The 55,030-nt window shown below is 37.6% G+C and carries 81 protein-coding genes and 1 pseudogene (1 of these 82 cut by a window edge); 77 read left to right on the top strand and 5 right to left on the bottom strand.

The features are described from left to right. From hslO to dusB, 10 genes are all read left to right on the top strand, one after another. On the top strand, positions 1-22 hold the final stretch of the coding sequence (gene hslO / locus C9J37_RS17770) for an Hsp33 family molecular chaperone HslO (RefSeq protein WP_107896433.1). Its footprint begins 860 nt before the window's first position; the window shows 22 of its 882 coding nt (coding positions 861-882); its start codon lies beyond the left edge, outside the window; the stop codon is at positions 20-22. Further along, complete coding sequence (locus tag C9J37_RS17765; protein ID WP_024362611.1) at positions 6-971, top strand: peptidyl-prolyl cis-trans isomerase; 966 nt, start codon at positions 6-8, stop codon at positions 969-971. Before hslO ends, C9J37_RS17765 begins: the two co-directional genes overlap by 17 nt. 444 nt (positions 972-1,415) lie before the next feature. Then, positions 1,416-2,345, top strand: a complete 930-nt coding sequence (cysK, locus tag C9J37_RS17760) for a cysteine synthase A (RefSeq protein ID WP_107896432.1) — start codon at positions 1,416-1,418, stop codon at positions 2,343-2,345. A gap of 371 nt (positions 2,346-2,716) precedes the next feature. Next, positions 2,717-4,126, top strand: a complete 1,410-nt coding sequence (locus C9J37_RS17755) for an anthranilate synthase component I family protein (protein WP_407656261.1) — start codon at positions 2,717-2,719, stop codon at positions 4,124-4,126. Further along, positions 4,123-4,704 carry an aminodeoxychorismate/anthranilate synthase component II gene (gene pabA, locus C9J37_RS17750; RefSeq protein ID WP_069510859.1) on the top strand — a complete coding sequence of 194 codons (582 nt, stop codon included), beginning with the start codon at positions 4,123-4,125 and terminating at the stop codon, positions 4,702-4,704. The genes C9J37_RS17755 and pabA overlap by 4 nt, the downstream gene beginning before the upstream one ends. Position 4,705: 1 nt before the next feature. Continuing rightward, the gene (pabC, locus tag C9J37_RS17745) at positions 4,706-5,545 is read left to right on the top strand and encodes an aminodeoxychorismate lyase (RefSeq protein WP_107896431.1); all 840 of its coding nucleotides are present in this window, start codon (positions 4,706-4,708) and stop codon (positions 5,543-5,545) included. Between the two features lie 13 nt (positions 5,546-5,558). Then, positions 5,559-6,413 (top strand): dihydropteroate synthase, encoded by an 855-nt coding sequence (folP, locus tag C9J37_RS17740; RefSeq protein WP_107896430.1) that lies wholly within the window; start codon positions 5,559-5,561, stop codon positions 6,411-6,413. Next, positions 6,413-6,778, top strand: coding sequence for a dihydroneopterin aldolase (gene folB / locus C9J37_RS17735; RefSeq protein WP_024362617.1), 366 nt, complete (start codon positions 6,413-6,415; stop codon positions 6,776-6,778). Before folP ends, folB begins: the two co-directional genes overlap by 1 nt. Next, positions 6,778-7,299, top strand: a complete 522-nt coding sequence (folK, locus tag C9J37_RS17730; RefSeq protein ID WP_107896429.1) for a 2-amino-4-hydroxy-6-hydroxymethyldihydropteridine diphosphokinase — start codon at positions 6,778-6,780, stop codon at positions 7,297-7,299. The genes folB and folK overlap by 1 nt, the downstream gene beginning before the upstream one ends. Before the next feature lie 106 nt (positions 7,300-7,405). Next, entirely contained in the window at positions 7,406-8,446 is a 1,041-nt protein-coding gene (gene dusB, locus C9J37_RS17725; RefSeq protein ID WP_107896428.1) for a tRNA dihydrouridine synthase DusB, read from the top strand. Positions 8,447-8,735: 289 nt separating this feature from the next. Here the strand turns inward: dusB and C9J37_RS17720 are convergent, their stop codons facing one another. The 3 genes from C9J37_RS17720 to C9J37_RS17710 form a co-directional block, all read right to left on the bottom strand. Continuing rightward, positions 8,736-9,935: a site-specific integrase gene (locus C9J37_RS17720; RefSeq protein WP_107896427.1), complete on the bottom strand. Its 1,200-nt coding sequence runs from the start codon at positions 9,933-9,935 to the stop codon at positions 8,736-8,738. A 33-nt stretch (positions 9,936-9,968) separates the two neighbouring features. Next, on the bottom strand, positions 9,969-10,457 hold the full coding sequence (locus C9J37_RS17715) for an ImmA/IrrE family metallo-endopeptidase (RefSeq protein WP_107896426.1): 489 nt from the start codon (positions 10,455-10,457) through the stop codon (positions 9,969-9,971). 106 nt (positions 10,458-10,563) lie between these two features. Then, complete coding sequence (locus C9J37_RS17710; RefSeq protein WP_107896425.1) at positions 10,564-10,974, bottom strand: helix-turn-helix domain-containing protein; 411 nt, start codon at positions 10,972-10,974, stop codon at positions 10,564-10,566. Between the two features lie 165 nt (positions 10,975-11,139). Here C9J37_RS17710 and C9J37_RS17705 point away from each other — a divergent pair, with 165 nt between their 5' ends. Beyond that, positions 11,140-11,382 (top strand): helix-turn-helix domain-containing protein, encoded by a 243-nt coding sequence (locus C9J37_RS17705; RefSeq protein ID WP_167397350.1) that lies wholly within the window; start codon positions 11,140-11,142, stop codon positions 11,380-11,382. 57 nt (positions 11,383-11,439) lie between these two features. Further along, positions 11,440-11,685: a hypothetical protein gene (locus C9J37_RS17700; RefSeq protein WP_107896423.1), complete on the top strand. Its 246-nt coding sequence runs from the start codon at positions 11,440-11,442 to the stop codon at positions 11,683-11,685. A gap of 1 nt (position 11,686) precedes the next feature. Here C9J37_RS17700 and C9J37_RS17695 read toward each other — a convergent pair whose 3' ends face one another. Next, positions 11,687-12,046, bottom strand: coding sequence for a DUF2513 domain-containing protein (locus C9J37_RS17695; protein ID WP_107896422.1), 360 nt, complete (start codon positions 12,044-12,046; stop codon positions 11,687-11,689). A 66-nt stretch (positions 12,047-12,112) separates the two neighbouring features. On the opposite strand from C9J37_RS17695, the gene C9J37_RS17690 reads away from it, so the two are divergent. From C9J37_RS17690 to C9J37_RS17380, 64 genes and pseudogenes are all read left to right on the top strand, one after another. Further along, a complete protein-coding gene (locus C9J37_RS17690; protein WP_107896421.1) occupies positions 12,113-12,877 on the top strand; it encodes a Rha family transcriptional regulator in 765 nt (254 codons plus the stop codon). Beyond that, positions 12,877-13,116, top strand: a complete 240-nt coding sequence (locus C9J37_RS17685; RefSeq protein WP_107896420.1) for a hypothetical protein — start codon at positions 12,877-12,879, stop codon at positions 13,114-13,116. The genes C9J37_RS17690 and C9J37_RS17685 overlap by 1 nt, the downstream gene beginning before the upstream one ends. 23 nt (positions 13,117-13,139) lie before the next feature. After that, positions 13,140-13,436 carry a hypothetical protein gene (locus tag C9J37_RS17680; RefSeq protein WP_107896419.1) on the top strand — a complete coding sequence of 99 codons (297 nt, stop codon included), beginning with the start codon at positions 13,140-13,142 and terminating at the stop codon, positions 13,434-13,436. 166 nt (positions 13,437-13,602) lie between these two features. After that, positions 13,603-14,121, top strand: a complete 519-nt coding sequence (locus C9J37_RS17675; RefSeq protein ID WP_107896418.1) for a helix-turn-helix domain-containing protein — start codon at positions 13,603-13,605, stop codon at positions 14,119-14,121. After that, positions 14,118-14,360 carry a hypothetical protein gene (locus C9J37_RS17670; protein ID WP_107896417.1) on the top strand — a complete coding sequence of 81 codons (243 nt, stop codon included), beginning with the start codon at positions 14,118-14,120 and terminating at the stop codon, positions 14,358-14,360. Before C9J37_RS17675 ends, C9J37_RS17670 begins: the two co-directional genes overlap by 4 nt. 204 nt (positions 14,361-14,564) lie before the next feature. Next, the gene (locus C9J37_RS17665; RefSeq protein WP_107896416.1) at positions 14,565-14,888 is read left to right on the top strand and encodes a hypothetical protein; all 324 of its coding nucleotides are present in this window, start codon (positions 14,565-14,567) and stop codon (positions 14,886-14,888) included. A 464-nt stretch (positions 14,889-15,352) separates the two neighbouring features. Next, on the top strand, positions 15,353-17,377 hold the full coding sequence (locus tag C9J37_RS17660) for an AAA family ATPase (protein ID WP_107896415.1): 2,025 nt from the start codon (positions 15,353-15,355) through the stop codon (positions 17,375-17,377). Beyond that, complete coding sequence (locus C9J37_RS17655) at positions 17,378-17,572, top strand: hypothetical protein (RefSeq protein ID WP_107896414.1); 195 nt, start codon at positions 17,378-17,380, stop codon at positions 17,570-17,572. Position 17,573: 1 nt separating this feature from the next. Then, positions 17,574-17,801, top strand: a complete 228-nt coding sequence (locus C9J37_RS17650) for a hypothetical protein (RefSeq protein ID WP_107896413.1) — start codon at positions 17,574-17,576, stop codon at positions 17,799-17,801. Continuing rightward, on the top strand, positions 17,801-18,724 hold the full coding sequence (locus C9J37_RS17645) for a RecT family recombinase (protein ID WP_107896412.1): 924 nt from the start codon (positions 17,801-17,803) through the stop codon (positions 18,722-18,724). The genes C9J37_RS17650 and C9J37_RS17645 overlap by 1 nt, the downstream gene beginning before the upstream one ends. Beyond that, positions 18,724-19,425 carry an MBL fold metallo-hydrolase gene (locus C9J37_RS17640; RefSeq protein WP_107896411.1) on the top strand — a complete coding sequence of 234 codons (702 nt, stop codon included), beginning with the start codon at positions 18,724-18,726 and terminating at the stop codon, positions 19,423-19,425. The genes C9J37_RS17645 and C9J37_RS17640 overlap by 1 nt, the downstream gene beginning before the upstream one ends. An 11-nt stretch (positions 19,426-19,436) precedes the next feature. Continuing rightward, positions 19,437-20,591, top strand: a complete 1,155-nt coding sequence (locus C9J37_RS17635; protein ID WP_107896410.1) for a hypothetical protein — start codon at positions 19,437-19,439, stop codon at positions 20,589-20,591. A gap of 89 nt (positions 20,592-20,680) precedes the next feature. After that, positions 20,681-21,091, top strand: coding sequence for a hypothetical protein (locus C9J37_RS17630; protein ID WP_107896409.1), 411 nt, complete (start codon positions 20,681-20,683; stop codon positions 21,089-21,091). 16 nt (positions 21,092-21,107) lie between these two features. Then, a complete protein-coding gene (locus tag C9J37_RS17625; protein ID WP_107896408.1) occupies positions 21,108-21,506 on the top strand; it encodes a hypothetical protein in 399 nt (132 codons plus the stop codon). 15 nt (positions 21,507-21,521) lie between these two features. Further along, on the top strand, positions 21,522-22,937 hold the full coding sequence (locus tag C9J37_RS17620; RefSeq protein WP_107896407.1) for a DnaD domain protein: 1,416 nt from the start codon (positions 21,522-21,524) through the stop codon (positions 22,935-22,937). Continuing rightward, positions 22,930-23,274, top strand: a complete 345-nt coding sequence (locus C9J37_RS17615; RefSeq protein WP_107896406.1) for a hypothetical protein — start codon at positions 22,930-22,932, stop codon at positions 23,272-23,274. The genes C9J37_RS17620 and C9J37_RS17615 overlap by 8 nt, the downstream gene beginning before the upstream one ends. Further along, the gene (locus C9J37_RS17610; RefSeq protein WP_107896405.1) at positions 23,275-23,568 is read left to right on the top strand and encodes a hypothetical protein; all 294 of its coding nucleotides are present in this window, start codon (positions 23,275-23,277) and stop codon (positions 23,566-23,568) included. Next, positions 23,568-23,918: a hypothetical protein gene (locus C9J37_RS17605; RefSeq protein ID WP_107896404.1), complete on the top strand. Its 351-nt coding sequence runs from the start codon at positions 23,568-23,570 to the stop codon at positions 23,916-23,918. The genes C9J37_RS17610 and C9J37_RS17605 overlap by 1 nt, the downstream gene beginning before the upstream one ends. Continuing rightward, positions 23,911-24,420, top strand: coding sequence for a single-stranded DNA-binding protein (ssb, locus tag C9J37_RS17600; protein ID WP_107896403.1), 510 nt, complete (start codon positions 23,911-23,913; stop codon positions 24,418-24,420). The genes C9J37_RS17605 and ssb overlap by 8 nt, the downstream gene beginning before the upstream one ends. 24 nt (positions 24,421-24,444) lie before the next feature. Further along, entirely contained in the window at positions 24,445-24,624 is a 180-nt protein-coding gene (locus C9J37_RS17595; RefSeq protein ID WP_107896402.1) for a hypothetical protein, read from the top strand. Beyond that, positions 24,621-25,256, top strand: a complete 636-nt coding sequence (locus C9J37_RS17590) for a dUTP diphosphatase (protein ID WP_107896401.1) — start codon at positions 24,621-24,623, stop codon at positions 25,254-25,256. The genes C9J37_RS17595 and C9J37_RS17590 overlap by 4 nt, the downstream gene beginning before the upstream one ends. Next, entirely contained in the window at positions 25,256-25,441 is a 186-nt protein-coding gene (locus C9J37_RS17585) for a hypothetical protein (protein ID WP_107896400.1), read from the top strand. Before C9J37_RS17590 ends, C9J37_RS17585 begins: the two co-directional genes overlap by 1 nt. 77 nt (positions 25,442-25,518) lie before the next feature. Further along, entirely contained in the window at positions 25,519-26,421 is a 903-nt protein-coding gene (locus C9J37_RS17580) for a phosphoadenosine phosphosulfate reductase domain-containing protein (RefSeq protein WP_107896399.1), read from the top strand. 11 nt (positions 26,422-26,432) lie between these two features. After that, positions 26,433-26,855, top strand: coding sequence for a RusA family crossover junction endodeoxyribonuclease (locus C9J37_RS17575; RefSeq protein ID WP_107896398.1), 423 nt, complete (start codon positions 26,433-26,435; stop codon positions 26,853-26,855). 164 nt (positions 26,856-27,019) lie between these two features. Next, complete coding sequence (locus tag C9J37_RS17570; protein ID WP_107896397.1) at positions 27,020-27,262, top strand: hypothetical protein; 243 nt, start codon at positions 27,020-27,022, stop codon at positions 27,260-27,262. Positions 27,263-27,300: 38 nt separating this feature from the next. Beyond that, on the top strand, positions 27,301-27,498 hold the full coding sequence (locus C9J37_RS17565) for a hypothetical protein (protein WP_107896396.1): 198 nt from the start codon (positions 27,301-27,303) through the stop codon (positions 27,496-27,498). Positions 27,499-27,533: 35 nt separating this feature from the next. Continuing rightward, entirely contained in the window at positions 27,534-27,788 is a 255-nt protein-coding gene (locus tag C9J37_RS17560; protein WP_107896395.1) for a hypothetical protein, read from the top strand. A gap of 60 nt (positions 27,789-27,848) precedes the next feature. Next, entirely contained in the window at positions 27,849-28,118 is a 270-nt protein-coding gene (locus C9J37_RS17555; protein WP_107896394.1) for a hypothetical protein, read from the top strand. Between the two features lie 118 nt (positions 28,119-28,236). Then, positions 28,237-28,689 (top strand): helix-turn-helix transcriptional regulator, encoded by a 453-nt coding sequence (locus C9J37_RS17550; protein ID WP_107896393.1) that lies wholly within the window; start codon positions 28,237-28,239, stop codon positions 28,687-28,689. 565 nt (positions 28,690-29,254) lie between these two features. Next, on the top strand, positions 29,255-29,833 hold the full coding sequence (locus C9J37_RS17545; RefSeq protein ID WP_107896392.1) for an Ntn hydrolase family protein: 579 nt from the start codon (positions 29,255-29,257) through the stop codon (positions 29,831-29,833). A gap of 68 nt (positions 29,834-29,901) precedes the next feature. Then, positions 29,902-30,225 carry a hypothetical protein gene (locus C9J37_RS17540; protein ID WP_107896391.1) on the top strand — a complete coding sequence of 108 codons (324 nt, stop codon included), beginning with the start codon at positions 29,902-29,904 and terminating at the stop codon, positions 30,223-30,225. Positions 30,226-30,234: 9 nt separating this feature from the next. Further along, entirely contained in the window at positions 30,235-31,113 is an 879-nt protein-coding gene (locus C9J37_RS17535; protein ID WP_107896390.1) for a terminase small subunit, read from the top strand. Further along, positions 31,091-32,554, top strand: coding sequence for a phage terminase large subunit (gene terL / locus C9J37_RS17530; RefSeq protein ID WP_327440785.1), 1,464 nt, complete (start codon positions 31,091-31,093; stop codon positions 32,552-32,554). Before C9J37_RS17535 ends, terL begins: the two co-directional genes overlap by 23 nt. Positions 32,555-32,560: 6 nt before the next feature. Beyond that, on the top strand, positions 32,561-33,898 hold the full coding sequence (locus tag C9J37_RS17525) for a phage portal protein (RefSeq protein ID WP_107896389.1): 1,338 nt from the start codon (positions 32,561-32,563) through the stop codon (positions 33,896-33,898). Beyond that, entirely contained in the window at positions 33,891-35,282 is a 1,392-nt protein-coding gene (locus tag C9J37_RS17520; RefSeq protein WP_107896388.1) for a minor capsid protein, read from the top strand. Before C9J37_RS17525 ends, C9J37_RS17520 begins: the two co-directional genes overlap by 8 nt. Before the next feature lie 11 nt (positions 35,283-35,293). Next, positions 35,294-35,506 carry a hypothetical protein gene (locus C9J37_RS17515; RefSeq protein WP_107896387.1) on the top strand — a complete coding sequence of 71 codons (213 nt, stop codon included), beginning with the start codon at positions 35,294-35,296 and terminating at the stop codon, positions 35,504-35,506. Positions 35,507-35,587: 81 nt separating this feature from the next. Then, positions 35,588-35,812 carry a hypothetical protein gene (locus C9J37_RS17510; RefSeq protein ID WP_107896386.1) on the top strand — a complete coding sequence of 75 codons (225 nt, stop codon included), beginning with the start codon at positions 35,588-35,590 and terminating at the stop codon, positions 35,810-35,812. 67 nt (positions 35,813-35,879) lie between these two features. Then, positions 35,880-36,956, top strand: a complete 1,077-nt coding sequence (locus C9J37_RS17505; RefSeq protein ID WP_201262186.1) for a DUF2213 domain-containing protein — start codon at positions 35,880-35,882, stop codon at positions 36,954-36,956. 13 nt (positions 36,957-36,969) lie between these two features. Further along, positions 36,970-37,422: a structural cement protein Gp24 gene (locus tag C9J37_RS17500; protein ID WP_107896385.1), complete on the top strand. Its 453-nt coding sequence runs from the start codon at positions 36,970-36,972 to the stop codon at positions 37,420-37,422. 14 nt (positions 37,423-37,436) lie between these two features. Beyond that, a complete protein-coding gene (locus C9J37_RS17495; RefSeq protein ID WP_107896384.1) occupies positions 37,437-38,321 on the top strand; it encodes a DUF2184 domain-containing protein in 885 nt (294 codons plus the stop codon). 12 nt (positions 38,322-38,333) lie between these two features. Next, positions 38,334-38,645: a hypothetical protein gene (locus C9J37_RS17490; RefSeq protein ID WP_107896383.1), complete on the top strand. Its 312-nt coding sequence runs from the start codon at positions 38,334-38,336 to the stop codon at positions 38,643-38,645. A gap of 11 nt (positions 38,646-38,656) precedes the next feature. After that, entirely contained in the window at positions 38,657-39,016 is a 360-nt protein-coding gene (locus C9J37_RS17485) for a DUF4054 domain-containing protein (RefSeq protein WP_107896382.1), read from the top strand. Continuing rightward, the gene (locus tag C9J37_RS17480) at positions 39,017-39,481 is read left to right on the top strand and encodes a hypothetical protein (protein ID WP_107896381.1); all 465 of its coding nucleotides are present in this window, start codon (positions 39,017-39,019) and stop codon (positions 39,479-39,481) included. It begins immediately after the preceding gene. After that, positions 39,481-39,843: a hypothetical protein gene (locus C9J37_RS17475; protein ID WP_107896380.1), complete on the top strand. Its 363-nt coding sequence runs from the start codon at positions 39,481-39,483 to the stop codon at positions 39,841-39,843. The genes C9J37_RS17480 and C9J37_RS17475 overlap by 1 nt, the downstream gene beginning before the upstream one ends. Then, entirely contained in the window at positions 39,843-40,346 is a 504-nt protein-coding gene (locus tag C9J37_RS17470) for a phage neck terminator protein (RefSeq protein ID WP_107896379.1), read from the top strand. Before C9J37_RS17475 ends, C9J37_RS17470 begins: the two co-directional genes overlap by 1 nt. Then, complete coding sequence (locus C9J37_RS17465) at positions 40,346-41,356, top strand: DUF3383 family protein (RefSeq protein WP_107896378.1); 1,011 nt, start codon at positions 40,346-40,348, stop codon at positions 41,354-41,356. Before C9J37_RS17470 ends, C9J37_RS17465 begins: the two co-directional genes overlap by 1 nt. Before the next feature lie 13 nt (positions 41,357-41,369). Then, positions 41,370-41,774 carry a phage structural protein gene (locus C9J37_RS17460; protein ID WP_107896377.1) on the top strand — a complete coding sequence of 135 codons (405 nt, stop codon included), beginning with the start codon at positions 41,370-41,372 and terminating at the stop codon, positions 41,772-41,774. Positions 41,775-41,874: 100 nt separating this feature from the next. Continuing rightward, positions 41,875-42,156: a hypothetical protein gene (locus tag C9J37_RS17455; protein ID WP_153063502.1), complete on the top strand. Its 282-nt coding sequence runs from the start codon at positions 41,875-41,877 to the stop codon at positions 42,154-42,156. Between the two features lie 180 nt (positions 42,157-42,336). Next, positions 42,337-44,559 carry a phage tail protein gene (locus tag C9J37_RS17450; protein ID WP_107896375.1) on the top strand — a complete coding sequence of 741 codons (2,223 nt, stop codon included), beginning with the start codon at positions 42,337-42,339 and terminating at the stop codon, positions 44,557-44,559. Positions 44,560-44,562: 3 nt separating this feature from the next. Beyond that, complete coding sequence (locus tag C9J37_RS17445; RefSeq protein WP_107896374.1) at positions 44,563-45,159, top strand: LysM peptidoglycan-binding domain-containing protein; 597 nt, start codon at positions 44,563-44,565, stop codon at positions 45,157-45,159. A 2-nt stretch (positions 45,160-45,161) separates the two neighbouring features. Beyond that, the gene (locus C9J37_RS17440) at positions 45,162-45,485 is read left to right on the top strand and encodes a phage baseplate plug family protein (protein ID WP_107896373.1); all 324 of its coding nucleotides are present in this window, start codon (positions 45,162-45,164) and stop codon (positions 45,483-45,485) included. Continuing rightward, complete coding sequence (locus C9J37_RS17435; protein ID WP_107896372.1) at positions 45,478-46,278, top strand: phage protein; 801 nt, start codon at positions 45,478-45,480, stop codon at positions 46,276-46,278. The genes C9J37_RS17440 and C9J37_RS17435 overlap by 8 nt, the downstream gene beginning before the upstream one ends. Continuing rightward, positions 46,275-46,739 (top strand): Gp138 family membrane-puncturing spike protein, encoded by a 465-nt coding sequence (locus tag C9J37_RS17430; RefSeq protein WP_107896371.1) that lies wholly within the window; start codon positions 46,275-46,277, stop codon positions 46,737-46,739. Before C9J37_RS17435 ends, C9J37_RS17430 begins: the two co-directional genes overlap by 4 nt. Further along, positions 46,739-47,092, top strand: coding sequence for a contractile injection system sheath initiator (locus C9J37_RS17425; RefSeq protein WP_107896370.1), 354 nt, complete (start codon positions 46,739-46,741; stop codon positions 47,090-47,092). Before C9J37_RS17430 ends, C9J37_RS17425 begins: the two co-directional genes overlap by 1 nt. Next, complete coding sequence (locus C9J37_RS17420) at positions 47,079-48,260, top strand: baseplate J/gp47 family protein (RefSeq protein ID WP_107896369.1); 1,182 nt, start codon at positions 47,079-47,081, stop codon at positions 48,258-48,260. Before C9J37_RS17425 ends, C9J37_RS17420 begins: the two co-directional genes overlap by 14 nt. After that, entirely contained in the window at positions 48,253-48,894 is a 642-nt protein-coding gene (locus C9J37_RS17415) for a DUF2612 domain-containing protein (protein ID WP_107896368.1), read from the top strand. The genes C9J37_RS17420 and C9J37_RS17415 overlap by 8 nt, the downstream gene beginning before the upstream one ends. A gap of 15 nt (positions 48,895-48,909) precedes the next feature. Further along, positions 48,910-49,242, top strand: coding sequence for a hypothetical protein (locus C9J37_RS17410; protein WP_107896367.1), 333 nt, complete (start codon positions 48,910-48,912; stop codon positions 49,240-49,242). Then, complete coding sequence (locus C9J37_RS17405; protein ID WP_107896366.1) at positions 49,243-49,764, top strand: hypothetical protein; 522 nt, start codon at positions 49,243-49,245, stop codon at positions 49,762-49,764. Positions 49,765-49,776: 12 nt separating this feature from the next. Next, entirely contained in the window at positions 49,777-50,043 is a 267-nt protein-coding gene (locus tag C9J37_RS17400) for a hypothetical protein (RefSeq protein WP_107896365.1), read from the top strand. Position 50,044: 1 nt separating this feature from the next. Further along, entirely contained in the window at positions 50,045-50,206 is a 162-nt protein-coding gene (locus C9J37_RS28360; RefSeq protein ID WP_167397349.1) for a hypothetical protein, read from the top strand. Between the two features lie 133 nt (positions 50,207-50,339). Continuing rightward, positions 50,340-50,639 (top strand): hypothetical protein, encoded by a 300-nt coding sequence (locus C9J37_RS17395; RefSeq protein ID WP_107896364.1) that lies wholly within the window; start codon positions 50,340-50,342, stop codon positions 50,637-50,639. Beyond that, the gene (locus tag C9J37_RS17390; protein ID WP_107896363.1) at positions 50,639-50,905 is read left to right on the top strand and encodes a holin; all 267 of its coding nucleotides are present in this window, start codon (positions 50,639-50,641) and stop codon (positions 50,903-50,905) included. The genes C9J37_RS17395 and C9J37_RS17390 overlap by 1 nt, the downstream gene beginning before the upstream one ends. Further along, positions 50,905-51,357: pseudogene (locus tag C9J37_RS17385) on the top strand (peptidoglycan recognition protein family protein); the annotation flags it as partial. The gene C9J37_RS17390 and the pseudogene C9J37_RS17385, both read left to right, overlap by 1 nt. Positions 51,358-51,707: 350 nt before the next feature. After that, entirely contained in the window at positions 51,708-52,037 is a 330-nt protein-coding gene (locus C9J37_RS17380; protein ID WP_107896361.1) for a YolD-like family protein, read from the top strand. Positions 52,038-52,094: 57 nt separating this feature from the next. Here C9J37_RS17380 and C9J37_RS17375 read toward each other — a convergent pair whose 3' ends face one another. Beyond that, a complete protein-coding gene (locus tag C9J37_RS17375; protein ID WP_107896360.1) occupies positions 52,095-52,739 on the bottom strand; it encodes an Rv1352/Rv1906c domain-containing protein in 645 nt (214 codons plus the stop codon). Positions 52,740-52,983: 244 nt separating this feature from the next. On the opposite strand from C9J37_RS17375, the gene lysS reads away from it, so the two are divergent. Then, a complete protein-coding gene (gene lysS, locus C9J37_RS17370) occupies positions 52,984-54,486 on the top strand; it encodes a lysine--tRNA ligase (protein WP_174412966.1) in 1,503 nt (500 codons plus the stop codon). Positions 54,487-55,030 lie beyond the last annotated feature (544 nt).

The raw sequence follows: 55,030 nt of genomic DNA, 5'->3' as shown, positions 1-55,030 counted from the left end.
TATCGATGAGCTCAACGCGTAATCGGAGACCACAGACATCTTCAACACCCAACCAAACGCCCTTATTGCAACGCCGTTTAAAAACAAAGCCGGCTTTAATAGTTATTGCTATCTTATTACTAGGGAATTTTTTATGGTTTATTGCTTGGTTAATTCCAAATAAAGGTCAGGAAATTGGTAGCGACGAACAAGTCGCTGCCGTTGATGGCGATGTAATAACACGCCAAGAGTGGATGATTGCTATGGAAGAACGCTATGGTAAAGAAACTCTCCAAAACTTAGTGAATGAATCTGTTATGGAAAAGGCTGCTGATAAATATAAAATAAAGGTGTCTAATCAAGAGATTGATTTAGAACTTGCGTTAATGCGTTCAGCTCAAGATAAATTCGATACAGCATTGCAAAATCTTTCGGCCGACCAGTTAAAGCAGAAAATTCGCTCAGGGCTTATTTTAGATAAAGTACTAACAAAAGATGTTGTAATTAAAGAAGACAGTATTAAAAAATACTATGAAGAAAATAAAGCGTTATATAATACTGACACAAGTTATCGTACTAATTTTATTGAGGTAGACTCAAAAAAAGCTGCTGAAGAAGCGTTAAGTGAACTAAAAAATGGGTCTGATTTTTCTGTGCTGGCACGTGAAATTTCAATTGACAGTGCATCGGCTAGCTTAGGTGGAGACATAGGGTTCTTAACAGAGAAGCAGGGCAATATTGATCCAGCTCTGTTAAAAGCGGTTAAAACGTTATCGGCAAATGAAATTAGTAAGGTATTTAAGTTAGATAATGGCCATTACGGAATCGTCCAAGTTCAAGAAGTAATAGAAGGTCAATCCTTTACATATGACGATGTGAAAGAACATATCGAACGGGAGCTTGCGTTGGAGCAATTGCAACAATCTATAACACCTGAAGCATTTTGGTCTGAATTTAAGGCGACTTGGTATTATGGTGAAGAAAAGAAATGATAAAAGGAAGCGGCTGGGACATAACTAAAAAAATTTAAGGAACAGAGGACAGGTATTCGTAAATTTTTGCTATATGGAGAACTTATCTTTTCTTGCTTTTGCAATAAATAAAAAATTAGAAGTGTTCACTAGTTGTTGGTAGCGAAGGCGGTGACTCCAGCGGGAACAGCACATAATGTTAGACGCAACAGACCGCGCGTTAGCGAGGGTTGCGGCTTACGGTGTGCCCGCGGAAAGCACCGCCGTAGCGGACAACAACGGAATAGCAAAAAAGTGTTAGATCGATGGCAGTCAATCTAACACTTCTTCTCTTTTGTCCCAACCTATTCAAATAAATATTCTGAAAATATAAGCTTTATTGATTGACAATGCAACTGGAAAATTGATAAAATACAAAATAAGTAAAACCTATAAAATTAGTAGGGATTAGGAGTGGAATAATAAATGAGTAGATTAGCGAACTCAGTAGCTGAATTAGTTGGTAAAACACCAATTGTAAAATTAAATCATGCAACAGGTGAAAATGAAGGTACTGTATATGTTAAATTAGAGTATTTTAACCCAGGGAGCTCAGTAAAAGACCGTTTAGCGTTGGCGATGATTGAGGCTGCTGAAAAAGATGGAACGTTAAAACCAGGTGGTACGATTATTGAACCTACTTCTGGTAATACAGGAATTGGGTTAGCAATGATTGCTGCAGCTAAGGGCTATAAAGCAATCTTAGTAATGCCAGAAACAATGAGTTTAGAGCGACGTAATTTACTGCGTGCTTATGGTGCTGATTTAGTGTTAACACCTGGACCAGCTGGCATGAAAGGTGCCATTTCAAAGGCGGAAGAGTTATCTGCAGAGCACGGATACTTTTTACCGCAGCAATTCACTAACCCAGCAAACGCAGTTGTTCACCGTTTAACAACAGGCCCAGAAATCGTGGAAGCTTTTGATGGCTTGAAATTAGATGCATTTGTTGCTGGTGTTGGTACAGGCGGTACAATTACGGGTGCTGGTAGCGTGTTAAAAGAGAAGTACCCAGAAATTGAAATTATTGCTGTTGAGCCAAAAGATTCTCCAGTACTTTCAGGAGGTCAACCAGGTCCGCATAAAATCCAAGGTATTGGTGCTGGATTCGTCCCTTCTGTTTTAGATACAGATGTTTATTCTTCAGTATTCCCTGTAGAAAATGAAATTGCGTTTGAAGTAGCGCGTAAAGTAGCGCGTGAAGAGGGTATTCTATGCGGTATTTCTTCAGGTGCAGCGATCTATGCAGCGATTGAGACAGCAAAACGCTTAGGTAAGGACTCAAATGTCCTTGCAATCGTACCTTCAAATGGTGAGCGTTACCTATCTACACCTTTATACCAATTTGAAGACTAATTTTCAGACAAAATGATATCCTCCTAAAAGGGAGTCTTATAGACTGTAGGCAATCTCAAAAAATTGAGAGTGTGCCTACAGTTTTTTCTTTATGGAAGAGCCGCTATTTGACGAGAGGGAGCACCTTTTAGTCTGCAACTTAATTTTAAAAAAGACTATATACAAAACGCCTGCATGGAACAAAAATGGCCGATACTTCCTCGCTATTTTGAGCAAGAAATAGTGCCATTAGAAATGAACAGTATTGGCAATCGGTTGTAGCAAGAAGTGGCATTTATAGTTATTTATTTTAGTAGCAAAAAAAATTCGCATCTCTGCATTTTTCACGTTAAGATGGAATCACATCATATGATCCAAAGGGGAAGAGCAACGTGAATACATTATCTACGAAATCAGTGAAAATGGACGCAGACGCGTTTTTTTATAGCTATAAAAAGCAAACGACAGATGAAAAAGCCCATGTATTTTTAGAGAGTGGACGTGGGGGGCACTATTCGATCGCCGCATGGCAACCATTAGCAACTGCTCAATCAATTGAGGGTGGTTTGCTTATAGAGTGGAGAGATGGCACTCGCGAAATGTTATACGGGGAGCCACTTGATTTATTAGAACAGTTAGTAGCGAACTATCAATTAACTTATGATGCTAAACTGCCTGTTTTCCAAGGAGGCGCAATCGGTTTTGTGTCATACGATTACGCACGGAAAATTGAGGAGCTGCCAGAACTAGCAACAGATGATTTAAAGGTGCCAGATATTTATTTTTATTTATTTGATTGTTGGGCAGTACATGATGTTAAGACAAATGAAGTAACGTTTATGAAGTTAGCAAACTGTGATGTGAACCTTGAAGAGCAAGCACATGCTTGGCAAGTAGCGGCACAGGAAGGTTTGCAGTTAAGGAAATTTGAAAAGACAAATGCTGTTGAAGTGGTAAATGATGAAAGTGAACTGCTTGTGTCATTTGCAGGCACTGCCTTTGAAGCTGCTGTGAGGAAAATTCAAAGCTATATAGCACAAGGTGACGTGTTTCAAGTGAATTTATCAGTTCGTCAATCGAAAAAATTAAATGCTACAGCAATGGATGTTTATGAAGCGTTACGTGCATTTAATCCTTCGCCATATATGGCGTATATTGAAGCCCCTGATTTTGCGGTTGTGTCTGGTTCGCCAGAGCTATTGGTGAAACGCCAAGGTAAGGAGTTATCAACACGACCAATAGCAGGAACGCGTCCGAGAGGAAAGTCTGACGAACAAGACATTGCGTTGGCACAGGAGTTAATTGATAACGAGAAGGAGCGAGCAGAACATGTGATGCTCGTTGATTTAGAACGTAATGACTTAGGGAGAGTATCCACATACGGTACAGTTGAGGTCGATGAGTTTATGGTCATTGAACGCTATTCACATGTAATGCATATTGTGTCAAATGTGCGTGGTGAGATAGCTGAAGGCAAGACCAATGCGGATGTCGTTCGAGCGATGTTCCCAGGTGGGACGATTACAGGAGCACCTAAAATTCGTACGATGGAAATTATTGAAGAATTAGAACCAGTACGTCGAGGACTATATACGGGGTCCATTGGCTGGTTAGGCTATACAGGGGATATGGAATTGAATATTGTGATACGAACAGCGTTTGTTAAAGATGGAATGGCCCATATCCAAGCTGGTGCAGGAATTGTCATTGATTCTGTTCCAGAAAGAGAATACCAAGAGTCTTTAAATAAAGCAAAAGCTATGTGGCAGGCTAAGGCAATGGCAGAGGAGCGAGCAAAATGATTTTAATGATTGATAACTATGATTCTTTTACATATAATCTTGTGCAGTATTTTGGAGAATTTGGACATGAGTTAATTGTGAAAAGAAATGATTCGTTAACAATTGCGGATATTGAAAAACTTGCGCCAGATATGATTGTGATTTCGCCAGGACCTTGTAGTCCGAACGAAGCTGGTGAAAGTCTAAACATCATTCGATATTTCGCGGGAAATATTCCTATTTTAGGGGTGTGTCTTGGACATCAAGCAATAGCTCAAGTTTTTGGAGGACATGTTATTCGTGCAGAACGTTTAATGCATGGTAAAACGTCTCCGGTGTTGCATGCGGAAAATGGTCTACATGCAGGTATGCCCAATCCATTTCAAGCAACACGGTATCATTCGCTCATTGTGGAAAAAGAAAGCTTACCAGCCTGTTTTGATGTGACAGCTTGGACTGCGGAAGGAGAAATTATGGGGATTCGGCATAAAGAGTATCCAATCGAAGGAGTTCAATATCATCCAGAATCTATTATGACGGAACAGGGGAAAAAGCTTCTACGTCATTTTATCGAATTGTATGTAGAAGGAGCGAAATAATATGCAGTGCTGGTTGAACGGGAACTATGTAGCAGCGGAGGAATTGCGAATCTCACCATTTGACCATGGTTTTTTATATGGCTTAGGTTTTTTCGAGACGTTGCGTACTTACAATGGGAAGGTATTATTTTGGGAAGCGCATATGGAAAGATTACAAGCGGCACTTACGCAGTTCCATATCCACCTGCCTTATACAAAACAGGATTTACTTGCGGTTATTGAACAACTAAATCTAGCTGCAGGTGGGAAAGATGGTTATTTTCGTTTAAATGTATCTGCTGGGGAGCACAGTATAGGTTTGCAACCGAGCGAGTATACACAACCCAATGTGATCATCTTTCGGAAAGAGTTGCCTGATACTCCTCGTGGTAAGGAAAAAACAGCGCAATGGTTAGAGGTAAGACGGAATACTCCTGAAGGCGCTTTACGTGTTAAGTCGCATCATTATGGCAATAACGTTTTAGGAAGGTTTGAAATGTCCTCTTTAGCAATGCAGGAAGGTTTCTTTTTAACAGAGGAGGGCTATGTGGCTGAAGGTGTCACTTCAAATATATTTTGGGTGAAAGATGATATACTATATACGCCTTCTTTAGAAGCGGGTATTTTACCTGGTATTACGAGAGCGTGGATACTAGAACATGCGCAGTCAGTAGGTATTGAAATACGAGAAGGTTTATTTACTAAAAACGATGTGGAGCAAGGGTGCGAATGTTTTATTACGAACTCTGTGCAAGAGCTTGTTCCCATTTGCAAGTTAGAAGATATTCAGTTGTTAGGCAATAAAGGACCGATTTATTTACGTTTACATGAGGCGTTTATCAATGAGGTGGAACAACAATAGAAGGAGCATTAAAATGCTAGAAAACTATACAACACCGTTAACAATTAATGGGATTACTTTAGATTATAACAGTGAAACATTTATTATGGGTATTTTAAATGTCACGCCAGACTCTTTTTCAGATGGTGGGAAATATAATAACGTTGATGCCGCTGTAGAGCAGGCTAAAAAGATGGTAGCTGAAGGTGCGAAAATTATTGATGTTGGCGGTGAATCGACACGCCCTGGTTATGAGCGTATTTCTGATGAAGATGAAATTGCGCGTATTGTACCGGTTATTCAGGCACTAGTAGCGGAAGTACCAGCTATTATTTCGGTTGATACGTATAAAGCGAGAGTAGCACGGGCGGCGATTGAAGCGGGTGCTCATATTATTAATGATATTTGGGGTGCCAAATCAGAACCTGCGATTGCAGAAGTTGCTGCGGAACTAAATGTACCGATTATTTTAATGCATAATCGCGAAAACAAAGATTATGGAAGTAATTTTTGGGCAACAGCCAAAGCGGATTTAGAACAGAGTATTGCTATTGCGAAGAAGGCTGGTGTGCCTGATTCTCATATTATATTGGATCCAGGCATCGGTTTTGCTAAAACAACGGCTCAAAATATTGCAATGATGCAGCATCTAGCGGATTTAGTGAATATGGGGTACCCTGTGTTATTAGCAACCTCGCGTAAGTCAATGATTGGCAATGTATTGCAGCTTCCTGTAGAAGAACGGATTGAAGGGACATGCGCAACTGTTGTTTATGGCATTGAAAAAGGCTGTCATCTAATCCGTGTGCACGATGTGAAAGAAATGGCTCGTGCTTCCTATATGGCAGATGTGTTAGTTGGTAAACGTATTTACAAGGAGGAAGCGTAATGGACTATATTCATTTAAAGGACATGCAGTTTTATGGCTATCATGGTGTTTTAGCAGCAGAAACAACACTAGGTCAACGCTTCCGTGCCAATGTTTCACTAGCGGTTGATATGACTAAAGCGGGTGACACAGATGATTTAACGTATACAGTGAATTATGCTGAAGTGTATGCGCTTTGTCGTGATATCGTTGAGGGCGAGCCTTTTAAACTAATTGAAGCTCTTGTTGCGAAAATCGCTAATAGTATACTCTCTGCATATCCTGACAAGGTCAAAGGTGTACGAGTTGAGCTGATTAAACCAGATCCACCGATACATGGTTATTACAAAGAAGTTTCAGTTGAGATAACTAGAGGTGACTTCTAATGAATGACGTATATATATCGATTGGTACAAATATTGGTGAACGTTATGCAAACCTTCAGCGTGCAATCGAACTTTTGATGGAAAAAGACCAGATAGAGGTTGCGCGTATATCTTCTATCTATGAAACGGCAGCTGTAGGCTTTACTGACCAAGCAGATTTTTTAAATATTGCGGTTCATGTTAGAACAAGTAGTTCATCTTGTGAAATGCTAAAGATTTGTCAGTCAGTAGAGAACGAGTTAGGTCGTGTTCGGGAGTTTCGATGGGGGCCTCGAATCATCGACCTTGACATTCTACTCTACAATCACGAAAATATTGAAACAGACAGCTTACTTGTGCCACATCCAAGAATGTATGAACGAGCTTTCGTGTTAGTACCATTAATAGAAATTACGCCTACCCCATCTGGAGAGCAATTACAAAGAGCACACGAAACGCTGCAACAGATGAATTGGCAAGAGGAAGGCGTAACGCTATGGATGCAATCAGCGGATACGAGATTGATGCCGTCTATGAAATAATGTGCATAAGTTTGATTTGTGGAGAGCTTAATAATAAATGCCAAAAGCATTAACAATACATCTTTAGCAATGACGGGTGAAAGCCCATAGAAGGAGGAAATCGACGTTGAGTCAGACAACTGAAAAGCCGTTTCAAATTGGCGATATTGTCATGGACAACCGTGTCGTATTAGCACCAATGGCTGGTATCTGTAACTCTGCTTTTCGATTAACGGTGAAAGAATTCGGAGCAGGGCTAGTATATGCAGAAATGATTAGTGATAAAGGGATTGTTAGTAAAAATGAAAAGACGTTAGGTATGCTATATATTGACGAACGTGAAAATCCCCTTTCCCTACAAATTTTTGGTGGAGATAAAACGACACTTGTAGAAGCGGCGAAGTATGTAGACGAAAATACAACTGCCGATATTATTGATATTAATATGGGCTGTCCAGTCAATAAAATAATCAAGTGTGAAGCAGGTGCACGTTTACTGCTAGATCCAAACAAAGTTTACGAAATGGTAGCTGCGGTTGTTGATGCGGTGAAAAAGCCAGTCAGTGTAAAAATGCGTATTGGGTGGGACGATGAACATGTCTTTGCTGTGGAAAATGCGCAGGCTGTTGAACGTGCCGGCGCTTCAGCGGTAGCAGTTCATGGCCGTACACGTGTGCAAATGTACGAAGGAAAAGCAAATTGGGATATTATTCGTCAAGTAAAGGAAAATGTCAATATCCCTGTGCTTGGCAATGGTGATGTTGAATCGCCCCAAGATGCAAAACGTATGCTAGATACAACAGGGGTGGATGCTGTAATGATCGGACGAGCAGCATTAGGTAATCCGTGGATGATTTATCGTACAGTTCAGTATTTGGAAACAGGAGAGTTAAAAGACGAGCCTGGCGTTCGCGAAAAAATGGATGTATGTTTATTGCACTTTGAACGCCTAATGCAATTAAAAGGAGAGAGTGTGGCTGTGCGCGAAATGCGTAAGCACGCATCGTGGTATTTAAAAGGTATTCGTGGTAACGGTAAAGCCCGCAGTGCTATTAATCAAACTGAAACAGCAACAGAGCTACGTGCTATATTAAATGGAATTGTGCAAGACTATGAGCAACGTGAGTCTGAAATTTATGTACCAGAGCAAAACGAAATTATCATATAATGTGATAAGAGACGTCTCAATTTAAATTTGAGATGTCTCTTTTGTTATGATTAATGTAAAAGTAGATATAAAACAACCTGATCTGCCCACTTTAATTTTTAGAATTATTAATTATTTTAACTCTTATGGAATTTAAACCGAAACAGATGAATACAGCTTTAAAATTGTGTACAATAGAAATATTATGGACGTAAACGCGGACATAAAGCCCGAAATCCTTTATTTATCAAGTGGTTTCGGGCTTTGTATTTATAAAACGATGCCCAAATGATGCCGAAACCCTAAAAAATCATGTTTTTTGAAGTTCTCTCATCAATTTACCGAATTTTTCTGACGCTTCTTTTTTTCTGTCTTGAGTAACATGAAGATATATTTTTTTAGTTGTATCTTCATCTTCGTGACCTAATCGATCCATGATTAATTCTAACGGTACATCAATCTCTGCTAAAAGAGAAGTGTGAGTGTGTCGGAATGAATGTGGTGTTAGTTGCTTATTGAAATTTGGCATTTTATTCAAAATTAATTTCATGTGTCTATTCACAATTCGTAAATACCATGGATAACCCATATATTCGCCATATAAGCGCGAGAAAACAAAATCAAAATCTTTATAATTCTTCTCATAAATAGTTTTTATCTTTTTTTGATTTAGTTGATGCCCTATTAATAAAGCTATGAGTTCCTCTTCAATATCTATTTTCCGAATTGAACCCTCTGTTTTAGGAGGAGTAAGTTCAAATTGATCAAATTTATTCTTTGGATTATAAAGAGTCTTTGTTATATTGATCGTTCCTTCTTCAAAATCTATATCAGACCACTTTAACGCTAATGCCTCTCCTGGACGCATTCCCGTCCATGCTAACGTGTTGAAATAAACATAGTCACCTATTTTACCACTCTGATAACAAACATCTAAAAACGCCTTTAATTCATGTTTTTCGAAGTATGTATCGGTGATAGCCTCGTTTTCAATCTCTTCGACCGTTTTAATTCGCTTAGGAACAATCGTGAATTCAGTTGGATCATCTAATAGTATTTTCTTTTCACGAGCATATTTAAATACCTGTTTAGCTGTACCGTGAACATTTGTCAAAGTGTTATAAGATAATTGCTCGTGGAGATTAAACAGAAACTTTTGATAAACATCTTGTGTGATATTTTGAACCTTAACATGCCCAAAACCTTCATATAACTTTTCTAAATGATAATCTTTTGAGCGTATGGTGCTATTTTTTACACCACTTTTTGTATAGCGTTCAAACCACTCCTCTCCTAAGTCATGAAAGGTTGCTTTGTTTTTAAAATCTAAATTCCATTTATCTATTTCATATTCCATAGCACGAGCAGCCTTAACAGCATCCTTTTCTTTTAAAAAACCTCTTTTAACAATTCGTTCTCTTTTACCAGTAGTGGGATTAGTACCGTTTTCAATTACATACATCCACCGTTCCTTACCGTCTTTTAATTCATATTTTTGGATAGAAGCCATGTAATTCCCCTCCATTATAAAAGTTAAATCGACTTAAATATACAATTGAATATCTATACTCACTGATGTTAAATGGTTGTTAAAATATTGTTCTAATCGCTTTTCAGCAAACCAATATTCGACATTAAAAGTTTTCTGTATTAAGAAAATAGCTTTTTCCTTATTTGAAGGTAGAATCATTTTATTTAGCATAAATGTCGGAATACATGCGTGGTACATGAAATTGTTAGCTTTCCACTCTTGATACTCTCTAAATAAAGGAGGGGATTTCGCTTGATTACCAGAATGCAGAGTCCCGTGACCTAGTTCATGACCAAATTCTTGCCACTGTTCCTCTTTGGATAATCTAGAATCTATAAAAATTACATTACCAATGTTAGTTGAATCATATGGTGATAAGAATAAAGTAAACCCAAGTCGCGACGCAATTACTTTCATGTCTAAATGTTCTGGGTTAGTTACACCGATACTGGTATAAAGGTCTCTAATGTAATCTTCTGAATGAGTATAAACGAAAGTCATAACATCCCTCTTTTGCAAACATATGTTCTTTTGATATTAACAAAAAAATTCACCATAGAAAAGGCGAATTTTTAAATGTCTGGAAAAGCTACATAAGAATGTAAAATCATTTCTTATTTTCTTGTTGTTTTTTCAATACTTCATAGAAAACTTCAAATTGTTCTAATGCGTCTAATATGTTTTTGGGTTGATTTTTAAAGAATAAATTTTCTCTAGTTAGAAAAAAATCAATAACTTCTTTTTGATATGCATTAAGGTTGTTGTAATCATCATCCGAGATACCAGCTTGTTTGTGTAAAGCTTCTTTATTATCCGTTCTCCCTAATAGGTAATCTATAGAGACATTATATAAGTCTGCTAAATTAGATAACATCAATGGGTCAGGTGATCTTGTTCCATTTTCATATCCGGACAAAGTATTACTTTTAATACCTAATTTATCAGCAACAAATTTCTGAAGGTAACCATGCTCTTCTCGCAGTGCTCTTAAGCGTCTAGCTAAAATATCTTCGCCCATGAAAAACAACCTTTCTAAGTAATCGTTATTATAAATAATATCGCAATTCTCGATTTTTTATATAAATATTCGCAAAACGTGATAAAAAAGTTTGACAATCTCATTTTGCGATGTTAAAGTGTAATTAATCAAATCGCAAATCGCGAAATGAAAGGGGGTGTAATTATGGAGGAAAAACTAGTTGTCCATAATAACCTTAAAAGATTGCGTAAAACAAGAGGTATCCAACAAAAGTTCGTGGCTGAATCAATTGGTATTTCACCTAATTATTACTGTCAAATTGAAAATGGACATCGCATTTTGCCAACTAAATACTTACCAAAAATAAGGGAAATTTTTGGTGTCACATTAGACGAAATTTTTTTTGATAAAGACATCGCAAATTGCGATTCTAATAAAATTGCATAGGTAATACTTCTTCTTATACCAGATAAATCTGTATATAACTCGAAAGGTGGTGTAGATGTGGATGCGAATAAATTAAATTTACACGCGATTATAGAAGCAATCGCCAACGACGATTTCGTTGTAACTGGTTTGTTACCAACTGGCGAAGTGACGATTGCCATACTAACTGATATAGAGCAAAAAGCTTTGAACAGCACGACTACAGAGAATGTAGATCAAATGATTCAAAAATTGAGAGACGCAGGGCAGTTTACGCATTTGGAGTTTAAATCTGCCTTTCAAAATAAACTAAAACACTTTTGAGTTACTCAATACCTATACTTTTTGCTATAAATTTCGTTGCTACATCCTTAATGACATCTAGAGTAACAACTCCAAATGGTTGAACTACAGTTTTTGTTTTGTTCCAAATGGATTGTTCTCTTATAGAAGCGATATATTGATGACCATCCCAAGTAAGATCTAACACATAATGACTATTTTTATTAGCGACTTTTATTAAACCTGCTTGCGCAAGTTGCATGTTGTGATATTCAACTTCTTCAAAGTCATACTGCGGAAGATGTTCTTGAGCAATAGTCTCAATATAAAAATTTGCATGACCATTAGAAATTTCTTCAATTGCAAGAAGTAAGTCACGTATTAAATCATGATTAAGTTTCATTAAATACACCTCCAATCTACCAATAGTTTAGCAGATTGGAAAATTTTAAACATAGGAGGATTTATCATGAATCTAGTAATCATTCAAAACAGACAAGCTGTAACTACATCATTACAGGTAGCAGAATCGTTCGAAAAGCGTCACGACCATGTATTGCGTGATATTGAAACGATTTTAGGGGGTCTCCCCAATTTTGGGGAAGCCCCAATGTTCTACGAATCTACTTATGAACACCCACAAAACAAACAGCAATATCGTATGTTTTACATGAATCGAGACGGCTTCACTTTACTCGCTATGGGCTTCACAGGTCAAAAAGCAATGCAATTCAAATTGAAATACATTCAAGCATTTAATGAAATGGAACGTCAACTAACTCAACCGACAACTGCTGAATTAATCGCCATGATGGCACAACAAGGCGTTGAACAAGAACGCCGTTTAAATGCAGTAGAAGAAAAGCAACTGCAATTGGAAACAAAACAGGACAATATTGCTGAAATCATTGCACTTAACCCTACTGAATGGCGCAAGAAGGTTACAAATCTTATTAATAAGATAGCTCTTTCGCGCGGCGGATTCGAAGCATATCGAAATGTTCGCAACGAAAGTTATCAAATTCTAGAAGAACGTGGTCGCTGTAAACTTGATATCCGTTTAAGTAACCGAAGAAAAGAAATGGCTTTGAATGGCATTTCTAAATCTAAGCTGGATAAAGTAACAAAGCTCGATGTTATTGCAGAAGATGCAAGATTAACCGAAATCTACTTAGCGATTGTTAAAGAAATGGCTATTAAGTATCAAATCAAAGTAGAAGGGTTGGGAGCCTAATGTTAGAACTAATCAGAAAAAATGCTTTACTCACAGATCAATTTGCAATTGAAACAGATACAAATGTTGATAGTGCCTTATCAGTAGTTTCTATAAATATAGTAGACGGAAATGTATCTAATGGCTTCACAGAAAACACAGGTATTACTTTAAGTCTTGATTATGACGAATTAGATGAAATTATCATCATTTTACAACAAGCGAGTGAATCCCTTAAACGAGCAGAAAACAGAGATTAAATCATATTAAAAGGAGGGCTATTATGTTTGATCCGAATTTTATCACTAATATATTCGAAAAAATCCGACTAATAATTCGTGAAGAAATGGAACAAGTTTTGAAAAACATCTCAATCAACAAGTACCCTCACATGTTGAAGCAAGAACATCTATGCGAAATATTCCAATGCGAACGGAATGCCATTTATAAATTAACAAAAATGGATACCTTCCCTAAGTTTGAACATATTCACGGAAGGTATCCAAGGGATTTAGTTTTTGAATGGATTGAACAAAATACAAATCAAGTTCAAACCATCAAAAAGTTAAAAGCAAGTTAGGAGAGGCCAGGGCAAATGGCCTCTGTCAAACTACCAATCTAGTAAGAGGTAGGGGCAAATCTACCTCTTAACCATTATTATACACAAATTACTGAAACTTGATGGTTGCAACCAAGTTAACTTTAGACTGAAATGTGACCTTAATTGAATAGAAAGGGTGTTAAATGTGAATGTCACTGAAAATACAGTAGGGGGATTAATCAAGGAACTGCGGGGCGCCGAAACACAATTAAGCCTTGGATTAGATATTGGAGTTGGAAGGGAACGGCTATCTAGATATGAGAATGGTCGGGCGAAAGTGCCATCAGATATTAGTAGAACGCTGGTTAGTCGATTCGATAATCCGAAACTTGCTTTAACAGTACAACATGAATACACAAGTACAGGTCCTATCTACTTGAATGGCCCAAATGTAGACCTTCATAGGTGTAGCGTACGTGAGAAAACAATAGAAGAACTGCAGGAAGCGATTGACGCAATTAAAAAAACAAGTTTATCAAAACCGAAAGATGCAATTAATCCATTTGAGAAGCAACTAATGATGGACACACTTGAAGAAGCTGTAGAAGCTCAAACAGCATTAGCTAACTTTATAGCTGTAATGACAGATCACATGAGCATTAGTTACACAGGTGTTTGGGATAGCCATTACCAGTACCTGCAAAAGGAAGGATATATCAAATGAATATAGATGAACAAATAGAACGTGAATTATCTTGCATTGATGATTTAACGGCTGAAATCAGAATACTAGCACACAAACTTGAAACTGACATAGCCAAACAACGCAAACAGGACCTACATAATTCATTGGAACAGCTAGAAAAACTTCGTAGACGAAAGGAATTGCGGTCGATTGCGGTTGAACTAAACTTGCAAGGAAAAAAAGCGAAAGTGGTGAAGAAACTTGCGCATCAAGCCTAGAGCGTGGAGGCATATGACATTAAAACAAAGGTTAATATATGTACATTTCTTTTGTGACAAGAATGTGCTAGCAAAGTTAAATGGCAATAAAAAAGCTGCTTAATCGGATGCAACGATTAAACAGCGACAACATATACAAGTTCATTATAACACAAAACCAGACGTTTGAAATATAAAGTGCTATGGCACAGAGGGAGCTTAATTATGAAAAGAAAATTTGAGGTTGAAGTTGTAAGAACAGATAAATATGTAATCGAGTTAGATGAATCAGTGATGGATGACAGTTGGATGGAGAATTTCTATCAACACATGCATGAGTTTGAGAGTTTAGCTAAACATGCTGAACACATTGCTCAATACCGTGCTCGTTTCAACAACGGTAGTTACTATGGTGGCTTTATAGAAGGATATGGGGAAATTGCTTTAGAAGGGAAAGTTAGACAGGATGAAAACTGGCATTTCCCAGCTGTAAATATCTTGAAAGCAGATGAAGATAACGACATTGAAGTTGAAGTAAAAGAAATTTAGTATCTGACGTTTGCGAGTCGAAACTCGCTCTCGTCAAGCAGTTTGTAAATGGTTGGTTAGCCGTTTCCTCTTTGGAATTTACAAGCTGCTTGATGGGAAAAGCCCATACATAACAAGGGAGGTTTTAACAATGGAATTATTTGAACTTTATAAGCAAGAAACAGGTGCAGTTGAGGTGGAAATGTTTAGTTTCCAAGAGTGGTTACTTGAGCACGAATTGTCTCAATTATCACTGTAACGGCTATCCATCGGGCTTGTAGCCTGATGGGATCAGCAATCTATTTATAAAACCTAGCACAGTACGCCATGACCTGCTTTTAAGAGCGAGCGACAGTCAATAGACCCCAGTTGCGATGACAGTTTTGTAAGTAGATTGATGGTTAAGCCATCAAAAAAACCACTGCGCGAACAGTGGTCTTAACAAATAAATATTTACATCATCATACCACAGGAGGGCAAAAAAGATGAAGAAAATTGAGTTGGTAGTTTTAAAATTACGTGATTTCAAGGGCATTAAATCATTAGATATTCAATTAGACGGTGGCAATGCACAGATTTTTGGTGACAACGAGGCAGGTAAAACTACAACGTTTGATGCGTTCTTATGGCTATTATTCGATAAAGATAGCAATAACAAAAAGGATTTTGCCATCAAGACATTAAACGGTGACGGATCCGAACGACACAATCTAGAGCATACGGTAGAAGGTTCATTTTTAATCGATGGTGTACAAGTTACTTTAAAGAAAATTTACAAAGAGAAATGGACGAAAAAACGTGGTCAAGCTGTAGCAGAGTTTACAGGGCATATAGTTGAACATTTTGTAGATGATGTACCAATGTCTAAAAAAGACTATACGGCCAAAGTTGCTGAAATCGTGGATGAAGAAGTATTTAAGCTTTTAACTTCGCCAACGTATTTCAATGAACAAATGAAATGGCAAGATCGTCGTGCCTTACTTATTGAAATTTGTGGTGACATTTCGGATGAAGATGTCATTGCGTCAAATCCGTCGCTGGCTAAATTGAATGACCTTCTTAACGGAAAGACAATGGAGGACATGAAGAAAATCATTACTAGCCAAAAGAAACACATTAATGACGAACTCGAAAAGATTCCAGTCCGCATTGACGAAATCAATAAGATGATGCCGGAAACGACTGTGGACATTGAAAAAATGCGTGAACAAGTTGAACAAATCGAAGCTGATATGGATGAACTACAGCAACAGAAAATCCGTGTGAAAAATGGTGCATCAGTACTTGATAAACAGCGCCAGTTGCAAAAGTTAGAAATGCAACGTACTGATCTTAAACGAACGTTTGAAACTGATAGCATGCAAGAAATTAATAAGCTTCAAGTGCGTGTTCAAGAAGCGCAAGGTAACGTACAAATTATTCAATCTGAAATTAAACATAAAGAGAACTATAAAAACTCGAAAGAAAATGAGTTACAACAGCTATCCAATGACATTCAGCGTACAGAAGATCAGCTAGTTGAGTTGCGTAAAGAGTGGACTCACCACAACGATACTCAGTTTGAATATGAGGATAAGTGCGAGTGTCCTACTTGTAAACAAGAATTACCTCAAGAACAGGTCGAGGCTGCTCGAAATGAAGCACAAGCGCAGTTTAATGAGGAAAAGGCTCGCAGATTGTCAGCCGTAAACGATAAGGGAAGATCGTTGGCACAGGAAAAGGAACGAAAAGCACGTCGTCACAACGAAGTAAATGAAGATTTATTTACCGCAAATATGGAATTAGATGCTGCAAAGAACAAGCTTGAATCAGCACAGAATGAATTAACTAAATATCAAGATAAGTTGCAACAAGCTCAAACATCAGTACCAGATGTGACAGTGACTGATGAATACAAATCTATCACTCTACAAATTGAAGCGTTACAGGCTGAAATTAAGCAGTTAAATGAACATGCTTATGAAGCTGTCGCTGACATCGATGAAGAAATAGAAAAATTAAAGTTCATTCGTAATGGATGCAACAATGCTTTATCTCAACATGCAAACATCGAAGCGAGTAAAGAGCGAATCATTGAGCTTGAAGATCAACAGGTGAAACTTGCTCAAGAGTACGAAAAGCTTGAACAAACAACATTCCTTATCGATGAATTTATCCGAACAAAAGTAAACATGCTTACCGAACGTATTAACAGTAAGTTTAAATACGCACGATTCAAGCTATTTGATACACAAGTAAATGGCGGATTAAACGAAGTATGTGAAACGACATTTAAAGGCGTACCATACGGCACTGGCCTTAATAATGCAGCGAAAATTAATGTTGGCTTAGACATCATCAATACGTTATCAGCTCATTATGGCATCCTAGCACCCATTTTCGTGGATAATGCCGAGGCTGTAACCAAGTTTATAGATGTGGAAACTCAACTTATTAGCTTAGTGGTTTCTGAAAAGGACAAGCAGTTACGTGTCGAGCTAGACCCAATTGAGTTAAAGGAGGCTATCTAAGTGAGTAAATTTAAAACTGGCGATAAAGTAATTGTTTCAAGCTTAACAGAAGATATTCGCTTAAACGGCAAAGTGTACAACTATAACGATTTTAGAGAGCCTGGTATGGAGTATGGTGTAGTTTTAGATGCACCATATGACGCAGTTGTATTTGTGGGTGAATCTCAATTAGAAAAAAACGAGGAGGCTATCTAGTATGACTATTAAAACAGTGCAAATTGACGCTGCGACATTTATCCCGACTGACGATTGCATCGTATTACGTTCATTAAATGGGTATCCAATAATCGAAATGGCTTTCCCTTTCCATGAAGATACACCAAATTTCCGTCTAACAATTTCACAAGCGTTGCATTTACGAGATGCTCTTAATGAATTAACAAAAGTTCGATTTTTAGAAGTGACAAAGGAGGATGTTAAGTAATGACAAATCAAGTAGCACAACAACAGCAACAGGTGGCAACAAAAGAAAAACAAAACGCTTTCGTTACGCAAGTAGCCAAAAAGATTGAGGAAATGAAACAACAAGGTCAAATTAACTTACCTGATAACTATTCAGCAGTTAATGCCTTACAAGCAGCTTATTTCACACTGACAGCCGTAGATTTCGGTAGTAGCAAAGCTTTGATTGATAAAGTAACTCCTGAATCAGTTGCCTTTGCATTACAAGACATGGCAATACAAGGGTTATCTGTAGCTAAAAAACAAGGTTATTTCGTGCCATACGGTGACAAATTGCAATTCCTACGTTCTTATCATGGTACTCAAGCAGTCCTTAAAAGATTGAATGGTGTAAAGGATATATGGGCAAATGTTATCTGGAAAGGCGAAGAGTTCGAGGTCGAATACAACGAACGTGGTCAATTAGCTTTTAAAGCTCACAAAGTAAATTGGAAAGCTGCTACAGGTAAAAAAGAGGACATCGAAGGTGCTTATTGTATTATTGAGCGCGAGGACGGCTATCAATTCTTAACGGTTATGACAATGGATGAAATTGCAACAGCATGGTCAACAGCTAAAACGCAAAATGTTCAAAATAAATATCCCCAAGAAATGGCGAAACGTACAGTTATCAACCGAGCTTCAAAAGCCTTTATTAATACATCTGATGATAGTGATCTATTAATAGAATCTGTTAATCGAACAACAGAAAACGAGTTTGAGCCAACGGTTAAAGATATGGGTGACATTGAAGAAGTGAAGCGAGAAATTGAGCAAAACGCTAATTCAGAAGTAATTGATATTTCTAACGAACCTGCTGAAAAAGTTGAGGCAACGGTAGTAGTTGCAACTAAAAAGCCAGTAGAACAACAGCAAGCATCGTTCACTGATGGACCTGGTTTCTAATGATTGAAATCAAAACTCTAGCTACAGGAAGTAAGGGGAATTGCTATCACATTACAGACGGTAGCACCCCTCTACTCCTAGAGTGTGGTATCAGCTTCAAACAGATACAGCAGGGCGTTAATTTCGAGACTTCAAGCCTTGGTGGTGTACTTGTTACCCATGAGCACAAAGACCACTGTAAAGGCGTGGAATCGGTGTTAAATCGAGGGCTAGATGTTTACATGTCAAAAGGTACTCAAGAGGCTTTGCAGCTACAGCACCACCGAATTAAAACGGTTGAAAGCAAGAAACAATTCAGAGTTGGTACATGGACGATATTGCCGTTTGATGTACAACACGATGTAAATGAACCACTAGGGTTTTTACTACAGTCAGACAACGGTGGCAAGCTGTTATTTGCAACAGATACTTACTATGTGAAATACCGTTTTACAGGCCTAACTCACATCATGATTGAGTGTAATTACGACCAACAAACTTTGGATGACAACGTAGAGAGTGGCCGTATTCATCCAGCAATGCGAAAACGTGTTATGAGATCGCATTTCAGCTTAGAAAACCTATTAGAGTTCTTTAAAGCAAACGACTTATCAAAGGTCGAAGAAATACACTTACTGCATTTATCGGATGGCAATAGCAACATGGAGCGTATTTTTAAAGCAGTAGCAAGGGCAACAGGCAAGATGATTTTTATTCCGTAGGAGGAAATAGAATGAGTGAAAAAACTTATAATTCATCACCAACTAGTACGAATATTGGTGTACATGGTGGAAAAATCGATTTATTAAATCAAATCTTTGAAATGTTAAAAGAGCGTGGTTTCTTGATTCAAACAGATCAACACATTTTAAGAGATTACCCAATTTTAGCAGATACTCATTGGGAAGGGAGGAAAGGCGATTTATTATTCAAATCAAAAATCTATCCTGTAGGATTTAGTTTTGAATTTTACCAAGAAATTAATACGAAAAATTCAAGTGGTGGTTACTACGATTTCGATAAATTTGAAAGAATGCCGTACTTAATACGTTGCCAGTATATTCTTGAAAGAAAATACATTTGCGAAATATTAGACGCAGCCGGATACACAAATGTAGCAAAGCCAGTGCTAAAATACGCTTTTGATAAAGTGATGTATGCAATAAAAGATAGTTGCCATTACAAAGAAGGCAAGGAACTACCTGAATATGAAATTGAATCTTACAATGCTAAAGATAAAGATGGTAAACAATTACGAAATGGACAGGTCAAATATTTCCGTGATTGCAAAGGACGACTTCGAAGAGGAACAATCTATCACAACATCAATAACATGTGGTGGGTGATAATTAATAAATTTCACTATACAAACATTGCTTCCTTTAATTTTTTTGATCTTGACTGTGAAGAAAATCGTGTTAGGAAATTAGTGGAGAAATCCGGATACCACAAGCCATTAGCCCGTTTGAATTTTGATCCACAGAAAACGAAAGAACTATTAAAAAACGCCAAGAGTATAGGTAAAACAGGTCGTCTTGAAAAAGCTAACGATATGCTCAAGTATCTTTATGAAATCGGTTGGACATCGAGATGGTTTGCTTTTGAATTAAAGTCAAATGGTCGTTTAGGTCTGTTAGAAATCGAAAGTAGAGCTTTTGGAGGACATCATGTTTATGAGACCCCTAAAAAGTTGACTTTATATGGACGCTCTTTACCAATGTCTAGTTCAGAAAGTTATTGGGTGAAAGCATTACGAGAATACACAGTACATTCAAAAACAACAATTAATGAGTGGTTCTGTAAGGACCGTAACGGTCAAGGATCAGGTGCTCATTATTGGCCAGAAGTTAGAAAATTGGCATGGGAAATAGGAGTCTTAGCTTCATAAAAAGGTATTTTTAATTAAAGAAATCTGTGGACTTTGTGAATAATTCTATACTTAAAAATTTGAATATTTCGACATAAGGAGGGCTGAACATGAAAGTATTTCAACAAAACATCTTCGGCGGCGAGGACGTAGTGCTTACTTCCGTTCCAGTAATTGTACTAAAACATCGCGGAAAAGAAGGCCGGTATCTAGCAAATGACATTGAGTGTATCGATTGGAGCGACCCAGATGGTGACGTGACAATGGATGACATCGAAAGTGCATTTATCATCGTACGGAATGATCATACAAGACCAGATTTAACAGATGTTGAAAATGTGCGCGCGGAATCAGCGGCTCATAAAAAATATATGATTGAACGTTTCGGCGAGGATGCAAGTATCAGCTTTGATGTTGACAAATGGTTGGAGACTTATGAGCCAATAAACATCGATATACCAGCGGATAAATTCAATAAAGCATGTATTTTGAACGGTTGGGAGCCAGTAGCAATTATTTAATTAGGGGGCAGGATAAGTGGCAGGAATATACAGAGAACGAAAGCGTGCAATATTCTCAGCATTATGTAGAGAGTTTGGGGAATCGGAAGCTCATGACCAGTATTCTTGGCGGGGCTATAAAGATAAAACGTGTACAGTGTGTGGTTCTGAGGTTGTTGATTATTCAGAGTGGCACGAAACGGGTTACGAAACTAAGCATTGTACAAACGGTTGTTGGTCAATCGAAACGTACGGATTGTCTACTGAGTTCAAAACAAGAGGTTTCTTCCAAAAGGTTACTAATAATCGTTCTTTGAATTATAAGGCTATCAAAAGCATGTTGAATCATGCGGAGAATCACTTCAATCAAGCTCTACAAAAAGAACGTAGACGAGTAAAACGAATGAAGCGATTAACGCATCGTAAAAGCAAGTAGGAGGGGTCAGGGCAAATGGCTAAATTTAGATATGTTTATACATCATTATGGACAGACGGCAAAGTAATTGAAGAATTTACACCAGAGGACAAATTATTTTTCCTTTATCTATTAACGAATGAACACACGAAGCAAATCGGTGTTTATCAAATCACAAAAAAACACATGGCGTTCGAACTGGGTTATTCGCCAGAAGTAATTAATGCGTTAATGCAGCGATTCTTGGATCACCATAAATTGATTCGTTACAACGAAGAAACAAGGGAAATTGCAATACGGAACTGGGGCCGTTACAACCTAATAAAAGCAGGTAAACCAATAATGGACTGTGTGAGACGTGAACTAGAGGATGTTAAAGATACTTCTTTATTAGAGTTTGTTGTTAGTTCAGTATCCCATGAAAGTTTGAAGCAACTGTACATCAATGTGTTGAATGGTGCTAGTAACTATGCTGAGCCATCTAAACAATCTAAACCAAAGGATTTGGACAACATCACCAAGCGTGATTACATTATTTTGCGTGACGGCCAGCGATGCTTTTACACAGGGTTAAAGCTTCAATTGAAAGATATTGAACTAGATCATATCAATCCGCAAGTTAATGGTGGGGGTTCAGAAATTTCAAATCTAGTAGTCTCTTATAACAAATTTAATAATTTGAAATCTGGAACAACAGATTTGAAGGAAGTAGTTGATTTTTGGAATTTAAAGCATCCTGAGATTCCGGTCAATTATGAAACAGTCATTGCAAAAATCAATACTTTGAAAGAGTTTGAGTACGAACGAGCAGAGGCAAATGTTTCAATTACTGTAGCTGTTAAAAATGAAATTTACGATACGTATACGTTACGTAATTATTTAAATACGATACGTGGACAAAAAGAAAAACAAACAGAAAAAGAAAAAGAAAATAAAAAAGAAAATAAAAAAGAAAAACAAACAACAGACAGTGAAGTCGGTCAGTCGTCTGTCACTGAGGAACAATTAATTTTCTTAACAAGATTCTTTGATGAAAACATTCAAAGAGCATCTGGTTACATTTGTGAATGTATAGAACACATGGCTAAAGAAAATGAACCGGCACTTGTTTATGAAGCTATGAAAATAACAGCACTTCAACAACCACAGCCTAAAAAGCCAATTCAATATACAGAGGGCATATTAGCCAAGTGGCGACAAGAACATGTGTTGAACGTTGAACAATTAAAGGCCAAAGAATCGAGGGAGAAAGCTAGTAGGCAACAATCTAATCGATCCTCTTATAAAAATCATACAGGCCGCACTGAGGTAGTACCTGAGTGGTTCGCTAATCGTAACGAGGAGGAACCAACGTCAGCTACTGAACCATCAAATAACACAATAGATTTTGAGGCTGAAAGACAAAAGGTCTTAGAAATGCTTGGTAAAAAGGAGAGTGTAAGCAATGGTTGAAAAAGTGAAGGTTAGCCGAGAAGTTAAAGACGCAAGAGAATCATTGTTAAAAACATGGACTTTAACAGAGGTGTTTAAGTCTAGCACAGCTGATCATGAGGTATGCCATGAACATATAAAAACGCTAAGTAAATGGAATTTAGAAAATGGCGATGAAGGCGAAGGATTGATGAATTTATTGTTAGGAAATTACATTTTAGTAGAAACGCCAGAAGAAAAATTTAACTACTTCTACGATAAATATTCAAAATCACATATTCAATTCGAAAAAGATTTCTTAAACGGAATGCCGGCCGTAGCTGAATGGTTTGATCTACCAGTGAAAGGACGTGAATAAGTGTTGCACATTTTTGAAACAAAAATAAAAGAAACTATCAGAGTGATTCATAACAATTTAGATGCAATGCATGAAAATATCGAAACATTGAAACGAAATGGTTATTCAGGGAACACACGTTATAGCATGGTCGGTATTCCGTTAGTGACAGAAGAAATGGGCGATGTATTGAACGTTGGAGAGTTTATAGCAAGACATCCAGAAGTAGAAGTGCAGTATCCGAAAGAAAATGATTACTTTCATACACGTCCATACATTTACGTCACAGAACACGAACGCGAGGTGAATGAGTGATGAATCAAGAACAGTTGAATGCTATTAAAGAACGTGTGGCAAAGGCAACACCAGGGCCGTGGGAAAGTGAAGAAACAACAGAAGGGCATATCGATATATTCAATCCTAATCAAGATTATGCCATTTGCCAAACAGGTAATGAAACATACGATTGCCTAAATGATGGTGATACAGAATTTATTAAACATGCGATTACAGATGTGCCAGCGCTTGTTGCTGAGGTTGAGAGGTTGATGAAAGGGATGTATCAGTTGAGAGAATACATTTCATTAACAAAACATTCTGATGACCTTGAAAACATTAACGGTATACTTTGGAGCATTATGCAAGGTGGTGAAGCTCTTGATTAACCGAGTGGTGCTAGTTGGCAGGCTTACAGCCGATCCGGAGCTTCGTTATACTCCGTCAGGCATTGCCTCTTGTAAGTTCCGAGTAGCCGTCAACAGAACATTCAAAGGACAGAACGGTGAACAGGAAGCTGACTTCATTAGCTGTGTAGCTTGGCGAAAGCAGGCCGAGAATCTAGCTAACTTCATGAAAAAAGGAAATTTAATAGGTTTGGAAGGGCGAATCCAAACAGGCAGCTATGAGGGGCAGGATGGCAAGCGTGTATACACTACTGACGTTGTAGCCGACAGCATCCAATTCTTAGAGCCAAGAAACAGCGCAGGAAGCTCACAGAGCACGCCAAACTATCAATCTAGTACAAATACAGGTGGAACGTATCAAAACCCACCACAGGGCAATTACGGCGGTAATAATAACCAGCCAAGTTATACGAGAGTGGATGAAGATCCATTTGCTCATAGTAAGGGGCCGATTGAGGTCTCAGAAGATGATCTTCCCTTCTAAATTAAATAAATCGAGGTGATATACATGGTACCACTAAGAAAAATCACCAAGGCTAGGACATCACAAGAATTAAAACGAATGATTGAGGATGACAAGGAAAGAGGTTGGAAAGTAGGAAGTACGGTTAATCATTTTCCGCATCATTCACGACCGTATCAAATACTAATGAAATTCGAAACAGATAAGGAGTGTGTGAAATTATGAACTTAACTAAATTATTTGAAACACAGGCAATATTGGACGAGCACATCATGCAGGAGCATCCAGAATTAAGAGGGCAGAACAATCTTGACTGGAAGTTATTAGCGTTACAAGTGGAGCTAGGTGAATGTGCTAATGAATGGCGTGGATTTAAGAAATGGAGTAAGGACAGGAAGCCGCGGGGTGAGATGGAATGCGGTCATTGTACAGATGGATATAGGAACGAATATTTGGGTGATGGCGATGTTTGGATAGAAAAGTGCAAGACATGTGACGGTCGCGGCACTCATAATCCGATGCTCGAAGAATACGTTGACTGCTTGCATTTCATTTTGAGTATTGGGTTGGAAATCAAGTGTACACCAGCTACTTGTGATACAGCTTTGACAGTACCGAATCAAGATATTACGAATCAATTTATTTGCCTTATGGATGAAGCATTTAAAATCCAACACAATTTACGATACAAGGATATTCAAAAAGGAGCTTTGGACGCAGCATTTTCTAATTATCTTAGAGTGATAGGTATCTTTAAAGGACTAGGTGAAATGCTTGGCTTCACATGGGAACAGGTAGAAGAAGCTTACTACGCAAAGAACAAGGTCAACCATGAGCGTCAGGAGAGTGGTTATTGATGGATAAAAATCTTATAAATGCTCAGATATCTATTTTATTTGAAATTAATGGACAAGTTCACTTAGTAGGTTTTGAAAAAGAACGCTTAGAAGGACTTACTGAACTAATTAAAATGGCTGTTGAAGTCGCAGTGCCAACAGGTAAGTCACAGGCGCAATTAAGAGAATTTTTGAATTGTAAATAAAATACACACTGCTGGTAGAACGGAATTAGGTTGTCCTATCAGCAGACTAATGAGAGTGCTAATAAGGATGTGGAACGATGAAAGACATAAATGTAATTTCAATCAGCGGTGGCAAAGACAGCACAGCTCTTTGGTTGCACGCAATAGAAAGAGATACACCAAATTTAAAAGTAGTCTTTGCTGATGTTGGCAATGAGCATCCAGAGACTTATAAATATGTTGATTATTTAGAAAAAGAATTAGGGCCGATCACAAGAGTTAGGGCAGATTTTTCTAAGCAAATCGAACGTAAACGTGAGTATGTGAATACTAGGTGGCGTGAAGAAGGAATTTCAGAAACGATTATTCAAAATGCTTTAGAAATCCTTAAACCAACAGGGATACCGTACTTAGATTTATGTATGTGGAAAGGGCGTTTTCCAGCATCACAATCACAGTTTTGCACGAAAGAATTAAAAGTAATACCAATCTTTGACCAAATCTATATGTCGATTTTCGATGCTGGTGACAAAGTCATTAGTTGGCAAGGTATACGAGCACAGGAAAGCCGTAGACGTGCGAAAATGTCGGAAATAGAAGAAACACCAGAAGGCTACACAATCTATAGGCCATTGCTAAATTGGGATGTGTACGATGTATTTAAGCAGCATGACAAGTTCGGAATTGAACCTAATCCACTTTATAAATTAGGGATGGGCCGTGTAGGTTGTATGCCTTGCATTAATTCACGAAAAGAAGAGTTATTTGAGATTCAAAGACGATTTCCAGAGGAAGTAGAAAGAATTATAGAATGGGAGCGAATTGTTTCGATGGCTTCAAAGCGTGGATCAGCTACCTTCTTTACAAGTGACGACAGAGGGCATGGCATGGAAGAAATAGTTGAATGGTCAAAAACGGCATTAGGTGGTAAACAGTACGATTTATTAAAGCTAACAGAAGAACTACCAGCATGTTCAAGCATGTATGGGTTATGTGAATAAGGAGGGCAAACATGAACGTACTCAAAATTGAAATACCAGGTGATGTGCAGGCACAACAACGACCGAAGTTTAGTCGCTATGGAAATAACGTGTCTGTACGTGATCCAAAAGAATCCAAAGACTATAAATCATTCGTGAGATTGGTAGCCTCACAAGTAGCGCCAGATACGCTTATTACCGAGGAAGTAAGATTAAGAATTGATGTGTTTCGAAAGATTCCTAAATCATTTAGCAAAAAGAAGCATCAGCAAGCCGTAGATGGCGAGTTAAGACCTACAACTAAACCAGATGTCGATAACTTAGCAAAGGGCATAAAAGACGGTCTTAGCAAGGTTATATGGCATGACGATAGCCAAGTGACGGAGTTGTTTGTTCGCAAGTGGTATTCGGATAATCCAAGGGCAGAGGTGACGATTGAATGGGGAGAAAAGTAGAGAATCGATACAAGGGATTGAAATAACTGCTAGGGATCAAAACGGGTTTTCAAAATCGAGTGTACAATTGGAAGTTTCCTTAGCAGTTATACAACCACTATTTACAAGCCAAGATGCTTTTATACATGTATTTGAAAGATATTGCGTAGGAGGCTGAAACCATTATGAAAAATTCATTTAGACATTATCAAGTTATCGAAACGGAAGGGATGAGCGCTGAACAGTTACAAGAAGTTTTAAATAAGGCAACAAATGATTTTCCAGAAAAGCAGATTGACTATGTGATTGGCACGAAAATCATTTTAGGTTATGAGTCTTTTTTAAATGCTAAAGGTAGAGTAGAGGCAAGGTTACAAACAACCTCAAAGAAAAACTTGAATGCAATGAGTAACGACAGCGTTTATTAATTAGTTGAAAGAAAATGTGCAGGGGTGGTGTAAATATTATGTGTGAAAAAGTTTGCTGGACTTGCGGCCATTTTGCTTTTGGTTGCTTTGTAACAGGTGAATACAACAATACAGTTAAAGTAGATGACACATGCGATAAATGGTGTCCAGAAGGCACAGAAGGAACTGTAACGGACTATGGTTACGATGATGGAAAAAATGAAGAGTGGTTAAAAGATGATATGTCTAATCTTTAATTGATAAATATTGTTCATCAAGGGAGTTGGTAAATTTGGATTTCAAAATTATAAATGAACGTCAGATAATCTTGCAATTAGCTATGCAAGAGGCGTATAAAAAGCGTGATGAATGTCAACGAGATTTCGATGATTTAGACAATAAAATAAGTATTATGACCGCTGATGGTTGTTCATTACCTGATAAAGATAAAGTTGTTGAATCTATGCTTTATTTGAAAGAATGTCGAGATGGATGGCAAGAAACAATTGACCATATAAGACAATGGCAAGATGAATTGAAAAGTTAATCAACATTCTGTCGAAGTTACTGAACAATATGAAAGATTGTATAGGAGGGAGATTGTTAAATGAGTGAAAATAATAGAGAAATCCTAGAAGGCCTTGACCCATTATTTAAAAAGGCTGAAAAAGAAAGATTATGGTTTTATTCCACTTACCAGCATTTGTGGTTTTCTCCACAGGAATTGAAGAATGAACATTTAAACGGAAGATTTATATGGGATGCAGTAAATTGGACTTTAAGAAGTCCACATGAAAAATTAAAGCAACTTGAAGATCAGGCAGTTGAACTAAGTAAAGAGATAGAGGGTTTTAAAATAAGAATGAGAAACTGCTGAACAATTTGAGGAAAAGAAAAAGCCGCAGCGTCATCACACGCTACAGCTCGAATTGGTTCATGCCCTTTTAAGACAATCTAGTAAAAGAAGTATAACACAACTTAGGAGGGCAAACCTAATGGGCAAACAAGGGCAAAAAATTTATAACGCAACAGAGGTATTGGAGATTATTGATCGGTACAGTCATATGAAAAAAGCTTTGGGATTTGATATTGAAAGTCCGTACGCAAATGATATCATGGTCGCTGATTACGATAACATCGGAATGCCAAGAGGTAAGTATAAAATCAGCGATCCGACACCAAAGCAAGCATTTAAGAACAAAAGCATCCTACCAGAACGACTAGTGAAAGAGTACAATAGTAAAATCGATTTCATTGACGAATTTTCTACTCATCTAAAGAGAGAAAGAGATATTACCATTTTGCATTGGAGACTATCAGGTATGAAAACGAAACATATTGCTGAACTAGAAGGGATTACAGAACGTCATGTACGAAGAATTATCAGTGACATAGCAAAAAGAATGTCCGAAATGTCCGTTATGTCCGAAATGTCTGATGTTTCGTGAGAATGATTGGAAAATTGTATACTGTGAGGGAGGTCGGTGCGGTAAAGGTTTCCTCCCTTGGTATTTATATAATCCTAAATATTAGGGAAAGACAGACCGACGACCGACCCGCGCCGAGCAAATTTGTTCGGAGCAAGACATACATGGCCGGCCCATATTTTTTAAGAGATTAGGTATCTTAATTAATATAAAAGGCTAAAAATCGGAATAAGGAGTGGTTTTTATGTGAACTTCGTCCACTTTCCATAATTCAGTCAAACTTACTAAACGTGCACGGAAATGCACGAAAACAATTCGATTACAATAATAACGTGGTGTAGCTCTACCACGGTTGCTAGAAGTGAGCTAACTCGACATTTTTACTACAATAGAATAATAGACGAATGCAAGACCCCTTGAGCGGATTCGAGGGGTTTTATTTTGCTTTGAAAACTGCATCAAACAGCCAATTGGAGAATGCGCGAAATGCAAATAGAGGGCGGAGTTTGGTGTGGTTTTGAGAGCAGAAAGTTATTACATATATTTCTTCCCCTGGTTTATGATTAAAGTAAAAGGAGATGATAATATGAGTTTTATTTCAGCGGTTGCTATGGAGAATTTTGTTACAGTGGTGGCTGACGGAAGGCAAAGTAAGCCAGAAACAAAAGAAATAATAAGTGAAAATTTCATTAAAGTAAGGGGAATAAATGATAAACAATTTATCGCTCTTACTGGTGACGTAGGGGTTGCGGAAGCTGTTTTTAGTAAGTTTTCAGGCGGATTATTTTATGATTTGAAAAATAGTGCTGAGTTAATTCGTGATGAACTTGTTAAAAAAATAGATTTAAAACTTGCAAAATGCAACGGAGTGTTGGGTGGCAGAAACCAACTGAATGAAATTGTTCTTTATACTTTTTCTAATGATCCGAATCTTAGTATTGATGAATACAAACCTAAAGCAAGCGTTTTATCAAACGTAATGTTATCTAGTGATGAATTGACAAAGAAAGGTTTTAATGCGAATGCAGCATTCGAAAAAATCTATCAAGCTAAAAAACCGCGGACTTTAGATGATGTAATAAGTGTCCAAGCGGAGCTGAATGATATTGTATCGGACTTGGATATATCAGTAAATAAAGAGAAAACTATATTAATAATAACGTAAACCACATTTTATGTATGTGGTTTTTTCTTTTGAATAAAAAAAGCAACTAGCATAATGGGGTGATGCCATTGGATATCGTAGTTACGATTCCTAAGAGTGAATATAGAAATGATGATAGAGAAACCGTTGTTTATCAACAAGGTGATTACGAACAGTTTTGGCAACTGACAAGACGACCTAAAAACTTAAACATAGGCGATAGAGTGTATTTTGTGAAACACGGATACATTGAATCATCAATGAAAGTAAAACGAATTGAAGTAAAGGCAACTGCTACATGTGAAGTTACTAGTCGCACATGGAATGGTTGTCTTATTTTTATGGACGATTTAAGACATGAACAGTTAGAACAAGTAAGAGGCTTTCAGGGCTTCAGGTATAGGTGGTGGTGATCATGAAATATGGCTAATTGGGATGAAATACAGAAAGAGTGGGAAACCACAAAAATTACACTCGCTGATCTTGCTGAAAAGCATGAGATAAAGCTTGGTACATTAAAGAGTCGTAAGAGCCGTGAGAAATGGTCGAGGGATGCAACTGAAAAGGATGCAACCAAAACAACTAAGGTTGCAACCGTAAAAGAGGATGCATCCAAAGATGAAATTGTCTATTTTACCGATGATGACGATAATGGCTTAAATGATAAGCAACAGCTATTTGTCGCTTATTACGTGAAGTGTTGGAATGCTACTAAGGCATATCAAAAAGTTTATGGGTGTGCTTATACAACTGCAATGGTTGAGGGAAGTAAACACCTAAGAAACCCTAAGATTCGGGAAGAAATCATAAAGGTGCGAGATGGATTGACTGAGGATGCATTACTCGACAAACGTACATTAATTCAAAAGTGGATTGACATCGCCTTTGCTGACATCAAAGACTATATGAAATTTGGCAGACAGGAAGAAGTAGTGTACAACGAGGATGGTCAACCAGAGCTTGATATGAACGGCAATGTTAAAACTTACTCATTCAATTACGTGCATCTGAATGAGTCTGCTGAAATAGATGGCTCACTTGTTACAGAAGTTAAGCAAGGTAAGGATGGCATAACTGTCAAACTTGCTGACAAAATGAAAGCACTTGAGTTCTTGTCGAAACATATGGACTTACTTAACGAAAATGAGTTAAAGCAATTGAAAGAAGAAAAAGTTAAAGCTGATATTGCAAAGACTCGTTCTGAAACAAAAGGTAATGGCATTGCAACCGTGAGTTTAGTTGATTTGAGTAGTTTAACCACAGAGGAGTTGAGAGCACTTGCTGCAAGAAATAAGCGATGAGCAATTAGACGCGTTGGCCTATGAAGCAAGCAAAGAACTCGCTCGTCAGTTTTATCGGGATTATGTAGAATTTGTACACCGTGGGCATTATGAACACTACAGGCATACAGAGTTAATTTGCGAAGTGCTACAGCGTATTGCAGATGGTGAGCAACTTTCGGTGTTAATCGAAATGCCACCGCGTCATGGTAAGTCGATGACAGTGACTGAATCATTCCCAAGCTACTACTTGATGAAAAATCCAGATAAGCGAGTCATCGCGGCTGCTTATTCGGACGGATTAGCGAAAAAGTTCGGTAGGTTAAATCGTAATAAATTTAATGAGTATGCTCATGAATTGTTTAACATTCAATTATCCGAAGCGAACGCAGCCGTAAAAGACTGGGGTGTTGAAGGTAAACAAGGTGGCATGATAGCAACTGGTATTGGTGGTTCTATCACTGGTCAAGGTGCTGATCTGATGATTATTGATGATCCTATCAAAAACATGAAGGAAGCAAGCTCTCAAACTATCCGAGATAACATATGGGATGAATGGGAAGCGACACTTGTGACTCGTTTACACGATGGTGCATCTTTAATTGTCATTATGACGCGCTGGCATGAGGATGATTTAATCGGTCGATTACTTGCACGTAGTCCACGTAAATGGATTAGGTTACGCTTACCAGCAATTTCAGAGGATGAAGATGATTTGTTAGGTCGTGCTCCTGGCGAACCGTTATGCCGAGAACTAGGGTTTGATGAACGATGGGCAACAGATAAAAAAGTAGAGGTTGGTAGCCGTACATGGAACGCATTATACCAGCAAAGACCTTCACCAGCAGGCGGTTCCATCTTTAAACGTGAATGGATACGTTATTATGTCCGCACAGAAGAACAAAAGCGAGAATGGGGTTTAAGTGATGATGTGGCAGCATTACCAATTCACTTTGATAAGATGGCGCAATCTTGGGATTGTACATTTAAAGCCACAGATACAAGCGACTATGTAGCCGGTGGAGTATGGGCCAGAAAAAAAGCACAATACTTCTTACTGGATATTGACCACAGACGTATGGGCTTTGCTGATACGATGAAAGCTATTCGCGCAATGTCTGATAAGTGGCCAAATGCACGAAGTAAATATATTGAGGACAAAGCAAACGGTTCGGCTATCATCGAAATGTTAAAAGATGAGATTAGTGGAATCGTTCCGGTTGATCCCGAAGGTGGCAAGGAGGCACGCGCAAATGCAGTGTCTCCTTTATTTGAGGCTGGAAATGTTTATCTACCGCATCCAAATATGTGTTCATGGGTTGAGGACTTAATAGAAGAGCTTGTATCCTTCCCTAATGCAGCACATGACGATTTAGTGGATATGACAACGCAAGCATTGAATCAGTTATATACAAGCAATTCTAATCCTTTAGATCGTTATAAAAACTTATTAGGAAAGTAGGTGAGAATGATGAAAACAATTGACCAAGCAAAGGAATTACGCAATGACTTCATGCAAGGTAATGGCAAAGCAAATCATAAAGATAAGTTGACCAGACAGATTGCTGGTGTTGGCCGTAAACTATCTCATGATGAAATCACTAATTTATATGGTGATAGCCGCATTGTGCAAAACATCATTGATATACCAGCAGAGGATATGACACGCAATTGGTTCACTTTAAAAATGGAAGATGAACAATTAGCGCGTGACATTATGAGCAAGTTAGCAGATTTAAAAGCTAAGAAAGCATTTAAAGAAATGTTTATCTATGACCGTCTCCGTGGAGATGGTTTTATTAGTTTAGGCGTCACACAAGCTACTAGATTTGAATTAAGTGATGAACTTCCATTAGATAAATTGTTTACAGTGGACTATTTACATGCATTTAGCTCACAGAAAGTGAATGAGTTCCTAATCAATGAGGACGTATTCGATATTAATTACGGACAATTGGAGCAATTACGTATTAATCGAGCATCTAGTCATGGAACGCAAACACAAACAACTGAATCATCTGTACATGTCTCTCGTTTGCTCCACAGCCAATCAAGGAGAATGGAAGGGGAAGCGCAAGGAAGGTCACTATTAGAGCCGTTATACGACATTCTGACGGTTTTCGATACGTCTGTATGGTCTGTTGGTCAAATCCTTCACGATTTTACGTTCAAAGTCTACAAATCGAAAGATATTGAAAATCTAAGCTCGCAAGACAAAAAAGAATTGTCTATGATTATGGATTTTATGTTCCGTACAGAAGCACTTGCGATGATTGCTGACGATGAGGAACTAACAAAACAAGGTACATCAGTATCTGGTATCAAGGATTTACTTGATTTTGTATGGGACCTATTAGCTGGTGCTGCACGTATGCCAAAAACGGTTATTAAAGGACAGGAGTCAGGCACTATAACTGGAGCCCAATACGATGTGATGAACTATTACTCTCGTATCGTAGCTGACCAAGAGAACGAAATGAAGCCACATTTAGAAAAGCTTATTCGTATGTTGTTGATGGCTGAAAAAGAGTTAGGCGGCCGTATTGACCCAGAATCTTTAGAGTGGGAGATTCAATTCAACCCTTTATGGAATGTGGATGCTAAGACAGATGCTGAAATACGCAAGATTGTTGCTGAAACCGATCAGATTTATTTACTCAATAATATTGTTACAGCGGATGAACTACGTGAGGCGCGCTTTGGTCAGTTTGGTTTATCAGATACTCTTAAATTTAGTGGTGATGAAGCAGACCTAAAAGCGTTAGCAGACAGTGTGTACAGAGGTAGGCTTGGTGCCAATGGCTAAGAAAGTGCCCATTACACGTTTCCCAGACGCTGCAACAGTTAGTTATAGTCTAGCTATTGAAAAGATGGTTAATGAGCTTGGCTTAGAAACGATAAAGCTATTCGATAAGCATGTTGCGCCTCAATTAACAATTAGGCAAGATGCTGATTATACAGAGGATGGTCTATTTGATGGCATTAAGAAGATGTTTCTTTCGTTGAAAAACAAGGTAAGTAAGATTTTTTCGACTGCAAGTAGCGAACGTGCAGCATCTACATTTGTAAAGAACATTAATCGTTTCAACCGACACAACATTGAACAACAAATGAAGGTCAAAGGAATAGACCTTGTTGCTAATGAACCGTGGTTAAAGGATTTCCTGCACACGAAAATTACTGACAATGTAGGTTACATCAAAACAATTCATGAGGACTATTTTGAAAGTATCGAGAATGTTGTTAATGAAGGTCTGAAAAGTGGTTCTTCTATCAAAACAATACGTGAGCAACTCATGGGAGAAGTCGAAATTTCTAAAAATAAGGCACAGTTTATCGCTGTTGACCAAGCAGGTTCTATATTAGGTCAGATGACAGCGCAGCGTCATCAAAACATAGGTATTGTAAAATTTGAGTGGTATGATTCGGCTGATGAACGTGTAAGGAAATCTCATAAAAAACTAAGTGGAGAAACGTTTTCATATAGCGACCCACCAGATGTGAACGGAAGGAAAGTGTTACCTGGTGAGGATTATCGATGTAGATGCGTAGCAATTCCTGTTTTTGATGATGAGGAGGAAGAATTAGAAACGCAAGCTTCTTTCTTGAAAAATCGAAAAGAAATAAATGAAAATATACAACAAAATAATCCAGATATATCAACAGAGTTTAGGGATTACGTATCGACAGCAACAGAGTATGCTTTAGATAGAGTGCGAACGGATTTCCCGAAAGTAGATTTTGAGAATGTAATTGTAGATAACGGGCTATTTGTTGAATATGATGAGGAATTCACGGGCATAGCTGCTTACTTTAGAAGGACTCTCTATATAAACACGTCTTTCGGCTCTATTCAAAAGACACAGGAATTTATCGCGCAATCTGCTGAGGAAGGTATGTTTGTCAAGACTAAGCAGGGAGGAATGCAACAAGTAATTGCTCATGAACTAGGACATGCAATAGAAGAGCAATTAATTGGTATTCGTAATGTTGATTTCCAAAGCGAATTACACGAATTAGTGAAAAACTATAAGATCCGTGAGCAATTATCAGAATATGCAGAAGAAGAATATTTTTATGGAAATCATATGGAATTACTTTCAGAGGCAATAGCGCTACATTATTTAGGTGAAAGTACCGTTCTTTCAGAAAAAATAGTAAAATTGATGAAAGATTATGCAAAAAGGTAGGGTGAGTTTTCATGGTTATGGTTGTGAAACCTAAAGAATTAAGAGACATGCGTAAAAAATTGGAGCCGTATCTAGTTGGAGGTGGCTATAATCAACAGCCAGTACTCATTGATGAAGCGCCACAAGAAATACAAGAGCTGTATAGTGAATATCTTAAAAAAAATAAAAAGTTCCGAGAGAAAACTCGCGCATTTCGAGAAGTTTTGTATCAAGAAAATAAGTAAAAACGCCTAATTTATGCTAGGTGTTTTTATTTTGGTCAAATTTCTAAGCGTTTGGGATTTTAGAATGAGAGGATGATTTTAATGAATATACGAGAATTAGAAATACCAGTGAGCATTACGCAGCCTTTACCAGATGGACAAGTACGTTACACTAAAACAACTTACGTAGGAGATGTTTCAAACGATATTACTGTTGAAGGTAGCGTAGATGATGTGTTGAGAATTATAAAAGATGATCCAGAAAAAAACAACTCCAAACATTACTCTAAATGTCGCTCCATGTGTGAAAACAGAAGAAGTTGTTAATGTCATAAAGACTGGAATGAAGAAGGCATTTGAGTAACTGTATGTATTTTAGGAAGGAGGTGAAACATTGAAACTACAACGCTACGACACATCTTATATTAAAGACTACATGGAAACACCAGAAGGGTATTTAACGGTCAACGTGCCGATTACTCGCCCTGGTGTTTTTCCGTATCAACGACAAGATGGAACGGTACAAATGGAGGCGAAACTACCTGAGGATATATTCAGTGATCGCACTATTTATTCAGCACGTTCAAAGCCGGTTACAGATGGCCATCCAAATGAGCCAGTAACTATTGATAATTACCAAACCTATGCAAAGGGTATGAGCCATACAGATTCACGTGTAGAAGACTTCAAACTCTATATTTCGTTGACAGTGACAGATAAGACTCTCATCGAAAAGATACATGATGGATATAACGAAATCAGTATAGGCTTCTTATCAGATGTTGTTGCAGAAAGTGGCATATATAACGGCGATCAGTATGAATATGTTCAAAGAAATGTTGAAATTAATCACATTGCAATTGTGGAAAAAGGTCGTGCAGGTCCAGAAGTTGCGATTCGTGCAGATTCGGACGCATGGCAAATTGATGAAAAGGGAGGAAACACCAATATGGTAAAAATCAAAATTGAAGGTACAGAATACGAGGTAGACCCAGCAGTAAAGGCACATATTGATGCATTAAAAGCAAAAGAAGAAACAGCGAAGGTTAAAGGTGATAGCGCCGATGCATTGCAAGGTCGTCTAGATGCTTTAGATTTAACGATTAAAGCAAAGGATCAAGAGATTGCTACTTTGAAAGAACAAGTGCTATCCGCTGATGAATTGGATAAGCAGGTTGAAGTGCGTGTAAAGTTAATCGATGCAGCTAAACCACTTTTAGGTGATTCATTCGACTTCACAGGCAAAACAGATCGTGAAATTAAAGAGGCGGTTATCTCAACAACTAAACAGGATTTTAAAGGCGATGGTAAATCTGACGATTATATCAACGCCTTTTTTGATGCAGCAGTGGAGCAAGTACAGTTAAACGGTTTCTCAAGTACTGGTGCCAATAGTGCTTACACTGGTGATGCTGGTGGAGATAAAGATTTACAAGCATTAAAAAATGAACGCTTAAATATGCGTAAATAAGGAGGACATTCAAATGCCTATTACAAATTATCCTGACTACATGCAACCAGCAGGTAAAGCCGGTCAATTATCAAGCTACCAAGACTATACAGCGGACACGTACGCAGTAGAAGTAAAGGTGCCTTTTGGTGCAGCAGTACAATTAAATGCAACAGGAACAGCGATTAAACCAATTTCAACAGGTGGCACAGTGATTGGTGTTGCATTGGCGCAAAATATTCACGATTACGTAGAGAAAAGAGACGACCAGAACTATCCCGTTGGTGAACCTGCGGCAATCGTTAAACGAGGGCGTATTTTTGTGGTTGCTGGTGGCGATGTGATTAATGGCCAAGCTGTTAAAGTAGACCCTACAACACAAAAGTTCGTTGCATCTGGTGCCTCTGTAGTCGATGTATCAAGTGCTGTTTTCAAAAGTAATGCTTCATTAGATCAATTAGTAGAAATCGAAATTAACTTACCTTAAGGAGGAACTTATACATGGCTTTAATCCGTCCACAAGACTTAAACGCAATTGACAAACGTATTTACGAACCGCACGCTTCGGAGTTAAAAGCGCGTTCTATTTTTGCATTAAAAACAGATATTCCAGCAGGAGCGAAAACATATAGTTATGATGTTTTAACACGTTCTGGCGCAGCTAAAATCTTAGCTCCTGGCGCAACTGATGTGCCTTTAGTAGATGCGGATTTAACAGAAGAAACAGTGAAAATTTATTCAATTGCTGCAGCATTCAATATTTCTGTGCAGGAAGTACGCGAGGCACAAATGGCGAATCGCCCAATCGAAGTAACAAAGGCTGATACAGTGCGTAAAGCTATTGCCGAGAAAGAAAACCAAGTTGCCTTTTCTGGCGATAAAAAACACGGTATTAAAGGTTTAACCGATTCAGTAGGTATCCAAGTGTATGCCACTCCGCAAAATGCAGCCAACACTTCAACAAAGTGGGCTGACAAAACGGGTGAAGAAATCGTTGACGACATTATCGAAGCGAAATCTAAAGTAGATATGTTAAACGGTCATGAAGCTGATACATTGCTCTTAACACCTGATGCAAAGAAGCAACTACAAAAGAAAGTTTTCAATGAATTTACAAAGCAAACTGCACTACAGTACATTCAATCCGAAAACTTCTTTAAACGTATTGAAACAATCAATGATCTTAAAGGGAAAGGTTTAGCAAGCACAGATTGCTTCGTTGTTTTAGATTCTTCACCTGATGTTGTAGAGCTTGGTATCCCGATGGATATTACACGCCATCCACAAGAGTACGCCTTCCCGAACACAAAAGTGCCATTTGAGGAGCGTACAACAGGTTTAATTATCCGTTATCCAATGGCTATTTGCCGTGCGGATGGAATTTAAGGAGGGCCATCGATGTTAGTACAAAACAAAGGTAATCATTCATATACGGCTAATGGGTTAACACTCACGCCAGGCACAAATAAAGTCGATGAGAAGGAATTCGAACGTTTCCTTACTCATCCTTTGATGAAACATCTTAATGACAAAGGTGAATTTGTCTATGAAGGTGATAAAACAAGGCCGTCTGCAAAGGATGCGATTGCAATGATTGAAGATGCATTTGATATTGATATGTTAAAAGCCTTAAAAGCAGAAGATGACCGTAAAACGGTACTAGATGCCATCGACAAACGAATTGAAGAGTTAACTAATCCCGAAAAATAGGAGGGATAGACATGTTATTAACGTCATTAGAGCGTATTCGTATGCTAAGTGATGAATTTACTTCAATCGCTGATGAAAGGCTTACTATGTACATTGAGGATGCTTCGCTAGAAGTGTCCTCTTTAAATGTGCCAGAGCAATATCAAGAACGATTAACACGTTATTTAACTGCTCACTTAGCTATTTTAAGCATTACTAAAGACCAGACGGTAATTCGAGAAAAAGTTGACGTTATTGAACGTCAATATAGTGATCCAAGTAAAAACATTGGGCTTTTAGCTTCAAAGTACGGCCAAGAATACCAACGTATTTTAGGGGAGCTAGAAGAACAAATAAAACCGAAGAAGTCTATTAATTTGGTGGTGTTGTAAATGGCAAGAGTAAACGTAAGGATTACAGATACGAATAATATTAATCGTTTAAAAAACGTATTGAGAGAACTTAAAAATCACTCGGTTGAAGTTGGCATTTTTGGAAGCGATGAATACGTGATGATAGCAAGTGTACATGAGTTTGGGGCAACAATCCGACGAGGTGAAGGGACTATTACCATCCCAGAACGTTCATTTTTACGAACTACTTTCGACGAAAAAAATGAGGAATGGGTTAATTTTTTTAAAAGTCAGCTTAAACAAGTTCTTAGATTCCAAATGGATGTGCAAACACTCTTTAATCGGTTAGGCGCTCGTATGGTAGTGGATATTCAAAAGAAAATCACTAATTTAGATGCTCCACCCAATGCCCCTTCTACCATTAATAAAAAAAAATCTAGCAATCCACTTATTGATACGGGAGGCTTGCGTATGCGAGTCACTTATAAGGTGGTGCGAAAATAATGCCTAAATTAATGATTTTTAAAGAAGTTATTAAGCAAAATAGTGTTCCTTTTACGGCTTTATTAGATCAAGAAGGACATTATATTAATGGGAAATGGGTTTCTGGTAAACCTACAGAAGTTCCAATGTCAGGCATTATATTGCCACTAAACAATGATGATTTAAAGTACATCGAAAGTGGAGTGTACACAGTAAAAGAAAAGAAATTATATGTAGTGGAGCCCATTAAAGTAGATACCAAAGTGAAGTATAAGGGTGATACGTATACAATTCAGTCGTTTAAGGATTTAACGGAGTTTACCGATGTGCACATTTATCTCATGCGCTATAGAGAAAATACCGAAGGAGGGGGCAAAGTCTAATGTTTAGGTATGATGATATATGGCTACCTATGCAAAGTGGCCTCTCACGATATACAGGAATAGAAGTAATTCAAGCAGAGGGTATGGGGAAACAACCACCATATCCTTTTTTCTCTATAAAAAACATATCACCAGCAATAGGTGTAGGTCTGGTTACAGAATATGTAGAGAATAACACAATGACTATTGAACAAGATATAGAGATTATTTTATCTATCACATGTAATGGAGAAAAGATAGAGGATGCAGAGAATTACTCGAATAAGGCGCGTGGATATTTTTTAGGTAAAGGTACAATTGAACTATCAGATGCAAACATCGCAGTTGTAGAGGTGCTTGGCGCTAACAACCGTGATGTTTTTTTAACGGTTGATTATGAACGTCGTGTAGGCTTTGATGTTCGTTTACGAGTACGTGGTCGAGAGTCGTTTGAGATTGACGTGATAGAAAGCATCGATGCAATAGGGACCATAGAAAAAATCGAAATTAAGGAGGGGAATTAATGCCATTACAAGACGTTACAGTCACGATTGACATTAAGAAGCCATCAGCACTTATCGGGCTAGGTACACCGTTGATTCTAGCTAATAAAGCTGGAGAAAGTACTTACAAAGAATACCTTGATTTAGATGGTATCAAGGAGGCATTAGGTGATACATCTGATGGGTATAAGATTGCTAAACAAATCTTTGCGCAAGGAGATAATAGACCTGATAAAGTAGCTATCGCAACATACAGTACAGTGGCAGAAAATCCAATTACAGCAGTATCAGTATTAGAAAACTATTTTTATAATGATTGGTACTTTGTGATGTTGGATACTGGCGCAGCAACCGACTACAAAGAAATTAGCGATGCAGTTGAAGCCAAGGCTTTAAAAGTGGCGGCTCATATAGTTGATAACGAGCAAGATTTATTGATTTTAAAAGCAGGCAAGTATGATCGTACTTTTGTTATCCAACACAATGCGATTGCTGAATTACCACACGCGGCATTAATAGGACAAGTTGGTTCACGTCCTGTCGGTTCAGTTTCATGGAAGTTTAAAACGCTCAAGTTTGTAAAACCTCAAGACCTGACACCGACGCAATTAAACAATATCCATACTAACGGAGCTTTCGCTTATGTAACAAAGGCAGGTATTGACCAAACAAGTGAAGGTAAGATGATTAGTGGCGAATTCATTGACGTTATTCACGGTAAAGATTGGATTAAATTGAATATTGAGCAACAAGTTCAGTATTTGTTATCAACTAATCCTAAAATTCCTTACACAGACAGTGGTATTGCTCAAATCGAAAATGTGGTTCGCACCGTATTAGAAATAGCAGGGCAAAACGGTATTATCGCATCCGATGATGCTGGTCAATACCTATATACAATCAAAACAAAAGGAAGAAATGAAGTGTTAGCATCTGATCGTGCAGCACGTAAATACAATGGATTATCGTTTAGTTTTGAGCTAGCAGGAGCTATCCACGAAGCTACAATTCACGGTGATATTTTAGTGTAGGGGAGGAATTAAAATGACAGGACATATTGGCACATACGATGCACGAAAGGTTACAACGACAGCAAATGGAATTATTTTAACTGGTTATGCTGATGGAACTATGGTTAAGTGCTCAAAGGATAACGATAACTTCGAAGCAAGTTCTTCAGCTCAAGGTGATGCTGTTGTATCAATCAATGGTGATTCGCTCGGTACAGTAGAAATCACGTTGAATCAAACATCACCATCTATTGTGACACTCAACAAACTTGCAAACGAACGCACAATGTTCCCTATTTGGGTGAACAGTAACAACGAAATCAAAGAGGTTGTAGGTGGCACAAAGGCAATGATTACAAAGGTTCCAGACATCGAGCATGGTAAGTCTGTAGCCAACCGTGTTTATACAATCAAAGTATTTGACTACCAAGTTAAATAAAAAGAAAGGAGAGTGGGCCATGTGCTCACTCTTTTAATTTGCAATGAAAAAAAATCACATTACAAATCATTTAAAACGAAAAGAATGGGAGAGAAAACGTATGGCTATGAACGGTAAAAAAGAAACAAAAGAAATCGCAGGGAAAAAATTTATTTTTCAGCATCCTGGGTTAGAGGCAACATTAGATATTCGTGAACGAGCGAAAGACCAAAACGGTAATACATCTGAAAAAGAATTGTATAAAGAGTTCTTAGAACATGTAGTATTCGTTGAGGAAGAAGGCGTACCACAACGCATTAACATTGAGTATTTTGAACAATTCGACAGCATGAAAGTTTTCACAGAGGTAATGCGAACAGCTTCGAAATTTATCTTTCGTTAAGTTTGACGACTCATATTATCGGACAAAAGCTGAAACTCGTTGGCTGATGTGGAGACCAATTTTAGAAAAAATGCTTTCGTATCGAGAAGCAAGTATCATGACACATCATGAATTATTTGAAGCTAATGCCGCGTTAGATATTCACATCGAAAAAATCCAGCAAGCGAGGGAGGCGAGTAAATGAGTAATGTGCGCGATTTATTCGTTGAAATCGGATTGGAAATTGACGACGAGCCCTTAGATGAACTAGACGAGCTTATTAACGATATAAGGAGATCTTTAGGTAATTTTGATTCTAGCGGATTAGATGAAATTGAAAGAAATGCCAGGTCTGCAGCAGATGAATTCGACGACTTATCAAGGGACATTCGACAAGCTGATAGAAATGTGAATGATTTAGATAACAACAATCTAAATGGATTGAATGGTGAACTAGCTGGTGCTTCAGCTATGGCAAATGTTCTTGAAAATTCTATCGAGGATATCGTTGAAGATGAGTTGATAGCGACTGTCACAACGTCAATGATGGGCAACTCATTTTCATTGGCTGGAATGAAAGGTATTGCGATGGGTGTAGGTGTTACTGGTGCCTTAAGTGGTATTCTCGCTATTCTGGCACCGTTAATTGTTTTAGTTGGTGGTTTGGCAGCATCATTTTTAGCTGCAGGACTAGGGGTAGCTGCTTTAGGGGCAGTCGCTGTTCCAGTGATGACTAATTTATTTGAAAGTGCGGATCAAGTCGCCCAGATTGAGGAGAAAATAGCAAACGCGGACACCGCAAAAGAACGGATAGCAGCACAAAAAGAATTAGCCGCTGTATATGATGACATGAGTGAATCCCAACGTGGAGCATTGAAAGAACTACAAGAATTCAAAGACTTTTTTGGGGATTTCACCAAACAATTCGAAAATCCGATATTCGATGCATTTGCAAATGGTTTAAATCTAGTAAAGAGCATATTGACTGGATTAGAACCAACCATTAGTGGCGTGGCCACGGTAATTAATGAGTTATTAGATGAAATGAATAATTCTGTAGTGGGTGGAGGCTTAAAGGGCTTTTTTGAATGGTTAGAAACCCATGCAGCAGAATCGATATATAGTTTCGCTCACATTTTTGGAAATGTATTCAGCGGTGTTTTTAAAATGTTGGCATCATTTTCTCCAGTAGGCGCACAAATAGAAGAAGGATTACTATCGATGACTGCTAGTTTCAACGAATGGGCTGGAAGTCTAGCATCTTCTAACGGATTCCAAACATTTATAGAATACGCAAAAACAAATGGACCAGCATTATTGGGCATATTAGGTGATGTGTTCGGTGTTCTCGGTGACGTTATCGTTGCATTAGCACCACTAGGAACGGTGGTTTTAGCCGGATTGCAACTATTAACAGGGTTTATTGCATCCAATGTAGCACCGTTATTTGGCGAATTAGGTGGATGGACCAAACAGTTAGCTGACGCATTTATGAATAATTTAATGCCGTCCATTCAGCCACTAATACAAGATTTATTACCGACTCTGGGGAATTTTTTAGACAATCTAAAACTTTTAGGTCAAACATTAGTAGATACATTCGTTTCGATTTTTCCGACTTTGCAAGATATTTTTAGCACCGTTTTTCCAATTATCGTTGATTTGGTGACAAATGTATACGATATTATTAGCTCTCTAATAAACAATGTCGTAATACCATTGTTGCCGATACTAGGTAAAGCATTTTCCGAAGTATGGTCGGTTGTTAAACCTATTTTAGAACCATTGAAAAATTTACTCTCCACAATCGGTGACAATATTATGTTTTTGATTAACGACATTGTAGCGCCTTTAATACCGATAATAGGGAGCATTTTCTCAGGTATGTGGGTTATTTTAAAGCCAATTCTTGATGCGATAGTTAGGGCATTTGGAAAAATAATCGATGTAGTGACAAGTGTAATCAGTGCTGTGAGAGAATTAGTTAGTGCGTTCGCTAATGTCAAGGTTCCAGATTGGATGTCTAATATAGGCGGGAAAATTAAGAGTGCTGCTAGTACGGTTGGAGGCTTTTTTAATGGATCACACGCAACTGGATTGGGTAGAGTTCCTTTCGATGGGTATGCTGCCGAATTACACAAAGATGAAGCTGTTTTAACCGCAGACCAATCAAATGCATTGCGAGATATTGGTGTATTAAAAGGTGATGGCAGTAGTCCGCAACTAGATTTAAGAGAAAACAACAGTGGAAGCTATCAAACGACATATTCAACGAGTAGTAATAACTCCAAGATTTCTGCACCAATTAATATTTATGTGCAAGGTGGAGATAATCCACAAGGAACAGCCCGCAGTATTAAAGAGGAACTTGAAGATTACATTGCAGACTTGATGAGTGTTATGTCAACACCTAGGGAGGGATAGTCAATGGCAGAAGAATTAGTCGGTAAAGCGCGCTTAAATGGTTTGTTAATACATGTCGTTAGTGAAGATGCTGATTTTAACGTTGACATCCCTACCCATAAAGTTGAAAAAGGTATTAATCTATCAGATCACATCGAGCGAAAGCCAGAAGTTGTTAAGTTATCGGGCCTTTTAATACGTCCGACGAACGAGCGAGTTGAATCACTCATAAGTAAGTTGAAAAGTATTGAGGTTAAAGGTCAACTAGTGACTTATGAAGGACGTCGAATCTATAAGAACTTGCTCATGAGTGGTTTATCTATTAAAGCCAGTTCCAAAGTGATGAATGGATATAATTTCAGTTGCACCTTAACAGAGGTTCGTATCGCTCAATCGTCTTATGTAGACCCTAAAGTTAAAGCAGCTACAGCACCAGTTGCCGAAGCTGGACGGAAACAAACGGAAAATAAAAAACAATCACCTGTATATCATGTCGTTAAAAAAGGCGACACATATTCTTCGCTCGGCAAAAAATATGGTACCAAGTGGCAAGACATACAAAAGTGGAACAGTTATGATCCGAAGAAAATTCCTGTAGGCGTAAAACTAAGGGTGGTGTAACAATGCTTGACTTTGAATATATAGAAATAGAAAAAGCGCTCATTCCCTATCGATTCGAGGTAGAATTGGGCGCTGAATTATTTATAATCGAAATTCGATACAATAATTTACACGATTACTTCACGCTAGACCTACAAAAGGATGGAGAGATATTAGTACAAGGCGAAAAGCTTGTTTATGCTATGCCTTTATTTAATGAGGTATTCGATAATCGCTTTCCAGCACCGACTATTATTCCTATTGATCCATCAAGTAAAGAAACTCGTGTGACATTTGCAAATTTGAATAAAACAGTATTTTTAAAGTTGGTGAACAACAATGAGTAAATTATTTAAACGATATGTAGAGGTCGTGACAGGCAATTTAAAGTTTAATAATACAGATTTAGACATTGAGTTTGAAGTACCTTTTGATGATGATTTGGAGCCAAACATCAGTGAAATTACTATCTACAATTTATCAGAATCAACTAGGAATAAATTAAAACGCGGTGAGGTCATTTCAATAACTGCTGGCTATGTTGAGGACAAAGGGTTAATACTTAGCGGTCGCATTAATAGTATTACTACAACGCCATTAGGAGCCGATAGAGCAACAGTTATAAAAGTTATAGACACTTATTCTTTCAATGTAAAAAAGACTTTGCAACGGTCTTATAAAGGCAAAATAAAAGCTGATGCTATTATTAAGGATTTGGTAAAAGCACTAGGGTTGAAAGTGGCCGTACTTAAATTACCGAAAAACAAATTGTATGATAAAGGATTTTCTATTAACGGAGAGATATTCAAAAAAATACAAGATGTTGCGAACGATTGCGGAGCATCTGCTTACATTTCTAGACAACAAACATATATTAGGCCAATTACAGAAGGTGATAACCACCGATTTGTACTAAGTCCTGATACAGGTCTTGTTGGATCACCAGAATATTTTGAAACTGAACGTAAAGGTATAGTAATGAAAGGTTATAAAGCAAAGTCATTGTTACAACACCGAATGAATACAGCATCAATTATCGAACTTCAATCAATTGTTACAAAGAGCAAAGTGCGTGTAAAAAAAGGTAAGCATATTTGCAAAGGTAACTCATTCTACACAGAAGTGGAGGCGATACTATGACGAATATGACCGAGTTTTTTAAAACGCTTCAACATGAAGTATATATGAACTTAAATACAGCTATGCCTTGTAAAGTCCTTGCTTATGATGAGACTAAACGAAGAGCTAAAATACAACCCTTATTCAAAGTGAAAGAATATGGACAAGATGAAAGTTCTTTGGCTCCTATCGAAAATGTACCAGTGCTTTTCCAACGTTATAAAGTGCATAATAATCAACCAATTCCTATAACAACAGATACTGCACCTCATCCGCAATATACAGGTACAGGTGAGCACGTGCATAATGAAATAACTTTTACAGAATCAGTTGAAATGATTCCAGACTTAAAAAATGGCGACATAGTTCAAGTGATATTTAACCAGCGAGCTATTGATGAAGCACAAAACGGACAGAATGTTTATCCAGGCACTGCAAGAATGTTTGATATTCACGACGCAGTAATAGTGGGGGTGTTTTAGTGAAAACACTAGCTCTATTAAACGGAGACTTACTTTTTGAAAATAGTGATTTCAAGTTAGATGAAGATGAAAAAGAGGTCGCGCAGTGTATTGCTATTTCATTAGGTACTAACTTGAAAGAGTGGTTCTTAAATGAAGCAGCTGGACTTGATTTTAAACGTGTATTAGAAAAATCAACGAAAGATGAAGCGAGAGCAGAGGTTATGCGTGTGCTTTCTCAAGAAGAACGGGTCAGTGGAATAAACAGTGTAGAAATAAGCGATGCTAACAGAATTCGTGTGATTGTTTATAGTGTAACACTAATAGATGGCACCGTTTTGAATGAAGAGGTGGTTATAAATGACGCTGGATAAGACAGGGTTTAAAAGAAAAACATACAGCGAATTAGTTGATAGTATGTCAGCTAAAGCAAAAGAAAAGTTTGGTGCGGATGCTAATACTACAGAACGGTCAGTATTGGGTATTATCATTCGCATTATGGCATGGTTTTTCTCACTGCTTTGGCAAGATACAGAAGATGTTTATCATAGTGCGTATCGAAAGACTGCTGAAGGTAATCAATTAGACATGTTGCTTCCGTACGCAGGTATAACACGAAACTTAGCTGATTTTTCTTACGGACAAATTGAAGTTATTGGCACACCTAACCACTTTATCGAAAGTGGTTTTTTAGTGTCTACAGAAAACGATATTTATTTTGAAACAATGTATGATTTAACGCTTAATGAAGAAGGTAAAGGTTTTGTTGATATAGTGGCCTATGAAATTGGCGCACGGGGCAATGTAGGAGCAAATACGATTACTCAAATAGTAAATCCAGATGCAGACATTATACGTGTAAATAACCTTTTAAAAACCAACGGTGGACGAGAAAAAGAAACCGATGCAGAAGCAAGGGAACGAGCAGATATAACGGTTGAAGGTATAGGCTCAGCTACCACAGCAGCGATTCGTACCAATCTATTAAAAATTTCAAGCATCCGCGCAGCAAAAGTTATTGAAAATTATAAAGATGAGGTAGACCAATACGGTACACCACCTAGGTCAATTCAAGCTTTTGTGCTAGGTGGCAGTGATGAAGAAATCGCAAAGGCAATACATGAAAAGAAAGCTGGAGGGATACAACCTTATGGCACAACTTATTTTGATGTACTTGATTTGAGTGGAGAAGTAAAACAAATTGGATTTACAAGAGCTAATGAAGTAAATGTATATATCAAAGTAAATGTAACAACGAATACATCATTTACATCTAACGGAGTTAATCAAATCAAAACAGCGCTTATCAAATACGTTGGAGGCACGGATGTTAATAACAATACTTACGCTGGTTTAAACATGGGTGATGATGTAGTAGTGTCTCGTTTAATCGCAAAAACATACAGCGTTGACGGCATAGAGGATGTAATAGTTGAAGTATCAAAGGACGGCATTAATTATAACGACTCAAACGTGGTAATCGGATTGCAAGAAGTTGCTCAAACACACTTCAATGACATTGAGGTGACAGTTAATGTTTAGCACAAAATCAATCGTTAAAAAATTCGCGGATTACTTTGATAAAACGCCTGATTCTAATATTTCTAAACTAATGAGTATCTTTGCGGCAGAGGCACAAGAGGTCAAAGATACTAACGATCGTATAAGACAATGGCGCAACATAGACGACGCTGAGGGTGTAGGGCTTGATTTGATTGGACAAAACGTAAATCAACCGCGTGGTGTTGCGAATGACGAAGTGTATCGAATATTACTGAAGTCGAAAATAGCTAGAAATCTAAGCGACGGAACGATTGATACCATTATACAGGTCTTAGCTATTGCATTATCAGTAGAGCCCAAAATGATAAAAATTAAAGAGAAGTGGAACGATCCTTTAGAACCAGAACCAGCAGCGATTAAAGTTATCGAGCTACCACTTACAAAATTGAATGAGGCAGGCTTAGACCCGACTAATTTTGTGAGAATTGTGCAACGTACAGTAGCAGCAGGAGTGAAGGTTGGAGTAATCGAACTTACGGGTACTTTCGAATTTGGTGATATAACTAACTCAATCGACAACAACAAAGGTCTAGGTGACATAAATAATGAGGTTATAGGTGGTTATTACGGTGCTGTCTATACACCTTCCCAAGATAATGAATTACCTATTTAAGGAGTGTGAGACACTATGTTAAGTGAATTACCAATATGGCTAAATCAAGGCGTAGAACCGCCCGAAAGTTTAAAAACAACAGGGTGGCAACCAGGTATGAAGCCATCAGCACAACATATGAATTGGTTGTTTAATCGTTCTTATCTTGTAATGAAAGAACTGCAAGAAAATAGTGGTACGGCTGAATTACAAAATGAGTTAAATGCTTTAAAAACGAAAGTTAATACACACTTGGAAGATAAGGCGCAACATAATCAATTTATTCATGAAGGTAAACTGCACCAAATTGGTTTTGGTTACAATCCGACACTAGGTTGTATGACATATAGTATTCGAGAGGTGATATAGATGAATGTTGATGGTAATTTTCCGACATACGAGCAGCAGCAGCAGATTCTCACTATTGCGCAGGAATTGGGTGTAGATGTTGATACACTGATTGCTCTATTAGGTACACCAACAAGTGCAGCAAGTAATTCTACAGGTGGTAACGCCCATGCTAAGTTAAATTGGTTATTGAGTACTTTAGGGACAGTTAATACGAATACTGCTACTGCAAATTTAGGTGCACCAACAACAGCAGCATCAAATAGTACAAGTGCAGTAGCCCATGCAAAATTGAATTGGTTGATGACTGACGTAGCAAAGGGTGTTGTTAAGTCTGTGCAAAGAGGTGTTTTTACACACAACGGAGGTACTGATACTGTAATTTCTCTCAGTACTATTAACCCTTCAAAAGCGTTTGTTATAGTTAATTCGAATACTGCTAATACCGGTTTATCTATAGTGGCGATAACCGCAACCTCAGTTACCTTTAATGCTATACAAAATGCCACTGCGTGTAGTTGGCAAGTAATCGAATTTTATTAAGGTGGTGAGAAAGTGTTTAGATATGCACAATTAAACGAAAATAACGTTGTAATAGCAATCAGTGACTTGACCGGCGAAGTAACAGCGGACAATATGATTTTGATTAACGACTCAGACGTGAAGTTAGGTAGTACTTATGATACTGATACAGAAGTATTCATACCACCAACAACACCATCAATCGAACCACAGCCGACAGTTGAAGAAATGCAGGCTCAAACATTATTAAACACAGAATACTTAGTATCACGCAGTGAGCTAGGATTGGGAGGTAACTAAAATGACAGTATTTGAATTATGTAAGTTTTTAATTGAGCGTAAACGTTATGAGCAGGCTGCTATGCAGAATAAAGTAAATGTTTTTTATGCTAATAACCAATTGAAAGATGAAGAATATACACAGTTATTAACCGAAATAGACGCACAACAAACGCAAGCATAGGCTTAGCGTTATTTTTTATGGTTTTTTTGGCGCTATGAGAGCAATCGAGATGGGCAACAGTACATGTTACTGACTCTCGATGCTTCTTATGGCTTTTTATTTTAATTGAATAAGGCAAAGGATTGGTGATGGTATGGATGTAGCTGCAGCAAATGAAATTGCTACAAGTCAAGCTGTTTGGGCGATAGCTTGTTTAATTATTGCATTTGGGGCATTTCGCTATTTAATGAGCAAAAATGATAATCTAATGAATCGAGCAGAAGAACGCGAAAATAAATTAATGGACCACTTAGAACGGTCAAATGAATCACAAGAAAGGACAGCAATCGCACTCGAAGGAATGAACCGATCGCTGAATGTGTTAGAAGGTCGTGTGGACCGTATTGAAAAACACTCTCTCAAAAATAAAGATACAGAAAAGGATGATGAATAATGGATTTAACAAACATATTTATGATTGCAATGGTGATGGTGGCTATCGTTTTAGCGGTATCAGAGGTATTGAAAAAGACATTTAAAATTAAAACACAGTACATGCCAATCACATCGGTAGTGATTGGTATTTTTGTTGGCTTAGTTTGTTGGCCGTTATCAGAGTATCCAGCGTATATGATGTTGATGGCCGGATTTATTGCAGGGCTTACAGCTTCTGGTACGTTTGATTTACTAAAGGCTGCTAAAAAAGAAGGTGAACAATAATGGCTTATGTTTTCAAACAAAACCTATTGCCTGCTAGTAAGTATCCAATAAAAGCGCCTTATTCTATGACACCACAGTATATTACGGTACACAATACCGCAAATGATGCTTCTGCAGGCAACGAAATTAAATACATGATTACTAACAACAATCAGGTATCCTATCATGTTGCAATTGACGATAAAGAAGTGATTCAAGCCATTCGATTTAACCGTAATGCTTGGCATTGTGGTGATGGTCAAGGAAATGGTAATCGTAAATCAATCGGTATTGAAATTTGTTACAGCAAAAGTGGTGGTGTCCGTTATGCTGCCGCAGAGGAAAACGCTGTACAGTATATAGCGAAACTACTTAAAGAGTATGGTTGGGGCATTGAGCGAGTTAAAAAACACCAAGATTGGAACGGAAAATACTGTCCACATCGAATTTTAAGTGAAAACCGCTGGAATAGCTTCTTGAAACGAATTGAAGAAGCAATGAATCCAACAAATACTATTCAACTAAAGGAGGAAACAAAAGTGCCAAACACACTAACATCAACAGCTAAAGAGGATTTAAAAGGATTGTTAAAAGCGACTTACCAAAAAGGAATCTTGAAGGTGGACCATAGCGAAAGAGTTGGTTCAATGACAGACGGCGAAGCTTTAGGATTACTCATTTCGGTTGTAAAACGGACATTATAAGACGAAAAAATACCAGGTAACCACAAAAAATGTGAGCCTGGTATTTTTTTATTGCTAAATAAGAACATTAGTTCTATAATATATACAAACAAACGTTCTTATTTAAAGGAGGAGAATACATGTCATTTACAGCAGTTCCAAAGCCAACGAAATGGTCGAAGCCGAAGAAGTTAGATAAACCACAGAGAACTACACCAACACCGCCAAAGGAAAAGAAACATTTAGATCGTGATGAATTTGATTTAGAAGAATTAGCGGTTGTGTTAGGTGAAGCTAAGGAAGAAAATAAGTTAAAAGTATTTACTGTATATAAGATGGATGAACCATTACAAGGTACAGTTGTTAAGATGGATGCTAACACTAAGTTAATACATATCCAGGATAAGATAAGAGATATTCATAAAGTACACTTTTTGGATATATTGAAAGTATCTGATGTTGATTATTAAAACATAAAGCCACTCATTTAAAAAATAATGAGTGGCTTCCTTCTATAATAAATAGAATTATTTTGTTTTAATATATACATCTTGTAGCGTTAAATATTGACCATCAGTTACTGTGATATATCCATCAGCTTGAGGAGTTTCATTCGTAACAATTGTACCTATGTCATGACTGCTATTCTTCGAAACTTCAATGTACCCTATACCTGATTCGCTATCTAGAAAATATTTGTATTCTCCAGCAGGGATATCTGTACCAACTTTAAATTGACCATCTTTATAAATACCGTCTTGTGGAATAACAGATGGTGCATCTGCTACAGAATAAAATTTACTTCCATCAACTTTAAAATACTGTCCGTCTTGTACAGTTACATAAATATGAGACCCTTGTGTAGGTGTTGCATTAAAAATGATACTTCCGAGTGCACCAGTGCTGTCTTTAGCAACTTCGATATATCCAATCGGACTATCTGTTTTTACTAAGTATTCACCTGCTTTTAAATCGGTACCAACTTTATATGTACCACTTTTAAGAGCTTTATCATCTTCTTTTTTCTCTTCTTTAGCTGTACCTTTTTCACCAGTAGATGCAGTTGTTTGAGTTTCCTCTTTCGGTTTTTCTTCCTTAGATGAATCCGCACCACATCCAGCTAGTCCTAGAGATAGTACAAGTGCTGCGCTAAAAATTAATGTTTTCTTCATTGTAAAGTAGTCTCCTTTGCATGTATATGTTCTATTAAATTGTATCAATATTGGTAAGTGTTGTCAGTAATGAATAAATTATGATGCCGAAACGATGCCATAAACAAATTACAATCAATTTCAGCAAAAAACAAAACTCTGTTGTATACTTATTAAGTATTGTTATATTTGAAACAGATTACAATCAAATACATTAACAAACCGCGGTGTTAGATGGACGTAAACGCGGACAATTTAATAAGGAGTGAAACAAGTGTCAAACATAGAAGAGTTAAATGATCAGCTATTGGTGAGACGTCAAAAAATGACTGCTATTCAAGAGAACGGTCAAGATCCATTTGGTAGTCGATTTGAGCGTACACATCTTTCTACAGAAGTGCGCGAACAATTTGCAGATCAAACAAAAGAACAGCTAGAAGAAAACCTACAAGAAGTGATTATCGCAGGTCGTATTATGACAAAGCGCGGTAAAGGGAAAGCTGGCTTTGCACATATTCAAGATTTAGGTGGACAAATTCAAATTTACGTTCGTCAGGATCATGTTGGTGAAGAAGCTTATGACTTATTTAAACAAGCTGACCTTGGTGATATCGTAGGTGTACGTGGTAACGTATTCCGTACGCAAGTGGGAGAACTTTCAGTGAAGGCTGAAGGATTTACGTTCCTAACAAAAGCGCTACGTCCTATGCCTGAAAAATTCCATGGCTTACAAGATGTAGAACAACGATACCGTCAACGTTATTTAGATTTAATGACAAACGAAGATAGCAAAAAAACATTTATTACGCGTTCTAAAATTATCCGCGCAATTCGTAACTATTTAGATAATGCAGGCTACTTAGAAGTAGAAACACCAATGCTTCATACAATTGCTGGTGGTGCAGCGGCTCGTCCGTTTATTACTCACCATAATGCACTTGATATGGAATTATACATGCGTATTGCTATTGAGTTGCACTTAAAACGTTTAATCGTGGGTGGACTTGAAAAAGTTTATGAGATTGGCCGTGTATTCCGTAACGAAGGTATCTCAACTCGTCACAATCCGGAGTTCACAATGATTGAACTGTACGAAGCATATGCAGACTACAAAGATATCATGTCATTAACAGAAAACTTAATTGCCCACGTAGCACAAGAAGTTCTTGGCACAACATCCGTGCAATACGGTGAAGATGAAATCAACCTTGCTGTAGGTTGGAGACGTGTTCATATGGTAGATGCGGTTAAAGAAGCTACAGGCGTTGATTTCTGGCAGCCAATGACGAAGGAACAAGCGCAAGCACTTGCAAAAGAACACGGGGTAGAAGTCAAAGCTGCCCATGAAGTCGGTCATATTATTAATGAATTCTTCGAGCAAAAAGTAGAAGAAACACTAGTGCAGCCAACTTTTGTATTCGGTCATCCTGTAGAAATCTCTCCTTTAGCGAAGAAAAATCCAGAGGACGAGCGTTTCACAGATCGTTTTGAGCTGTTTATCGTACGTCGTGAGCATGCGAATGCATTCACAGAGCTTAATGATCCAATCGATCAACGTGAACGCTTTGAAGCGCAACTAGCTGAGAAAGAAGCGGGCAATGACGAAGCACACGAAATGGATAATGACTTTATTGAAGCTTTAGAATTCGGTATGCCGCCAACAGGTGGATTAGGTATTGGTATTGACCGTCTAATCATGCTTCTTACAAACTCACCATCAATTCGTGATGTACTATTATTCCCAACAATGCGCCACATAACGAAATAATAATTAAAAAGGAGATCCTTGTTGAAAAGGGTCTCTTTTTTTTATTGAGAAATGACAAAAACAGAGGTATTGTAATAACAATGTTTTCAAAGCAAGAGTAATTATAAAAACATCGTAGCTAGAAACTACTATATAATAGCTTACTAATGACGTTTTTTTAAAGAAATAATATTTTTGCAGAAAAATACTTGCAGAGATCTTAGAATCGTGATAAATTATTACTTGTCGTTAAGACGACGCAACATTAAGTATTATAAACTTCTTAAATAACGACCGCAAAAAAATGTTGACAATAACATTCGAAAGTGGTAAGATTTAAAAGTTGTCACTTCTTAAAAAATAAAATATTTTAAAAAGTTGTTGACAGCTGAGTTTGAAAATGGTATTATATAAAAGTTGCTGAAACAAACGGCAACAAAATGAACCTTGAAAACTGAACAAGCAAAACGTAATCAATATAGTTTTTACTAGCTAACTTCGTTAGTGAACGAAACAAAATTTTGGACATCAAAATTGATGCCAGCAAAACAATTTGAGCTAATCA

This window comes from Lysinibacillus mangiferihumi (genome assembly GCF_003049665.1).
GTDB classification, from domain to species: Bacteria; Bacillota; Bacilli; order Bacillales_A; family Planococcaceae; genus Lysinibacillus; species Lysinibacillus mangiferihumi.
Note: the sequence above shows the minus strand (reverse complement) of the source record. Positions and strands in the feature narration are given on the sequence as shown.

Bases quoted from the DNA above. Each gene is read 5' to 3' on its own strand.
- C9J37_RS17765 (WP_024362611.1), top strand. From the start codon at position 6: ATGAGCTCAACGCGTAATCGGAGACCACAGACATCTTCAACACCCAAC.
- cysK (WP_107896432.1), top strand. From the start codon at position 1,416: ATGAGTAGATTAGCGAACTCAGTAGCTGAATTAGTTGGTAAAACACCA.
- pabA (WP_069510859.1), top strand. From the start codon at position 4,123: ATGATTTTAATGATTGATAACTATGATTCTTTTACATATAATCTTGTG.
- pabC (WP_107896431.1), top strand. From the start codon at position 4,706: ATGCAGTGCTGGTTGAACGGGAACTATGTAGCAGCGGAGGAATTGCGA.
- folP (WP_107896430.1), top strand. From the start codon at position 5,559: ATGCTAGAAAACTATACAACACCGTTAACAATTAATGGGATTACTTTA.
- folB (WP_024362617.1), top strand. From the start codon at position 6,413: ATGGACTATATTCATTTAAAGGACATGCAGTTTTATGGCTATCATGGT.
- folK (WP_107896429.1), top strand. From the start codon at position 6,778: ATGAATGACGTATATATATCGATTGGTACAAATATTGGTGAACGTTAT.
- C9J37_RS17720 (WP_107896427.1), bottom strand. From the start codon at position 9,935: ATGGCTTCTATCCAAAAATATGAATTAAAAGACGGTAAGGAACGGTGG.
- C9J37_RS17715 (WP_107896426.1), bottom strand. From the start codon at position 10,457: ATGACTTTCGTTTATACTCATTCAGAAGATTACATTAGAGACCTTTAT.
- C9J37_RS17710 (WP_107896425.1), bottom strand. From the start codon at position 10,974: ATGGGCGAAGATATTTTAGCTAGACGCTTAAGAGCACTGCGAGAAGAG.
- C9J37_RS17705 (WP_167397350.1), top strand. From the start codon at position 11,140: ATGGAGGAAAAACTAGTTGTCCATAATAACCTTAAAAGATTGCGTAAA.
- C9J37_RS17695 (WP_107896422.1), bottom strand. From the start codon at position 12,046: ATGAAACTTAATCATGATTTAATACGTGACTTACTTCTTGCAATTGAA.
- C9J37_RS17690 (WP_107896421.1), top strand. From the start codon at position 12,113: ATGAATCTAGTAATCATTCAAAACAGACAAGCTGTAACTACATCATTA.
- C9J37_RS17685 (WP_107896420.1), top strand. From the start codon at position 12,877: ATGTTAGAACTAATCAGAAAAAATGCTTTACTCACAGATCAATTTGCA.
- C9J37_RS17680 (WP_107896419.1), top strand. From the start codon at position 13,140: ATGTTTGATCCGAATTTTATCACTAATATATTCGAAAAAATCCGACTA.
- C9J37_RS17670 (WP_107896417.1), top strand. From the start codon at position 14,118: ATGAATATAGATGAACAAATAGAACGTGAATTATCTTGCATTGATGAT.
- C9J37_RS17665 (WP_107896416.1), top strand. From the start codon at position 14,565: ATGAAAAGAAAATTTGAGGTTGAAGTTGTAAGAACAGATAAATATGTA.
- C9J37_RS17660 (WP_107896415.1), top strand. From the start codon at position 15,353: ATGAAGAAAATTGAGTTGGTAGTTTTAAAATTACGTGATTTCAAGGGC.
- C9J37_RS17650 (WP_107896413.1), top strand. From the start codon at position 17,574: ATGACTATTAAAACAGTGCAAATTGACGCTGCGACATTTATCCCGACT.
- C9J37_RS17645 (WP_107896412.1), top strand. From the start codon at position 17,801: ATGACAAATCAAGTAGCACAACAACAGCAACAGGTGGCAACAAAAGAA.
- C9J37_RS17640 (WP_107896411.1), top strand. From the start codon at position 18,724: ATGATTGAAATCAAAACTCTAGCTACAGGAAGTAAGGGGAATTGCTAT.
- C9J37_RS17635 (WP_107896410.1), top strand. From the start codon at position 19,437: ATGAGTGAAAAAACTTATAATTCATCACCAACTAGTACGAATATTGGT.
- C9J37_RS17630 (WP_107896409.1), top strand. From the start codon at position 20,681: ATGAAAGTATTTCAACAAAACATCTTCGGCGGCGAGGACGTAGTGCTT.
- C9J37_RS17620 (WP_107896407.1), top strand. From the start codon at position 21,522: ATGGCTAAATTTAGATATGTTTATACATCATTATGGACAGACGGCAAA.
- C9J37_RS17615 (WP_107896406.1), top strand. From the start codon at position 22,930: ATGGTTGAAAAAGTGAAGGTTAGCCGAGAAGTTAAAGACGCAAGAGAA.
- C9J37_RS17605 (WP_107896404.1), top strand. From the start codon at position 23,568: ATGAATCAAGAACAGTTGAATGCTATTAAAGAACGTGTGGCAAAGGCA.
- C9J37_RS17595 (WP_107896402.1), top strand. From the start codon at position 24,445: ATGGTACCACTAAGAAAAATCACCAAGGCTAGGACATCACAAGAATTA.
- C9J37_RS17590 (WP_107896401.1), top strand. From the start codon at position 24,621: ATGAACTTAACTAAATTATTTGAAACACAGGCAATATTGGACGAGCAC.
- C9J37_RS17585 (WP_107896400.1), top strand. From the start codon at position 25,256: ATGGATAAAAATCTTATAAATGCTCAGATATCTATTTTATTTGAAATT.
- C9J37_RS17580 (WP_107896399.1), top strand. From the start codon at position 25,519: ATGAAAGACATAAATGTAATTTCAATCAGCGGTGGCAAAGACAGCACA.
- C9J37_RS17575 (WP_107896398.1), top strand. From the start codon at position 26,433: ATGAACGTACTCAAAATTGAAATACCAGGTGATGTGCAGGCACAACAA.
- C9J37_RS17570 (WP_107896397.1), top strand. From the start codon at position 27,020: ATGAAAAATTCATTTAGACATTATCAAGTTATCGAAACGGAAGGGATG.
- C9J37_RS17565 (WP_107896396.1), top strand. From the start codon at position 27,301: ATGTGTGAAAAAGTTTGCTGGACTTGCGGCCATTTTGCTTTTGGTTGC.
- C9J37_RS17555 (WP_107896394.1), top strand. From the start codon at position 27,849: ATGAGTGAAAATAATAGAGAAATCCTAGAAGGCCTTGACCCATTATTT.
- C9J37_RS17550 (WP_107896393.1), top strand. From the start codon at position 28,237: ATGGGCAAACAAGGGCAAAAAATTTATAACGCAACAGAGGTATTGGAG.
- C9J37_RS17545 (WP_107896392.1), top strand. From the start codon at position 29,255: ATGAGTTTTATTTCAGCGGTTGCTATGGAGAATTTTGTTACAGTGGTG.
- C9J37_RS17535 (WP_107896390.1), top strand. From the start codon at position 30,235: ATGGCTAATTGGGATGAAATACAGAAAGAGTGGGAAACCACAAAAATT.
- C9J37_RS17525 (WP_107896389.1), top strand. From the start codon at position 32,561: ATGATGAAAACAATTGACCAAGCAAAGGAATTACGCAATGACTTCATG.
- C9J37_RS17520 (WP_107896388.1), top strand. From the start codon at position 33,891: ATGGCTAAGAAAGTGCCCATTACACGTTTCCCAGACGCTGCAACAGTT.
- C9J37_RS17515 (WP_107896387.1), top strand. From the start codon at position 35,294: ATGGTTATGGTTGTGAAACCTAAAGAATTAAGAGACATGCGTAAAAAA.
- C9J37_RS17510 (WP_107896386.1), top strand. From the start codon at position 35,588: ATGAATATACGAGAATTAGAAATACCAGTGAGCATTACGCAGCCTTTA.
- C9J37_RS17500 (WP_107896385.1), top strand. From the start codon at position 36,970: ATGCCTATTACAAATTATCCTGACTACATGCAACCAGCAGGTAAAGCC.
- C9J37_RS17495 (WP_107896384.1), top strand. From the start codon at position 37,437: ATGGCTTTAATCCGTCCACAAGACTTAAACGCAATTGACAAACGTATT.
- C9J37_RS17490 (WP_107896383.1), top strand. From the start codon at position 38,334: ATGTTAGTACAAAACAAAGGTAATCATTCATATACGGCTAATGGGTTA.
- C9J37_RS17485 (WP_107896382.1), top strand. From the start codon at position 38,657: ATGTTATTAACGTCATTAGAGCGTATTCGTATGCTAAGTGATGAATTT.
- C9J37_RS17480 (WP_107896381.1), top strand. From the start codon at position 39,017: ATGGCAAGAGTAAACGTAAGGATTACAGATACGAATAATATTAATCGT.
- C9J37_RS17475 (WP_107896380.1), top strand. From the start codon at position 39,481: ATGCCTAAATTAATGATTTTTAAAGAAGTTATTAAGCAAAATAGTGTT.
- C9J37_RS17470 (WP_107896379.1), top strand. From the start codon at position 39,843: ATGTTTAGGTATGATGATATATGGCTACCTATGCAAAGTGGCCTCTCA.
- C9J37_RS17465 (WP_107896378.1), top strand. From the start codon at position 40,346: ATGCCATTACAAGACGTTACAGTCACGATTGACATTAAGAAGCCATCA.
- C9J37_RS17460 (WP_107896377.1), top strand. From the start codon at position 41,370: ATGACAGGACATATTGGCACATACGATGCACGAAAGGTTACAACGACA.
- C9J37_RS17455 (WP_153063502.1), top strand. From the start codon at position 41,875: ATGGCTATGAACGGTAAAAAAGAAACAAAAGAAATCGCAGGGAAAAAA.
- C9J37_RS17450 (WP_107896375.1), top strand. From the start codon at position 42,337: ATGAGTAATGTGCGCGATTTATTCGTTGAAATCGGATTGGAAATTGAC.
- C9J37_RS17445 (WP_107896374.1), top strand. From the start codon at position 44,563: ATGGCAGAAGAATTAGTCGGTAAAGCGCGCTTAAATGGTTTGTTAATA.
- C9J37_RS17440 (WP_107896373.1), top strand. From the start codon at position 45,162: ATGCTTGACTTTGAATATATAGAAATAGAAAAAGCGCTCATTCCCTAT.
- C9J37_RS17435 (WP_107896372.1), top strand. From the start codon at position 45,478: ATGAGTAAATTATTTAAACGATATGTAGAGGTCGTGACAGGCAATTTA.
- C9J37_RS17430 (WP_107896371.1), top strand. From the start codon at position 46,275: ATGACGAATATGACCGAGTTTTTTAAAACGCTTCAACATGAAGTATAT.
- C9J37_RS17420 (WP_107896369.1), top strand. From the start codon at position 47,079: ATGACGCTGGATAAGACAGGGTTTAAAAGAAAAACATACAGCGAATTA.
- C9J37_RS17415 (WP_107896368.1), top strand. From the start codon at position 48,253: ATGTTTAGCACAAAATCAATCGTTAAAAAATTCGCGGATTACTTTGAT.
- C9J37_RS17410 (WP_107896367.1), top strand. From the start codon at position 48,910: ATGTTAAGTGAATTACCAATATGGCTAAATCAAGGCGTAGAACCGCCC.
- C9J37_RS17405 (WP_107896366.1), top strand. From the start codon at position 49,243: ATGAATGTTGATGGTAATTTTCCGACATACGAGCAGCAGCAGCAGATT.
- C9J37_RS28360 (WP_167397349.1), top strand. From the start codon at position 50,045: ATGACAGTATTTGAATTATGTAAGTTTTTAATTGAGCGTAAACGTTAT.
- C9J37_RS17395 (WP_107896364.1), top strand. From the start codon at position 50,340: ATGGATGTAGCTGCAGCAAATGAAATTGCTACAAGTCAAGCTGTTTGG.
- C9J37_RS17390 (WP_107896363.1), top strand. From the start codon at position 50,639: ATGGATTTAACAAACATATTTATGATTGCAATGGTGATGGTGGCTATC.
- C9J37_RS17380 (WP_107896361.1), top strand. From the start codon at position 51,708: ATGTCATTTACAGCAGTTCCAAAGCCAACGAAATGGTCGAAGCCGAAG.
- C9J37_RS17375 (WP_107896360.1), bottom strand. From the start codon at position 52,739: ATGAAGAAAACATTAATTTTTAGCGCAGCACTTGTACTATCTCTAGGA.